55 protein-coding genes (1 of these 55 running past the window's edge) are annotated in these 57671 nt (G+C 31.9%); 30 read left to right on the top strand and 25 right to left on the bottom strand.

Features of this window, described 5'->3' with window-relative positions:
- From ACXAG4_RS10225 to ACXAG4_RS10185, 9 genes are all read right to left on the bottom strand, one after another.
- Positions 1-184, bottom strand: the 5' portion of a protein-coding gene (locus tag ACXAG4_RS10225) for a molybdopterin-dependent oxidoreductase (RefSeq protein ID WP_475295987.1). The gene continues 3338 nt to the left of window position 1, outside the view; 184 of the gene's 3522 nt are visible here — the first part of the coding sequence; it begins with the start codon at positions 182-184; the stop codon falls past the left edge of the window.
- Positions 185-413: 229 nt separating this feature from the next.
- Positions 414-755, bottom strand: coding sequence for a hypothetical protein (locus ACXAG4_RS10220; RefSeq protein WP_475295986.1), 342 nt, complete (start codon positions 753-755; stop codon positions 414-416).
- Positions 756-922: 167 nt separating this feature from the next.
- Positions 923-1588: a response regulator gene (locus tag ACXAG4_RS10215; protein WP_475295985.1), complete on the bottom strand. Its 666-nt coding sequence runs from the start codon at positions 1586-1588 to the stop codon at positions 923-925.
- A 108-nt stretch (positions 1589-1696) separates the two neighbouring features.
- Positions 1697-3511, bottom strand: coding sequence for a sensor histidine kinase (locus ACXAG4_RS10210; protein ID WP_475295984.1), 1815 nt, complete (start codon positions 3509-3511; stop codon positions 1697-1699).
- Between the two features lie 10 nt (positions 3512-3521).
- A complete protein-coding gene (locus tag ACXAG4_RS10205) occupies positions 3522-4109 on the bottom strand; it encodes a DUF4202 domain-containing protein (RefSeq protein WP_475295983.1) in 588 nt (195 codons plus the stop codon).
- Between the two features lie 141 nt (positions 4110-4250).
- Positions 4251-4628, bottom strand: coding sequence for a nitrite reductase small subunit NirD (gene nirD, locus ACXAG4_RS10200; protein WP_475295982.1), 378 nt, complete (start codon positions 4626-4628; stop codon positions 4251-4253).
- A 23-nt stretch (positions 4629-4651) separates the two neighbouring features.
- Positions 4652-7168, bottom strand: coding sequence for a nitrite reductase large subunit NirB (gene nirB, locus ACXAG4_RS10195; RefSeq protein WP_475295981.1), 2517 nt, complete (start codon positions 7166-7168; stop codon positions 4652-4654).
- A gap of 165 nt (positions 7169-7333) precedes the next feature.
- Positions 7334-9628: an FdhF/YdeP family oxidoreductase gene (locus ACXAG4_RS10190; protein ID WP_475295980.1), complete on the bottom strand. Its 2295-nt coding sequence runs from the start codon at positions 9626-9628 to the stop codon at positions 7334-7336.
- A 121-nt stretch (positions 9629-9749) separates the two neighbouring features.
- Positions 9750-11300: a hypothetical protein gene (locus tag ACXAG4_RS10185; protein WP_475295979.1), complete on the bottom strand. Its 1551-nt coding sequence runs from the start codon at positions 11298-11300 to the stop codon at positions 9750-9752.
- A gap of 216 nt (positions 11301-11516) precedes the next feature.
- Between ACXAG4_RS10185 and ACXAG4_RS10180 the strand changes: the two genes are divergently transcribed.
- Both ACXAG4_RS10180 and ACXAG4_RS10175 read left to right on the top strand, forming a co-directional pair.
- Complete coding sequence (locus ACXAG4_RS10180; RefSeq protein WP_475295978.1) at positions 11517-12236, top strand: hypothetical protein; 720 nt, start codon at positions 11517-11519, stop codon at positions 12234-12236.
- Positions 12237-12263: 27 nt separating this feature from the next.
- Positions 12264-13130, top strand: a complete 867-nt coding sequence (locus ACXAG4_RS10175) for a hypothetical protein (RefSeq protein WP_475295977.1) — start codon at positions 12264-12266, stop codon at positions 13128-13130.
- A 56-nt stretch (positions 13131-13186) separates the two neighbouring features.
- Here ACXAG4_RS10175 and ACXAG4_RS10170 read toward each other — a convergent pair whose 3' ends face one another.
- The 4 genes from ACXAG4_RS10170 to ACXAG4_RS10155 form a co-directional block, all read right to left on the bottom strand.
- Positions 13187-15403, bottom strand: a complete 2217-nt coding sequence (locus ACXAG4_RS10170; RefSeq protein ID WP_475295976.1) for a xanthine dehydrogenase family protein molybdopterin-binding subunit — start codon at positions 15401-15403, stop codon at positions 13187-13189.
- Positions 15404-15425: 22 nt separating this feature from the next.
- The gene (locus ACXAG4_RS10165) at positions 15426-15887 is read right to left on the bottom strand and encodes a (2Fe-2S)-binding protein (RefSeq protein ID WP_475295975.1); all 462 of its coding nucleotides are present in this window, start codon (positions 15885-15887) and stop codon (positions 15426-15428) included.
- Positions 15888-16020: 133 nt separating this feature from the next.
- Positions 16021-17208 (bottom strand): glycine C-acetyltransferase, encoded by a 1188-nt coding sequence (gene kbl, locus ACXAG4_RS10160; protein WP_475295974.1) that lies wholly within the window; start codon positions 17206-17208, stop codon positions 16021-16023.
- A gap of 20 nt (positions 17209-17228) precedes the next feature.
- Positions 17229-18170, bottom strand: coding sequence for an NAD-dependent epimerase/dehydratase family protein (locus ACXAG4_RS10155; RefSeq protein WP_475295973.1), 942 nt, complete (start codon positions 18168-18170; stop codon positions 17229-17231).
- Between the two features lie 160 nt (positions 18171-18330).
- On the opposite strand from ACXAG4_RS10155, the gene ACXAG4_RS10150 reads away from it, so the two are divergent.
- Positions 18331-18795, top strand: a complete 465-nt coding sequence (locus ACXAG4_RS10150) for an Lrp/AsnC family transcriptional regulator (RefSeq protein WP_475295972.1) — start codon at positions 18331-18333, stop codon at positions 18793-18795.
- On the opposite strand, the gene ACXAG4_RS10145 is transcribed toward ACXAG4_RS10150, so the two are convergent.
- The 4 genes from ACXAG4_RS10145 to ACXAG4_RS10130 form a co-directional block, all read right to left on the bottom strand.
- On the bottom strand, positions 18792-19751 hold the full coding sequence (locus ACXAG4_RS10145; protein ID WP_475295971.1) for a YheT family hydrolase: 960 nt from the start codon (positions 19749-19751) through the stop codon (positions 18792-18794). The two genes, ACXAG4_RS10150 and ACXAG4_RS10145, sit on opposite strands and share 4 nt — an antisense overlap.
- Positions 19752-21374 (bottom strand): adenine deaminase, encoded by a 1623-nt coding sequence (gene ade, locus ACXAG4_RS10140; protein WP_475295970.1) that lies wholly within the window; start codon positions 21372-21374, stop codon positions 19752-19754.
- A gap of 44 nt (positions 21375-21418) precedes the next feature.
- Positions 21419-22729 carry a tRNA lysidine(34) synthetase TilS gene (gene tilS, locus ACXAG4_RS10135; RefSeq protein WP_475295969.1) on the bottom strand — a complete coding sequence of 437 codons (1311 nt, stop codon included), beginning with the start codon at positions 22727-22729 and terminating at the stop codon, positions 21419-21421.
- A gap of 107 nt (positions 22730-22836) precedes the next feature.
- Positions 22837-24147: an anthranilate synthase component I family protein gene (locus tag ACXAG4_RS10130; RefSeq protein WP_475295968.1), complete on the bottom strand. Its 1311-nt coding sequence runs from the start codon at positions 24145-24147 to the stop codon at positions 22837-22839.
- A gap of 79 nt (positions 24148-24226) precedes the next feature.
- On the opposite strand from ACXAG4_RS10130, the gene ACXAG4_RS10125 reads away from it, so the two are divergent.
- The 4 genes from ACXAG4_RS10125 to ACXAG4_RS10110 all read left to right on the top strand — a co-directional run bounded on the left by ACXAG4_RS10125 (position 24227) and on the right by ACXAG4_RS10110 (position 28328).
- Positions 24227-25114: an aldose 1-epimerase family protein gene (locus tag ACXAG4_RS10125; protein WP_475295967.1), complete on the top strand. Its 888-nt coding sequence runs from the start codon at positions 24227-24229 to the stop codon at positions 25112-25114.
- A gap of 31 nt (positions 25115-25145) precedes the next feature.
- On the top strand, positions 25146-26495 hold the full coding sequence (locus ACXAG4_RS10120) for a DEAD/DEAH box helicase (protein ID WP_475295966.1): 1350 nt from the start codon (positions 25146-25148) through the stop codon (positions 26493-26495).
- Between the two features lie 22 nt (positions 26496-26517).
- Positions 26518-27303, top strand: a complete 786-nt coding sequence (locus ACXAG4_RS10115) for a S1/P1 nuclease (RefSeq protein ID WP_475295965.1) — start codon at positions 26518-26520, stop codon at positions 27301-27303.
- Positions 27304-27389: 86 nt separating this feature from the next.
- Entirely contained in the window at positions 27390-28328 is a 939-nt protein-coding gene (locus tag ACXAG4_RS10110) for a DUF5694 domain-containing protein (protein ID WP_475295964.1), read from the top strand.
- Positions 28329-28352: 24 nt separating this feature from the next.
- On the opposite strand, the gene ACXAG4_RS10105 is transcribed toward ACXAG4_RS10110, so the two are convergent.
- The 7 genes from ACXAG4_RS10105 to ACXAG4_RS10075 all read right to left on the bottom strand — a co-directional run bounded on the left by ACXAG4_RS10105 (position 28353) and on the right by ACXAG4_RS10075 (position 35645).
- A complete protein-coding gene (locus tag ACXAG4_RS10105) occupies positions 28353-29054 on the bottom strand; it encodes a hypothetical protein (protein ID WP_475295963.1) in 702 nt (233 codons plus the stop codon).
- A gap of 141 nt (positions 29055-29195) precedes the next feature.
- Entirely contained in the window at positions 29196-30023 is an 828-nt protein-coding gene (locus tag ACXAG4_RS10100) for a mechanosensitive ion channel family protein (protein WP_475295962.1), read from the bottom strand.
- A gap of 20 nt (positions 30024-30043) precedes the next feature.
- Positions 30044-30229 carry a hypothetical protein gene (locus ACXAG4_RS10095; protein WP_475295961.1) on the bottom strand — a complete coding sequence of 62 codons (186 nt, stop codon included), beginning with the start codon at positions 30227-30229 and terminating at the stop codon, positions 30044-30046.
- Positions 30222-30800 carry an RNA polymerase sigma factor gene (locus ACXAG4_RS10090; RefSeq protein WP_475295960.1) on the bottom strand — a complete coding sequence of 193 codons (579 nt, stop codon included), beginning with the start codon at positions 30798-30800 and terminating at the stop codon, positions 30222-30224. The genes ACXAG4_RS10095 and ACXAG4_RS10090 overlap by 8 nt, the downstream gene beginning before the upstream one ends.
- Before the next feature lie 115 nt (positions 30801-30915).
- Positions 30916-31806, bottom strand: coding sequence for a DUF2167 domain-containing protein (locus ACXAG4_RS10085; RefSeq protein ID WP_475295959.1), 891 nt, complete (start codon positions 31804-31806; stop codon positions 30916-30918).
- A gap of 111 nt (positions 31807-31917) precedes the next feature.
- A complete protein-coding gene (ccsA, locus tag ACXAG4_RS10080; protein ID WP_475295958.1) occupies positions 31918-35169 on the bottom strand; it encodes a cytochrome c biogenesis protein CcsA in 3252 nt (1083 codons plus the stop codon).
- An 83-nt stretch (positions 35170-35252) separates the two neighbouring features.
- Positions 35253-35645 carry a group III truncated hemoglobin gene (locus ACXAG4_RS10075; protein ID WP_475295957.1) on the bottom strand — a complete coding sequence of 131 codons (393 nt, stop codon included), beginning with the start codon at positions 35643-35645 and terminating at the stop codon, positions 35253-35255.
- A 59-nt stretch (positions 35646-35704) separates the two neighbouring features.
- Between ACXAG4_RS10075 and ACXAG4_RS10070 the strand changes: the two genes are divergently transcribed.
- The 12 genes from ACXAG4_RS10070 to ACXAG4_RS10015 all read left to right on the top strand — a co-directional run bounded on the left by ACXAG4_RS10070 (position 35705) and on the right by ACXAG4_RS10015 (position 47446).
- The gene (locus tag ACXAG4_RS10070) at positions 35705-36466 is read left to right on the top strand and encodes a Rossmann-like and DUF2520 domain-containing protein (RefSeq protein ID WP_475295956.1); all 762 of its coding nucleotides are present in this window, start codon (positions 35705-35707) and stop codon (positions 36464-36466) included.
- Entirely contained in the window at positions 36456-36986 is a 531-nt protein-coding gene (locus tag ACXAG4_RS10065) for a KdsC family phosphatase (RefSeq protein WP_475295955.1), read from the top strand. Before ACXAG4_RS10070 ends, ACXAG4_RS10065 begins: the two co-directional genes overlap by 11 nt.
- Positions 36987-36998: 12 nt before the next feature.
- Positions 36999-37316, top strand: coding sequence for a hypothetical protein (locus ACXAG4_RS10060; protein WP_475295954.1), 318 nt, complete (start codon positions 36999-37001; stop codon positions 37314-37316).
- A gap of 9 nt (positions 37317-37325) precedes the next feature.
- Positions 37326-38231, top strand: a complete 906-nt coding sequence (locus ACXAG4_RS10055; RefSeq protein ID WP_475295953.1) for a geranylgeranylglycerol-phosphate geranylgeranyltransferase — start codon at positions 37326-37328, stop codon at positions 38229-38231.
- Positions 38224-38817 carry a Maf-like protein gene (locus ACXAG4_RS10050; protein WP_475295952.1) on the top strand — a complete coding sequence of 198 codons (594 nt, stop codon included), beginning with the start codon at positions 38224-38226 and terminating at the stop codon, positions 38815-38817. Before ACXAG4_RS10055 ends, ACXAG4_RS10050 begins: the two co-directional genes overlap by 8 nt.
- A 30-nt stretch (positions 38818-38847) precedes the next feature.
- Positions 38848-39759 (top strand): septum formation inhibitor Maf, encoded by a 912-nt coding sequence (locus ACXAG4_RS10045; protein ID WP_475295951.1) that lies wholly within the window; start codon positions 38848-38850, stop codon positions 39757-39759.
- 43 nt (positions 39760-39802) lie between these two features.
- Positions 39803-40348 (top strand): mechanosensitive ion channel domain-containing protein, encoded by a 546-nt coding sequence (locus tag ACXAG4_RS10040; RefSeq protein ID WP_475295950.1) that lies wholly within the window; start codon positions 39803-39805, stop codon positions 40346-40348.
- A gap of 18 nt (positions 40349-40366) precedes the next feature.
- Positions 40367-41434 (top strand): magnesium/cobalt transporter CorA, encoded by a 1068-nt coding sequence (gene corA / locus ACXAG4_RS10035; RefSeq protein ID WP_475295949.1) that lies wholly within the window; start codon positions 40367-40369, stop codon positions 41432-41434.
- Positions 41435-41565: 131 nt separating this feature from the next.
- On the top strand, positions 41566-42030 hold the full coding sequence (locus ACXAG4_RS10030) for a hypothetical protein (protein ID WP_475295948.1): 465 nt from the start codon (positions 41566-41568) through the stop codon (positions 42028-42030).
- A 99-nt stretch (positions 42031-42129) separates the two neighbouring features.
- A complete protein-coding gene (locus ACXAG4_RS10025; protein ID WP_475295947.1) occupies positions 42130-44661 on the top strand; it encodes a PIG-L family deacetylase in 2532 nt (843 codons plus the stop codon).
- Positions 44662-44775: 114 nt separating this feature from the next.
- Positions 44776-46491, top strand: coding sequence for a sodium:solute symporter family protein (locus tag ACXAG4_RS10020; RefSeq protein WP_475295946.1), 1716 nt, complete (start codon positions 44776-44778; stop codon positions 46489-46491).
- Positions 46463-47446: a Gfo/Idh/MocA family protein gene (locus ACXAG4_RS10015; protein WP_475295945.1), complete on the top strand. Its 984-nt coding sequence runs from the start codon at positions 46463-46465 to the stop codon at positions 47444-47446. The genes ACXAG4_RS10020 and ACXAG4_RS10015 overlap by 29 nt, the downstream gene beginning before the upstream one ends.
- A 241-nt stretch (positions 47447-47687) precedes the next feature.
- On the opposite strand, the gene ACXAG4_RS10010 is transcribed toward ACXAG4_RS10015, so the two are convergent.
- On the bottom strand, positions 47688-48539 hold the full coding sequence (locus ACXAG4_RS10010; protein WP_475295944.1) for a DUF2911 domain-containing protein: 852 nt from the start codon (positions 48537-48539) through the stop codon (positions 47688-47690).
- 264 nt (positions 48540-48803) lie between these two features.
- Here ACXAG4_RS10010 and folE point away from each other — a divergent pair, with 264 nt between their 5' ends.
- The 11 genes from folE (at position 48804) to ACXAG4_RS09955 (ending at position 57357) form a co-directional block, all read left to right on the top strand.
- Positions 48804-49493, top strand: a complete 690-nt coding sequence (folE, locus tag ACXAG4_RS10005) for a GTP cyclohydrolase I FolE (protein WP_475295943.1) — start codon at positions 48804-48806, stop codon at positions 49491-49493.
- Between the two features lie 4 nt (positions 49494-49497).
- Positions 49498-49725, top strand: coding sequence for a hypothetical protein (locus ACXAG4_RS10000; RefSeq protein WP_475295942.1), 228 nt, complete (start codon positions 49498-49500; stop codon positions 49723-49725).
- A gap of 13 nt (positions 49726-49738) precedes the next feature.
- Positions 49739-50200 (top strand): SRPBCC family protein, encoded by a 462-nt coding sequence (locus ACXAG4_RS09995; RefSeq protein ID WP_475295941.1) that lies wholly within the window; start codon positions 49739-49741, stop codon positions 50198-50200.
- A gap of 144 nt (positions 50201-50344) precedes the next feature.
- Positions 50345-50560, top strand: coding sequence for a hypothetical protein (locus ACXAG4_RS09990; protein WP_147130240.1), 216 nt, complete (start codon positions 50345-50347; stop codon positions 50558-50560).
- A gap of 39 nt (positions 50561-50599) precedes the next feature.
- Positions 50600-50962, top strand: a complete 363-nt coding sequence (locus ACXAG4_RS09985; RefSeq protein ID WP_475295940.1) for a SnoaL-like domain-containing protein — start codon at positions 50600-50602, stop codon at positions 50960-50962.
- A gap of 156 nt (positions 50963-51118) precedes the next feature.
- Positions 51119-52234, top strand: coding sequence for a tyrosine-type recombinase/integrase (locus ACXAG4_RS09980; RefSeq protein WP_475295939.1), 1116 nt, complete (start codon positions 51119-51121; stop codon positions 52232-52234).
- A 157-nt stretch (positions 52235-52391) separates the two neighbouring features.
- Positions 52392-52910, top strand: a complete 519-nt coding sequence (locus tag ACXAG4_RS09975; protein WP_475295938.1) for a hypothetical protein — start codon at positions 52392-52394, stop codon at positions 52908-52910.
- Positions 52911-53757: 847 nt separating this feature from the next.
- Entirely contained in the window at positions 53758-54090 is a 333-nt protein-coding gene (locus ACXAG4_RS09970; protein WP_406746053.1) for a helix-turn-helix domain-containing protein, read from the top strand.
- Complete coding sequence (locus tag ACXAG4_RS09965; RefSeq protein WP_475295937.1) at positions 54083-55153, top strand: DNA cytosine methyltransferase; 1071 nt, start codon at positions 54083-54085, stop codon at positions 55151-55153. Before ACXAG4_RS09970 ends, ACXAG4_RS09965 begins: the two co-directional genes overlap by 8 nt.
- Positions 55143-56393 carry a DNA cytosine methyltransferase gene (locus ACXAG4_RS09960; RefSeq protein ID WP_475295936.1) on the top strand — a complete coding sequence of 417 codons (1251 nt, stop codon included), beginning with the start codon at positions 55143-55145 and terminating at the stop codon, positions 56391-56393. Before ACXAG4_RS09965 ends, ACXAG4_RS09960 begins: the two co-directional genes overlap by 11 nt.
- Positions 56386-57357 carry an HNH endonuclease gene (locus tag ACXAG4_RS09955; protein ID WP_475295935.1) on the top strand — a complete coding sequence of 324 codons (972 nt, stop codon included), beginning with the start codon at positions 56386-56388 and terminating at the stop codon, positions 57355-57357. The genes ACXAG4_RS09960 and ACXAG4_RS09955 overlap by 8 nt, the downstream gene beginning before the upstream one ends.
- The last annotated feature ends 314 nt before the right edge of the window (positions 57358-57671 follow it).

The raw sequence follows: 57671 nt of genomic DNA, 5'->3' as shown, positions 1-57671 counted from the left end.
TTCTATCAGAAGTATCATTAACTACATAATGTAAATTTCTGCCTTTAGAGCATAACATGCCTTTATTTACAGGATGGTTTTTATCGCCTTCAACAACTACTTTACTATTGTTGTCTTTTTTAACAATAATACCACAGCCTACACCACAGTAAGAGCACGTTGTTTTTACCTCATTTTTAACCATAAACAGCAGTGATTTTATTTAAATTTAAACTAATATTTTTAACTTATAAAAGGCATTTTTAATAATTACGAATAGTTTTAAAAACATCCCTTAAACTTATATTTTGACTAAAAAAGTTGCTTCAGAAATACGTATTTAATACTTACGTATTTTCTTTTTGTTATTCCCGCTTTACAGGCTATAATTGTATTTTGCGGGAATAACACTCTCAAAGAAACCTGAACTAATACTAAAAACTCAGGATATTTTTTATTTTTATTGGTTGTAAACCTTCAGCTAAATTTTTGTTTTTATTTTGCGAAGCGTTATTAATAGTATCTTCTACTTTTGAAAATTTAATTTTTAAATCCAAAACACTAGTAATCAAAACCATAAAACCAATTAAAAAACAACTTTTAGAAACTAAATTAACTAATGATAATGACACATTTGACATTAATACCATTAAAACAAACCATGAGAAAAAACACATGAAGAATGATATTGCGGTAATACAGAATGTACGTATTGAAACGTTTTTAAGGTTGAAAAGCGACAGTTTTGTTGCTTTTTGAGCTTGAATATTTATCATAACTACGTAATTTTTCAACACAAAACTAAGTATTTTTACTTAATTTTAGTATTCAAAACATACGTAATTAATAATATTTATGAGATTAATAATTTACAAAAGCAAAATTTACAAATTCATTAAAATGGTTGTAACGAAAACCATATAATTTTACTAATAAAGCAATTTTATACCAACTGATATTCCTTAGCTTTTTCTGTAAGTTCTTTCAAATTAGAAACTTCTAATTTTTTCATTAGGTTAAACCTGTGCACTTCGGCTGTTCTTTTACTTATTTGAAGTTCTTCAGCAATATCTTTATTGTTTTTTAGTTCTAAAACCAAACCAAGTATCTGCTTTTCGCGTTTTGTTAATTTAAAAGGTAGTTGTTTAACCTCTGTATTTTGTTTTAGTGAAGCTGCCGATGTGCCGTTAACAAAATTATTCATTATAATTGCTGAAACATCGCCAGTAAAATATTTTCCACCAGAAGCTATTTTATTTAATGCTTTTAAAAACTCCTCTTTACTAGCGCCTTTAAGTAAATAACCATAGGCTCCAGATTGAATAGATTGTACTACGTACTCTTCAGAATCGTGCATAGAAAGCACCAATGTTTTTATATTTTTATAATTAGCTGATATGTTTTTCACAACTTCAATCCCATTCATTTCGGGCATTCTAATATCTACAATAAGTACATTGGGTTTATTGGTTTTAATAACTTGCAAAGCTTCTATACCGTTTGATGCTTCAGCAATTACCTCAATACCTTTTTGATCTTCTAAAAGCGCTTTTATACCATCTCTTACCAACGCATGATCATCTGCTAATACAACCTTTATTACATCCATAATTTATTACTCTGTGTGGCAAAAATACAAATTTTAAGTAGTTATACGTATCTACTTAATTTTATATTTTACACCATTGTTTTAACTTTTTATTACTGTATGGCTAGTTTAATTCAAAGGAATATTTAATGTTATACGTGTGCCACTTCCTGGTTCTGAATTTATAAATAAGCGTCCGTTTATATATTTTATGCGCTCTTTCATAAAGGTTAACCCCATACCACCATCACCATTTTTTATGTTTTTAATTTTTGAAGGTTCAAAGCCTTTACCATTATCATCAACAACAATGCTTAACATGTTTTTACTACCAGACAAGGATACTATAATGTGCGAAGAATTGGCATATTTTATAGCATTATTAATAGCTTCCTGGGTTATACGATAAATATTTATTTCGGTTAAAGAATCTAATCTTTCATTAAAATCGGTTTTATTAAAAAGTAAAATTTCTTTACCTGTTAATCTGGCCAATTCTTGCGTTAACTTTGTTAATGCGGGCACAATGCCATGATCTGCCAACTCTGGTGGTGTTAAATTAAACGTAGCGGTACGCACACCTTTAATTATGTTGGTTGTAAGCGCTTTTAAATGTTCTACTTTAACCGCTGTTTTTTCAACATCTTTACTATCAATACTTTCTAAATTATATTTTAAACCTGTAAGCATTTGCCCAATGCCATCGTGTACATCTTTAGCTATTCTGTTTTGTTCTTTTTCTTGATTTTCAATAATTTTACTTGATACAATTTTTTGCTGGTTCATTTTCTCCTCAAAACTAGCCTTTGTAAGGCGTTCTATTTCAAGTTGACCTTCTTTTCGTTTTGTGATATCTGAAGCTATAATGAGTAATTCTGAACGCTCATTGGTTGGGCTAAACGGTATCATAGAAAGCTCTAACCAAGTATCTGTGTTATCTTTAGTGGTAGCTTTTACTTCTCCTTGCCAACCAATTTTTTTATACTTGTTTATTAAATTTTCTATGGTTTCCTGTTCGGTTTCAATGTTAGAAATCACTTTAGCAAAACTATCGGCTGAGTTAAATTTATTCAATTTAAAAAGCTTTGAAAACTTTTTACCCATGTGAAGAACGCGCCCGTTTGGAGAAATTCTTGCAAACAGCAAAGTTTCATCCATGGCATGACTTAAAGCTCGTAATTCTTTTATAGATTTTTCTTTGGCTTCACTTAAAACATCGGCATTAAAGGCCATTTCTTTGGCTTTTTCTTCTGCTAAAATAAGCTCTGAAATACTCTTTTTTACTGTTTTTGCTGTGGGCCAAAAAATAAATAAAAATTCAGCTAACAAAAGTACTAGCGTAAACCCCATTAAAAAGGTTTCTAATTTCCGTAACCATGCAACTTTGGCTTTGGCTTCTTTATCATATTGGTTTACAATACCATCCATTTGCACCAAAAAAACGCCTTCACTTTGTGTAACCTTTTGTATTTGTTTTGTGAAAAATGCCGTGTTTGTTAATGCTGAAGATTCTATTTGATGAATTATGTTTTCTGAAGCGTTTTTTATTGTTTTAAACGTTGGGCTTAATTTATTAAACATGCCCATAATAACTTTGCTATTGTTACCTGGTAAACCTAAACTATCACTACCATTTTGTAGCGCGTTGTGTGAGTTTACCCAAAGTTGTAGTGTTTGTTTTAAACCATCTTTAATTGCCTGTTGTTTAAGGCTATTTTTTTCGGCGGAAAGCGCTAAAATTTCTTTAGTAAGTTTTTGACTAAGCATACGCTGCCTACCCGCCACATTTATTATTCTAGAGTCGCTTTCTTGATCTTTTAAATGCTTTTTTATTAAAATTTGACTAACAATAACAGACAGCGCAATGGTACTAAGCGCTATAATATATAAACGCCTTAAGCGCTCAAAAGTTCTTTGATCTAAAGCATTTTGGTTGTTAGCCATACATTAAATATTAACCTTGAATTGCTTTTTTTACAAGCTCTAAATTTTTTTCAGAAAAATTTAGATTTAAAGCTGCTTCATGTCCTTTTTTTGACATTTTTTTCCATGTTTTTTGAAGAATATCAATAACCTTGTCATCTTCATGTTTTGCAGCAAATTCTTCAAAATAATAATCTAAAAACACCAAACATACAGTGTCTTCTAGTGTTTGAGACTCTTCGTTTTTCTTAATTAATTTCTTTGTTATTAATTGCGAAACTCTTTCTATATACTGTGCATCATACCCAACATTGCTAAGTATTTCTGATGTAATTTCAGCATGCATTTTCTTTAAAGTTTCACGCCATTTTAAATAGCCAACTCTATCCATTGGATATTCATCACGGGCAATTTGCCATCTGCAAATATGTTGTGCACGTGCTGCAATTTGTAGTGCTTTTGATGCATTGGGCTCAAATTGTAGCAATTTACGCGTCATGCGTTGTGAATACAGTAATTCTTTTGGGTAATTCATACCGCTTACTTGGTAGGTATTTACATCTTCAGAATTTTTTTTATCAATTAATGCTATGGCAGTTTCAAATCTGGTTGGCTTCATATTTTCAAGGAGTATTTAATATTAGTAGCCAAGATACGTATTTAACATTTTAATATTAAACACAAGTATGTAATTTTAAATTCTTTTAAAAATTTATGTTTTTTACAACTAGGTTTCCTAAATTTTATTTAGAAATTTTACCTACTCTGTAAAACCAATATACACATTATTACCTTCAATTTTTACAGGGTATGTGGCTATAGCCTCTAAATTACCATTTAAGTTTTCACCATTTTCTAATGAAAATGTTTTTTTGTGTAATGGGCAAGCTACTTTTGGTATGCCTTTATCATCACCAATCATACCGCGTGATAATACCATTTCCATTTTATGCGGACAAACATTTTGACAAGCGTACCATTTGCCCAATCTTGCAAAATTAAATACGGCTATTTGTTTGTTTTTATACTTAACACAAGCGCCACCATCAACAGGAAAATCATTAACCGATGCTGCTTTAAACCAAACGTTTACCGCTTCTATTTTTGTTGTTTTATATGTATCTAGAATTGTTTCCATGTTTTCATTTTTTTGAAGGTTAATTATTTCCAAGGTTCTGGCATTTTTTGCTCACGCATTGGCACAAACACCAAATTATCATCGTCTTCTTTACTATTAACAAAATGGTTAAAACGTTTCATCATTTCAGGATTGTTAACAGCTTGTGTCCATTCACATTCAAATTTATTAACCAAGGTTTGCATTTCGTTTTCTAAATCTTCGGCAATATCAAGTTTATCATCAATTACAACTTCTTTTACATACTCTAAACCACCTTCTAATCGTTCTTGCCATGCAGCTGTACGCTGTAATGGTTTGGCAGTACGCATGTAAAACATCAAGTATCTATCTAAGTATTTAATAACCGTTTCATTGTCAATTTGTTCTGCTAATAATTCGGCATGTCGTGGTGTTGCGCCACCGTTTCCTCCTACGTACAAATTCCAGCCACCTTCAACAGCAATTAAACCAAAATCTTTTCCGCGAGCTTCGGCACATTCTCTTATACATCCAGATACGCCGCCTTTAATTTTGTGAGGTGCTCTAATTCCGCGATAGCGATTTTCTAGTTCAATACCAAAGCTTACACTTTCATCCATACCGTAACGACACCATGTAGAACCTACACAGGTTTTAACCGTTCTGAGTGATTTACCATAGGCATGACCACTTTCAAAACCATGTGAAATTAATTCTTTCCAGATTGAAGGTAATTGGTTTAAAGTAGCTCCGAATAAATCTATACGAACACCTCCGGTTATTTTGGTATATAAATCGTATTTTTTTGCAATTTCACCAAGTGCAATAAGTTTATCTGGTGTAATTTCGCCACCCGGAACACGCGGTACAACAGAGTATGTTCCGTTACGTTGAATGTTAGCTAAAAATCTATCATTTGAATCTTGAATGGCATATTCTTTATTAGCAGTATCTGCATTTATTGTTGCCATTAATGAGGCTACCAATGGTTTACATAGTTCACAACCATGACCACCATTTCCGTGATTATCTAAAACTTCATTAAACGTTGTGTAACCTTTAATTTTAATAATTTGATATAAGTCTTGCCTGCTTAAATCAAAATGTTCACAAACACCCTCCTTAACCCTAATACCTAAAGATTTTAGGGTAGCATTGGTTAAATCGGTCACCATGGGCTTACAACCTCCACAACCTGTGCCGGCTTTTGTGCAACTTACAACTCCTGCAACATCGGTAGCTTCGCCGTTTTCAATAGCAGCACATATTTGTCCTTTTGTTACGCTTTCACATGAACATACTTGGGCCTCGTCTGGTAAATCTGTTACATCGCCAAAAGCTGATGCACCATCGCTTGCTGGTAAAATAAGTTGGGCAGCATTCTCAGGAATAGCCATTCTATTCAAGTACATTTGATGCAACATATTATAATCTGAAGCATCACCAACTAAAATCCCTCCTAATAACGATTTTCCATCTAAGCTAACATTGATTCTTTTGTATAAATACTCTGTTTTATTTTCAAAAATTATAGAATGCCCTTTTGAAGCAGGCATAAATGGTTCACCAAAACTAGCCACATCTACACCAATTAATTTTAGTTTGGTAGACATGTCTATTTCTTCAGGCATTTTTACTTCAGAATTTCCAATAATTTGTTGTACAGCAACCTCTGCCATGTCATAACCTGGAGCCACTAAACCGTAAATCATTTGGTTGTAAAGTGCTATTTCGCCTATGGCATAAATACTATCATCTGAAGTTTTCATAGTGTTATCAACTACAATACCTCCACGAACACCAACTTCTAATCCGCAAGCTTTAGCCAATTCATCTCTTGGACGAATACCGGCTGAAACAATGAGCATATCAACATTTAAAACATCATCTTCACCAAACTCCATACCTGTAATAAACTTATCACCTAAAATTTGATTGGTAGCTTTACTTAAATGAATATTTAAACCTATAGATTCTAACTTCAATTTTAAAACTTGTGAGCTTCGGGTGTCTAACTGTCTAGGCATTAGTTTAGGAGCAAACTCAACAATATGAGGCTCTAAGCCCATATCTAACACTGCTTTACCAGCCTCTAAACCAAGTAAACCACCTCCTAAAACAGCGGCTTTAGCATTTGGTTTTTCTACTTTTAACTTAGCTGCGTATGCTAACATGCCCTCTAAGTCTTCAATGGTTCGGTACACAAAAACACCTTCTTTTTCAACACCTTTAATGGGCGGTACAAAAGGCGAAGAGCCCGTTGCCATTACAAGATAATCATAAGTAAACTCGCGATCTTTAGCTGTGGTAATTGTTTTTTCGGTTCTATTAATATCGGCAACACGTTCACCTGTTATTAATTCAATACCATTATCTGCATACCATGTTGCTGGTGCCATTTCAAGGGCTTTAGCGTTTTGATTTTCAAAAAATTCACTTAAGTGAACTCTATCATAAGCAGGTCTTGGTTCTTCACCAAAAATGATTATTTTAAAATTCTTTGCATTTTCTTGTGCTACAAACTTTTCACAAAATTTATAACCAACCATACCGTTACCAACAACAATGATGTTTTTCATATCTAAGTATTTTAAAACAAAACTAAGTAATTATACTTAATTTTGATTCAAAATGGGATATGAAAATTGCGAAAGCCTTCAATTATTACCAATTTGATAAATTGAAGGCTTTTAAATTATTTATAAAGCAAAATTGCTATTATATTTTTTACTGAAATTACATTTTTAGTTGGCATGTACTGTAATTACAATACTTTTTGAAGCTGGTGTTTTAGCTGTATGAGCAAAATTATCTAAAGGCACAAGCACATTGGCCTCAGGAAAATAGGTAGCACAACAATGCTTAGGAATATCATAGCCCACAACTTTAAAATTATTTGCAGTACGTACAACACCTTTAAATGTTGATTGTAATTGTACAACTTGCTGTTCTTCAAGTCCGCGTGCTTTCATGTCATCTTTGTTCATAAAAATAACACGGCGCTCATTGAAAATACCACGATACCTATCATCTAAACCATAAATGGTGGTGTTAAATTGATCGTGACTACGGATTGTCATCATTACTAATTCATCTGCTTCTAATTGCCATTGAGGTAATTTGTTTACACTAAAATTAGCTTTACCTGTTTTAGTTTTAAACTGCCTTACACGAGCACCATTAGGTAAATAAAACCCTGAAGGTTGTTTTAATTTAGTATTATAATCTTTAAAACCATCAACAACCTCTTCAATATCATTTCTAACCAAAGCATAATCATCTTTATAGGCCAACCAGTTTATTTTTGAACGGTTTTTTAAGGTAGCGTTGGCAATACCACAAACAACAGCCACTTCACTAATAATGCTATCTGAACAAGGTTCTAAAATACCTTTAGTTGAAGATACAACACCCATAGAATTCTCTACACTTTGGGTTTGCACGCCCGTTTTTTGACAGTCTTTTTCTGCTCTTCCTAAACATGGTAAAATTAACGCCTCTTTGCCGGTAACCAAATGAGAACGATTCAACTTTGTGCTTACATGCACCGTTAAATTACAATTTGCCAATGCTTTTGCTGAATAATTAGTGTCTGGCACTGCCGAAATAAAATTACCTCCCAATCCAAAAAATACTTTAGCCTCTTTTTTATACATGCCTTCAATAGCATCAATAACAGAATAACCGTGTTTTGTTGTTGGCTTAAAGCCGTATTTGACTTCAATTTTATCTAAAAAAGCTTGTGGTGCAGCTTCCCAAATACCAACAGTTCTATCGCCCTGAACGTTTGAATGCCCTCGCACCGGACATGTTCCTGCGCCTTCTTTACCTATGCTTCCTTTTAATAATAATAAATTAACCAATTCACGAATATTATCAACAGCATTTTCGTGCTGTGTTAAGCCCATTGCCCAACAAATAATAATTTTGTTGTTGTTTAAAATTATATCAAAAACGGCATTAAATGTTTCTTTTGAAACACCCGAAGCTTTTAAACAATCGTTAAAATTATATTGTCTTAAATCTTTAATAAAAACATCATAACCACTGGTGTACTCTTCAATAAAAGATTTATCAAATACATTGCCTGTAGTTTCTTCTTTATCTAGTAGTTTTAAAAGAATAGCTTTAAAAAAAGCAACATCACCATTAATAGTAACTGGCACAAAAACATCGGTTAACTCGGTACCTCCAGATAACATTTTTAACGGACTTTGCGGGTTGGTAAACTTCATTAAACCAACCTCTTTTAATGGATTAATAGTTATTATTTTACCGCCATTATTTTTACATTTTTCAAGCGCTGTAAGCATTCTTGGGTGGTTGGTTCCTGGATTTTGACCAACAACCATAACTACTTCAGCTTTATACAAATCGTTTAAAGTAACTGACCCTTTACCTATGCCAAGTGTTTCTGAAAGTGCTTTACCACTAGCCTCATGGCACATATTTGAACAATCTGGCAAATTAGCGGTACCATATTCTCTAACAAATAGCTGATACAAAAAAGCGGCTTCATTTGTAGTTCTTCCTGAAGTGTAAAATACGGCTTCATCGGGCGAATTTAAAGCGTTTAAATGGTCTCCAACTTTATTAAAAGCATCTTCCCAAGAAATTGGTTGATAGTGTGTAGCGCCTTCAGCTAAATACATAGGTTCTGCCAACCTTCCTGATTTACCAATTTCAAAATCTGACCATTCAGATAGTTCATCAACTGCATGTTTTGCAAAAAAATTGGCTCCAATAGTGTTTTTCTGAGCTTCTTCTGCCATGGCTTTCATACCGTTTTCACAATATTCGCCTAAAGCTGAACGCTCATCGTCTGGATCTGGCCATGCACAACCAGGGCAATCAAATCCGCCTTTTTGATTTATTTTTGATGAAATTTTAAGAGCATCAGATAGTTTCATATATTTTGAAACCTGAGTTACTGCAGATATTAAAGCGCCAAAACCCACACTGTTTTTTGGTGGATTAGTTACTTTTAACTTTGTAAACTTTTCTGAAGTAGCTGCTCTATCTTTTGGTGTTTTGCTCATACCTTTTTTGATAGATGAATATTAAGTTGGCTAAATTACTGGTAGTTAAAATTGAAAAACTAAACTATTATAACTAATATATAAACTAAATTGTACAAAAGGTTGGTAAAAACAGTATTTTTTAAATATCGGCAATACAATCTGTTAAATTATCTTCTCTTTTTAAGCCAATTTTTTTTCTAATTCTATGCCTAGATATATGTACACTATTTATAGATATGTTTAACAGCGAAGCCATTTCTTTGCTATCAAATTTCAGCCGTATTAAAGCGCAATGTTTTTGTTCTGTTGGTGTTAAGTTAGGATATTTTTTTCTTAAAGCCTTATAAAAATTAGAATTCACTTCAGTAAACCTTACATTAAAACGTTCCCACATGTTTGTGTTTTCTTTAATAACATCATCTTTAGTTTTTTTATAAATTTCTGGAGCCTTCTCCTTTATAATTTTTAGTAAGTGATTTACTTTTTTGTCCTTTTCTATAAGCTGAAGTGCAGATACGGTAAGTTCTTTACGTTTATACTCTAAATTTATATTTAACTTTTCTTTTTCGTGTTGGGTTTTAATGGCTTCATTTTGTTTGGCGTATTGTAATTTTTTAACTTTGGCATTGTGGTAAAAACCAATTACTACCAATACTGCACAAAGTAAAACAAGCGCTATTACAACTAATAAACGCGATTGTATTAAGCTTTTTTTCTCAATTATATTTTGTTGTTTGGTTATAAAAGCTTCCTTGCTATCTATAGTTTCTTGATACTTGTTTCTTACCTCAAATAACTGGTTGTTACTTTTATTTCTAACACTAAAGAGACTGTCTGATATTTTAGTTGAGGCATTTAAATAATTAAACGCCTCATTTAAATATCCTTGTTTTTGTAATACTTCAGATGTTTTTTTTAATATGTCTGGTTTTAAATCTGTGTGCGCTTTTAAACTATCAATTTTTTGCAAGCTTAGTTTATAAAACTTTAAAGCTTCATTATTATTTTTCTTTTCAAAATATAAATCTCCCAAAAACGAATAAATAATTATAGTATAATTTTTCTCTTCTTTATAATTTTCAAAAATATGTTTTGATTGTAATAAGTAATCTTCAGCCTCGTTAACTTTATTTTGTTGTAATAACACATAACCTTTTTCGGCTAAAAAATAAGGGTTGCTTTTTTTAATTTGTAAAGTTGTTTTATGTATGTACAAACAAGAATCTAAATACACCAAACTGCTATCATATTGTTTTGCCTTTCTATATTGCACCGCCAAATTATAGTAAGCTTTTGTTAATTTCTTTGATTTTTCCCCACCTAAAACACTATCTTTTTTTGTATAGAATAACGCTAATTTTTTATAATGAATTGCCATTTTATCTCGCCCATAAATACCATACAGCACACCCAATTCATCATGAATATTAGCCAACTCTTTAAAATTTGCCGTTTGTTCAACTAACAACAAAGCATCCCATAAATGGCCATATGCAAAGGCATATAAACCTTTGTTTTTGTTTTCATCAGCTAATTTCAAATGATTTTTAATTTGAAATATAGTATCATTGTTTACAGCAATATTATTAATTTCAATGTTTTGGTATTCTTTATAAGAATTAACATTACTGCTAAATAACAACTTACTAACACAAACAAAAATTAAACAGGTTATTAAAAAATTCTTCATACTTAAAAATAACGTTTTTCACTAAACAATTAAATGTATAAAAAAAACATGATTGTATAGTTCATTTTAACACAACAAACAACACAGTAAAGTTATTGCTAAGTTGTTTTTTATCATGATTTAAAAACTTAAAACCTATTTTTACTTGCAATGAACCAACAGTGTAGTATTTAAATTTTAACTACAACATACAATTATCAACAACTAAACTATTTTATGATGAAAAAAACCTTATTAACATTACTATCTGTGTTCTTTTTAATGTTTTCTTGTGGAGACAGTAACGATGAATCTTCAAAAGAAGAAGTAACACAAATTACAGATGAAACAAAAGAAGAAGAAGAAGAAAGCAACACCAAAAATGAAACTTGCAAAATCACAAACAAAGAGGGCTTATTAATAATTGAAGCCGAAAGTTTTGATTTAAAAGGAAAATGGCGCATCGTTGAAGATGAAAAAGCCTCTGCAGGTAAGTACATTGAATATTATGGCGCTAATAGCTACCAAACTCAAAACTTAGATCATGAAATTACGGTAAAATTTACGGTAGATGCCCCAGCAACATACTTAGTTAGGTGGTACATGAGACAACCTGATGAAGCCGAAGGTGATAAATCTAACGACGTTTGGATTTATTTTCCAGGAAATATTGGGCTAGCTAGAATTAATGATGCCGATTATACTTTAGAACATTATGAAAAATTTGTAAGCCGTGGTAAAGGTGAATTCACCTATGGCGGTGCTTTAGATTTGCATAACCCTAAATCTAGCTCATGGATGCGTGCAAGATTTCCTGAAGCAGGTGAATACACTTTAAAAATTTGTGCCAGATCTGAGTTTTTTCAATTAGATAAACTAGTGCTTTCTTCAGGTATGCCAGATGACGATGCTAAAAATAAAAGCAAAAACATTACCGAAAATATAGTTTGTGAATAACAAATAATAACCATACTTAATAAACACATGACACACCAAGTTTTAAAAGTTGTACTTATTTTTATAATTACACCATATTTAGCATTTGCTCAAATACCCACATACAAAAACAATAGAATTGCTTGTAGTGCAGATGGTAACGCACAACCTGATTTAGAGTATACAGGACGTTATAATTACGCAGACCCCGATGATTGGGGTGCAACACCTGCCACTTTAGCTATACTTGCTAAAAAAAAATTACAAAACAAACTTGTGCATTACTCTTACAATAATTTTATGCCTTCACCACCTCATACAACAGTACGTAATTATATGAAAGAAGGGGTTGATGGTTCTGTAGAACGATGGCATTTTAATAAATCTGTATTTTTTGATGTTGGCACGCATAAAAAACAAGCTATAAATCATTTAAAAGATGAAATATTAAAATCTACTGAAAATGACCCATTGTTTTTTGTTAACATGGGACCTTCAGAATTTTTATATCAAACTGTAAAACAAGTTATTGATGAAGGTAAAGCAGATGTTCTTTCGTACGTTTACATTATTTCTCACAGTAATTATAACGATAATCATTTAAGAAGACCAGACCATCACACTATTGATGATGTTTTAAAGTTAAGTGAAAACCGTTTAAAATTTAAAAGAATTAAAGACCAAAACAATAAAAACAACCCCAACGAAGGATGGAGTTCACTGCATGATTGGAGTGTTTGGCATTGGTTAAGAGATAGCAAAAACCCCGATTTTGTATGGCTTTGGGAAAGTATGAAAAAGCATAAAGAATTTAGAGCAGATATTTCAGATGCAGGAATGGTTTACTATTTACTTACTGGAGATGCTGATGGTAACCCAAAAAAGTTCCAAGCATTTCTTGGTAAAGAAATTTAACAAATAAAAAAGCGAGTTAAATAATACTCGCTTTTTTTTATCTTTTTTATTATTGTTTAGCCTACAACCTTTTTAGCCTGTAAATTATTCATGTAAGGTTGCTTAGTTAAGCGTTGGCCCGTAGCTTTGTAAATAGCATTAGCAACAGCGCCGCCTACGGGTGGTAAAGTTGGTTCACCTAAACCAGTTGGAGCTATATTATTTTCAACAAAATGCACATCTACTTTAGGGGTTTGCCCCATTCTAATTAATTGATAACTATTAAAGTTATTAGATTGTGGAACACCGTTATCAAACACAAAATCTGAATACATAGCATGACCAATACCATCTAAAACACCACCTTTTATTTGATTTAAGGCACCTAACGGATTAACAACAATACCACAATCTACTGCGCAGGTTACTTTTTTTACATTAGGCACTCCGTTTTCCATTGTTATGTCGGCTACCTCAGCTACATGCGTATTGTGGCAATAATATACTGCCAAACCTTGGTAAACACCTTCAGCTGTGTTTCCCCAATTAGATTTTTCAACAGCTAACTTTAAAACACCTTGTAACCTGTCTGGATTATATTCTATTTTTGGGTCTGGATTGTTTTTTACATTATCTAGTAAATCCATATGTAATTGTACCCTATCTATGCCTATTTCTTCAGCTAATTCATCAAAAAAACTCTGTTCTGCACTCGCCAAAAAATTAGTATATGGCGCTCTCCAAGCACCGGTTGTTATATTACTTTTATAGTTTGCCGTATCAACTTGATAATTTTCTATGGCTGCTGCTGGAAAAAAGTTTGGTATTAACCCGTACATATTACCGTTAATACACGCCTCTTTTAAATGATAACCTGTTACTTTGCCGTTTTTTATAGAAGCTGCAATTTTATATTTAGTTGAAGGACGATACACACCCGTTGTCATATCATCTTCTCTAGAAGATACCATTTTAATTGGTTTCTTAATTTTATCTGAAATTTCGGCTGCTTCATACACAAAATCGCCATATAGCCTTCTTCCAAAACCACCACCCATTCTAGTCATTTCAACAGTAATATCTTCTATATTTCTGCCTAATAAAGCCGCTACTGTTTTGGCAGCATCTTCTGGTGTTTGTACTGGGCCAACTAAACGTACTTTTTCATCATTAACATCGGCAAAAAAGTTCATAGGCTCTAATGTGTTGTGTGGTAAAAAGGGCGCTTCATAAGTACGCTCTAAAACCTTATCTGCTTGTGCAAATGCTTTTTTAACATCGCCATCTTTTCTGCGTGTATTAAATTTAGAACCTTCTAAAATTTCATTTAATTTTTTATTGTGAAACTCAGAACTTTCTAAGGCAGAATCTTCTTTCCAAGTTGCTTTTATGGCCTTTTTACCTTTAAAAGCATCCCAGGTTGTTTTGGCAAGTACAACCACTTTTTTACTTTTACTAAGTTGGGCAGTCCAGTTTGGTTTATCTCCTTCTAAATATGCTTTTGCTTTATCACCAATAGTAATTACATCAACAACACCGGGTATTTTTTTAGCTTCGGAAGCATCAAAAGTATCTAAAATTTGACCAAAAGCAGGCGGACGTAATACAGATGCATACAACATGCCTTCTTCTTTATAATCTAAACCAAAAAGTGGTTTACCTGTTATAATTTCATCTATATCAACATTTGCAATACCTTGGCCAATAATGGTAAAATCTTTAGGCTCTTTTAGGGTTACATTTTCAGGAACTTCAAGTTTTGCTGCTTCTAAAACCACATCGCCATAACCTAAAGTTTCGCCTTTTGCATTTGTAATAACACCTTGTTTTGCTTTGCATTCTGAAGCATTTACGCCCCACTTTGCTGCTGCAGCATTTACCAACATTTGTTTTGCTGTAGCACCAGTTTGCCTTAACGGTTCCCAAGCCAAACGTAATGATTGGCTACCACCTGCCAATTGGCGTGTGTAATTTTCGGTATCTAAAGGTGCTTGTACCACATATACATCATCCCAAAGCACGTCTAATTCTTCTGCAATAAGCATTGGCATTGAGGTTTTTACACCTTGGCCAATTTCGGGGTTGGGTGCAAAAATAGTTACTTTGCCTTCGGGTGAAATTTTTATAAAAGCATTAAAATCGTTGTAATTTAGCGTACTTAAATCTACTGGCATTTTAACGTCTTGCTTACATGCATTAAACAAGTTAAAACCAATTAACATACCGCCACTGGCTAAAGCAGAGGTTTTTAAGAATGATCTTCTGCTGAAATTTATTTTATTTGAAGGTTCCATGTTTTCTTTTTTTTGGTTGAAATTAACTCATTTTTTCGGCAGCCACTTTTACTGCTTCTTCAATGCTATTGTATGATGCACAACGGCAAATATTACCATGCATAGCGTTTCTAATTTCAGTTTCTGAAGGATTGGGGTTTTGTTGTAAAAAAGCAGAAGCCGTCATTATTTGTCCTGCTTGACAATAGCCACATTGGGGTACATCAATAGCTTTCCAAGCTTCTTGCACCGGATGAGTGCCATTTTCTGAAAGGCCTTCAATAGTTGTAATATTCATTTCTTCGGCTTGAGATACTTGTATTAAGCAACTTCTCATTACATTACCATCTACATGCACACTACAAGCACCACACTGCCCTATTCCGCAGCCAAATTTAGTACCTACAAGGTTTAAATGATCTCTTAACACCCAAAGTAAAGGTGTGTCCATATCTGCATTTACAGTATGGTTTTTGTTGTTAATTTTTAAGTTAAATGTTGGCATAGTTAATATTTTGGTATTAAATTACTAAAAATGTAATTACAAAAACACCAAACCTATAATTTTAACAAGCACTTAACGTAGCCAAAATTACCTGTAGCAACCACTATTTTAGCTTTAACTAATTTTTATTTACTTATATAACGTTTAATATTTTACCTACTTTTGAAAAAGCTGCAATGGCCTTATCTAATTGTGTCTTATTATGTGCAGCAGATAATTGCACTCTAATTCTAGCTTTGCCTTTTGGTACAACAGGATAGAAGAAACCTATAACATAAATACCTTCTTCTAATAATTTTGAAGCAAATTCTTGAGCCAAAGTTGCTTCATATAACATAACGGGTACTATTGGATGATCACCAGGAACAATATCAAAACCAGCATTGGTCATTTCTGTTCTAAAATACTTTGTATTTTCCTCTAATGTATCTCTTAAATGCGTTGATGCGCTTAAAATATCTAACACTTTAATAGAAGCACCAACAATGGACGGCGCTACAGTATTTGAAAATAAATAAGGCCTAGAGCGTTGCCTTAATAAATCAACAATTTCTTTTCTTGCTGCCGTAAATCCGCCCGAAGCACCACCCAGCGCTTTACCGTAGGTACCCGTAATAATATCAACCCTACCCATTACGTTTCTGTACTCATGTGTACCACGGCCTGTTTTTCCTAAAAAACCAGTAGAATGACACTCGTCAACCATAACCATAGCACCGTATTTATCGGCTAAATCACAAATTTTATCTAATTGAGCTATGGTACCGTCCATTGAGAAAGAACCATCTGTTACAATCAATTTTCTTCTGGCATCTTTAGCTTCAATTAACTTAGCCTCTAAAGCGTTCATATCATTATGACTGTATCTAAATCTTTGCGCTTTACACAAACGAATACCATCAATAATAGATGCGTGGTTTAAAGCATCAGAAATGATAGCATCTTCCGCAGTTAAAATAGGCTCAAAAACACCTCCGTTAGCATCAAAAGCAGCAGCATATAAAATACAATCTTCCATACCTAAGAAGGCAGCAGTTTTACGCTCTAATTCTTTGTGAATATCTTGAGTCCCACAAATAAAACGCACTGAAGATAAACCGTACCCATGACTATCAATAGCTTCTTTTCCTGCTGCAATTACTTCTGGGTGTGATGATAACCCTAAATAATTATTAGCACAAAAATTTAAAACTTCAGAAGATTTAGTTGTTGAAATTTGTGAACCTTGAGGTGTTGTAATTACACGCTCATTTTTATACAAACCTGCTGTTTTTATAGCATTTATTTCTTCTTGTAATTGTGCTTTAATATTTGTGTACATAATGTGTGTTTTTATGGTGTTTAAACGGCTTGTTTATAGTGTTCTTTAAGTTTTTCTAACATAATATCTGTTAAAGCTTTTAGGTTAAATTGTGGTTGCCAACCCCAATCTTTTTTAGCTTCAGAGTCATCAATACTTTCTGGCCAACTATTAGCAATATTTTGTCTGAAATCTGGGTTATAATTAATACTAAAATTAGTTATTCTTTCTTTAATAACCGTAGCGATTTGCTTGGGCGTAAAACTTACACCTGCAATGTTATATGATGTACGTGTTTTTATTTTATGTGAAGGAGCTTCCATCAATTCAATAGTAGCTCTAATGGCATCATCAATGAACATCATTGGCAACGCCGTATCTGCTTCTAAAAAACATGAAAACGGTTGCCCAATAACGGCTTTATGAAAAATATCAACCGCATAATCTGTTGTGCCGCCACCGGGTAAAGATTGGTAACCAATAATACCCGGATAACGCAATGAGCGTACATCTAAATTATATTTATTATAATAATACTGTGCCCAATTTTCGCCAGCAACTTTACTAATGCCGTAAACCGTTTCTGGGTATAAAACGGCATTATTTGGTGTGAGCCTTTTGGATGCATTACTACCAAAAACAGCTATTGAACTTGGGTAAAAAACTTTTTTAACGTTATTTAATCTTGAAACCTCTAAAACGTTTAATAACGTTTTAGTGTTAATATCCCAGCTTAAAAGTGGGTTTTGCTCACCTTTTGCAGATAAAATAGCTGCTAAGTGATAAATTTGAGATACTTTATATTTTTTTACAATAGCCTGCAAAACATCTATGTTTGTAGCATCAACCACTTCAAACAAACCTGTATTGATTTCTTTTTTAGAAACATCGGTAGCTAACACATTATCATTGCCATACTTTTCTATTAAGGCTTCTGTAAGTACAGTTCCTAATTGTCCGTTTGCACCAATAATCAAAATCATTTCATTCAGCTTTTATTATCAACAAAATTAATATATGCAATTTATAAAACCGAATATCAACTATAATTAAGTAATTTTTACTTCATATTAATTATTTTAAAATTATTATTACTTTTGAAATACTATTTTTTATTTAGTAAAACACAAATTTTATTGTCAAATGATGGAACATTTAGATGAAACCGACTTAACCATTTTAAGAATTTTACAACAAGATTCTAAAAAAACAGCTAAAGAAATAGCTAAAAAACTAAACTTAACAACCTCGCCAGTTTATGAACGCATTAGACGCTTAGAAAACCAAGGTTTTATAAAAAAGTATGTAGCCATTTTAGATAAAAAACTTATTAAACGTCCTGTAACAACCATTTGCCAAGTTTCAATGCGCTATCATAGCAAAGAGTTTATTGAACATTTTGAGGCTCAAGTTCAAAATTTAGAAGAAGTACAAGAATGCTACCACATGGCAGGACAGGTAGATTTTATTTTAAAAATTAATACCCGTGATTTAGAAGATTACCACAACTTTGTAAAATATAAACTATCTAAAATTGATAATATTGGCGTGCTAAACAGCACCTTTGTTCTAAAAGATATTAAGCACTCTTCGGCATTTTATATTTAAGTGTACTGTTTTAAAAACTCTAAAGCTCTGCGCTCATTATAATACACATTATTTTTATCAATAAATGCAACATGACCACCATGGTTAGGCATTTCTAAAAAAATAAATTCTGAAGATTTGGCTTCTTTAACGGGGTAACATTCAGCTGATAAAAACGAATCGTTTAAAGCGTTTATGATTAGTGTAGGAACTTTAATATTAGGTATAAATTGCAAACTGCTGCATTTTGCGTAGTAATCTTCGGCATTAATAAAACCATGAGCTTTGGCAGTGTAAACATTATCAAAATCTTTTAAGGTTTTAATGTTGTTAAAATCTTGAATAGACAACTCTTCTGGAAATGTTTGTAGTTTTAATTTTAAACGTTCTTTTAAATGTTTTAAAAACCTAATAGCGTAGGCTTTATTTTTTAGTTTGTGAAGTTCTGCACTAGAGCCACTTAAAAAACATGGCACCGAAGCTGTAACTGCGCCTTTTATTTCTGGCACTGTCAATTGTTCTCCTAAATATTTTAATATAATATTAGCGCCCAAACTTATTCCTTTTAAATAAATATGGCTGTAATTATATTTTGAAATTACATGTTTAACAACAGCATGTAAATCTTCGGTTGCGCCCGAATGATAACTTCTGTAAAGTTTATTATCCTCGCCACTACACCCTCTAAAATTAACACAAACGGCATCAAAATTATTAGAGTTAAAAAGTTTAGCTGTACCAAGCATATAAGGCCTTTGGGCATCGCCCTCTAAACCGTGTAAAATAATAATGAGTTTATTAGTTTTTTCTTCGGAAAAGCTCCAATCTAAATCTAAAAAATCACCATCTGATAAATTAATACGTTCGCGTTTTTGTATAACACCATTTACACGCCTTACCAAACCAGAATACACTGTTGAAATAAACCCATTTTTAAACAAAAATGGCGCTTTGTAAGTAGAATTAATTACTGGCATTTATTCAGAAAATAATGAAGTAAACTTAAACATATTGCCATTAAAAAGGCCTTTATCACTTAATTTTAACGATGGAATTACCAACAAGGCCATAAACGACAAGGTCATGTAAGGTGCATGCAGTTTACTACCCATTTTTTTTGCCATAGCGTCAATATTTTGATAGGATTTGGCTACATTTTCAACTGGTTTATTACTAATTATGCCGGCAATTGGTAGTGGTAAAATATTTTCTTGTGAAGATGATACAGCACAAATGCCGCCTTTATTTTCAATAATTAAGTTTACTGCTTTACAAATAGCCTCATCTGTTGTGCCAACAGCAATAATGTTATGCGAATCATGCCCCACCGATGATGCTATTGCGCCAGTTTTTAAACCAAAGTTTTTAATAAAGGCAATGGCTGGTGCTTGGTTTTGATATCGGTTTACTACCGTCATTTTTAAAATATCTTTATCGGTATTCGATTCTAAAAACCCGTTTTTTATGGTAGCTTCTTCAATAAGCTCGTTTGTTACTAATTGCCCTTCTAAAGCTTCAATAACTCTAATGTTTTTTGATGATGCTTCAACTTTAAAATCGGTTGTATTTTTAGGTTTACAATTAAAATTATTAATGGTATTAAACGCTACCGAAGCTATTTTAGACACACCATTATCAAACACCAATTCTCCGTTTATATAGGTTTGTAATGTTTTAAAATGCACTAAATCTTCAACCACAATAAAATCTGCTAAATCACCCTCTTGTAATAAACCAACCTCTAAACCGTAATGTTTTACAGGATTAACACAAGCGGCTTGTAACACCTTAAAAACATCTATACTTTTAGCAACGGCTCTAGCACATAACTGGTTAATGTGGCCTAACATTAAATCGTCTGGATGTTTATCATCACTACAAAACATAATATTTTCAAAATGTTCTGGTAATAAATCTATTAAGGCTTCAAAATTTTTTGCTGCACTACCCTCACGAATTAGTAATTTCATGCCTTTTTGAAGTTTCTCTAAGCCTTCTTCAAACGTAAAACATTCATGATCTGTTGTTATACCCGCTGCTATGTATGCGTTTAAATCTGTACCTGTAACACCAGGTGCATGCCCATCAATAGGTTTGTTGTATTGTTTTGCTAAGCGTAGTTTTTCATGTACTTCATTGTCATTATAAATTACGCCTGGGTAATTCATCATTTCTGTGAGATATTTTATATCAGGATTTTGAAGCAATTGTTCAATATCATCAGAATTTATAATAGCTCCGGCAGTTTCAAAAGCAGTAGCAGGCACGCAAGATGGGGCACCAAAATTAAATTTAAGCGGTACCTTTTTACCGTTTTCAATCATAAAATTAACACCTTCTAATCCGCACACATTTGCAATTTCATGCGGATCTGAAACGGTGGCAACTGTACCATGTTTTACTGCTATTTTAGCAAATTCACTTGGCACAAGCATTGAACTTTCAATATGAATATGTGCATCTATAAACCCAGGTATAATGTAGTTTTCTACATGATGTTCTATTGGTGTTATTGCTATAATTTTATTTTTTTCAACCGTAATTTCACCTTTAAAAATACGTTTGTTTTTAACATCTACTATGTTGCCTTGTAATTTCAAATTTTATCTGTTTTTTGTAAAATCAACACCTGAAATAATATAAGCTACTTTAATTCTATTTTTAGAATTTCATTAGTTTCATTTGTAACTCTAAAACGGTTATCTGCTCTTCGATTTATAATCCAAACAATGTCTTCGCCTGAGCACAGTAGCAGTGAGCTTTCTTTATCTAAAAGTGATAATTTTTCGTCTTTAAAGTATTTGCTAACACGTTTTTTACCTACCATTCCGAAAGGAAAAAACACATCGCCAACTTCCCATTTTCTAATAGTTAAAGGTAGTTTTAAAAGTGCTTTATCTACAAAAATTGTATTGGCTTCGTTGTGTGCTATGGCATCAACTTGCGTAAATGTTATATTACCAAAAGGGGTTTCAATTACTTCAGAAAATGAATTTATGGTAATGTTTTTTATGGCGTTGGTTTCTATGTGACTTAATAATAAAGTTTCGCCATGTTTTATAAGCCTATGCGTGTTACTTAAAACGTATTTGCCTGATTGAGCGTCTAGTAAATTAACCACATCATTCCACTCTGTAAATCCGTATTCTTTTAACGTTTCAAACAAATAAGCTTTGGGGTTGTTATGCTTTTTAAATGCCGAAATATTAAATACTATTTTGTTATCTTCAATGGTATTTATGGCTTCAGCAAAAAAGAGTTCCATATAATCTTCAACAATATCGGCTGTATCGCTTAAATTACTAATGGTGCCTTGGTAGCTTTGTAATAAGCTTGGGTTTATTTCTTTTAAAATAGGAATAATTTCGTGGCGTAACTTGTTTCTTAAATATTTTGTTGAAGCATTACTGCTATCAACCCGCCATTCTAAACTATTACTTTTAGCATAATCTATTACGTTTTCTCGAGAAAAAGGCAGTAGCGGACGCACAAATTTGTTGTTCACTTCGGGTATGCCCGTTAAACCATCTAAACCTGTGCCTCTTGAAAAATTTATAAGAAATGTTTCTAAATTATCATCGGCATGGTGTGCTGTTAAAATATAATCGAACTCTAATTGTTGGGCTAATTCATCAAACCAGAAATAGCGCAGTTCGCGCGCAGCCATTTGAATGGATACTTTATTTAAAACTGAATAGCCTTCGGTATCAAAACTTTCAGTAAAAGCTTCAATATCTAGTTTATTAGCCAGTTCAATTACAAATTGTTCATCGGCATCACTTTCATTTCCTCGTAAATTAAAATTGCAATGTGCTAATGAAACATCTAAGCCCAAATTATAACATAAGTGTACCAAAACAACACTGTCTACACCACCAGAAATGGCTATTAACAGTCTACTTTCTTTTAAAAATGGCAGGTTTTGAGTTATATGTTGTTGTAGTTTTTCTAACATACTCAAATTTAGTTTTTATTTTAACGTTGGCAAGTGGTAGTGTTTAAAATTAATTTTTAAATACAATTACTTTTATAACTATAACCGCTTGAAAGAACTGTTAAATTCTATCCCTCAAGCACTTCGCGCATGGCTTTGGCTTTTACCAAACATTCTTCGTATTCTTTAAACGGATCGCTTTTTGCTGTAATGGCGCCACCAACAGAATAAGATACGTATTTTTTTGTGGCGTTGTATAAAATACTTCTAATAACTACGTTAAAATCGAAATCATTATTGGGTGTAAAATAACCAATGGCGCCAGAATATAAACCGCGTTTGGTTTCTTCAAGAGTTTCAATAATTTTCATGGCCGAAATTTTTGGTGCGCCCGTCATGCTTCCCATTGGGAATGTTGTTTGTATAATATCAACAGGATGTGTGGTAGTTTCTACCTGCGATGTTACGGTAGAAATCATTTGATGCACCTGTTCAAAAGTATATATTTTACATAATTCTTTTACTTTAACACTACCCTTTTTTGCGGTTTTTGAAAGATCATTTCGTACCAAATCTACAATCATAATATTTTCACTACGCTCTTTTTCATCATTACTCAAATTGGTTTTTAGCGTATTATCTTCTCGCTTGTTTTTTGAGCGTTTTGCGGTACCTTTTATAGGTTGCGAAATAACAGTAGTTCCTTCTTTTTTTATATAACGCTCGGGTGATGCACTCAATACATATTTATTGTGAAATTTAACAAACGTAGCAAATGGCGGACTACTAATTGCATTGAGCTTGCAGTATGTTTCTAAAGGATTAATTGTTGTGTTTTCAGCATAAAATTCTTGACAAAAATTAGCCTCATAAATACTGCCATGTTTTATATGTTTTAGCATTTTTGAAACCTTCTTAAAATAAGCATCTTTATGAATACGCAGTTTAATTTTTACTTGATTATCCTTTTTTTCATGCTTTTCAACTTGTTTAAATTCGTCATTTTCAAAACTACCAATAGCTTTTAAATCTTGTTTAATATCATGTTTTAGGTAATTTAAGTATTTAATTTCAACGGTTTCACCTTTAAATAAAAAAAGTTTTTTAGGTTGAAAAAAATACAAATCTGGAAACTGTAAGCCATCAAAATTATTTGATGTTAGCGCTTCAATACCGTTTTTTAAATCGTATGTTAAATAGCCAAAAACCCAGTCGTTTACTTCAGTCTGGTAAGCTTTAAGCTTACTAAAAGCATTTTTGTAATTAGTTTGAATACTTGACGAAGCATTAACCGCCAAAACCGCATCAAAACTGCTATGAGTTTGTTTGTAATTGTTTGAATCTAACCAAATAACTTCATTAAATTGTTGTGCCCAAAGCAATACTTGCTTTTTAAAAGCCAAAACATTTTGCGGTTTGTAAATTTGTGTAGTTCTCAACAAAAAAATTTATGTGCAAATTTAGTGAGTTTACTTAAAAAATTAAGAGTTTTGTGTAATACTTTAAAAACGTTTTATTATGTATCATTTAAAGAACAATTGTCTTGAAATTTCAGTAAAACAAAAGGGCGCCGAGTTATGCAGTATTAAATCTACCAAAAACAACACCCAATTTATGTGGCAAGCCAACCCAAATATTTGGGGAAGCCACGCACCAAACCTATTCCCTATTATTGGTGTTTTAAAAGATGGTGCTTTTATTTTTGAAGACGAAAAATATAACTTAACAAAGCACGGATTTATTAGAAACAATAGTGATATTACATGTATTAAAAGCAGTAAAAAAAGTTTAACTTTTGGTTTTTTGTATAACAATGCGTTGCTTAAAACATACCCATTTAAATTTAATTTCAATATATCTTTTATTTTAAATGATAATATTATTGAAGTAGAACATACGGTAAAAAATATTGATGATAAAACACTTTATTTTTCACTTGGTGGGCACCCTGCATTTAATTGTCCGGTTTTTGAAAACGAAACTTATAACGATTACAGCTTAGAGTTTGAGCATACCGAAAACTCAAAATCTTACCTTTTAAATACTGAAAACAGTTTAATGACTAATAATACCAAAATGGTATTAAACAATTCAAAAACGCTGCCGCTAACTCACAATTTATTTGCTGAAGATGCGCTAGTTTTTAAAGATTTAAAATCTAAAAAAGTAACACTAAAAAGTTCTAAAAATGGGGATGTTTTAACTGTAAACTATAACAATTTTGATTATTTAGGCATTTGGGCAAAAACCAATGGTAATTTTATATGCATTGAGCCTTGGCTTGGTGTTGGTGATAATGAAACCACCAACCAACAATTAACTGAAAAGGAAGGCATCATTCCTTTAGAAGTCAACAAAACCTTTACAGCATCATATTTCATTGAAATAAACAAAAAGCATTTATAATACCTATCTTTGTTGCCTAAAACAACAAACCGTGACGTTTCAAGATTTAAATTTAAACACACCTTTATTTAATGCCTTAAATGATTTAGGCTTTACAACACCAACGCCCATTCAAGCCAAAGCTTTTAACGTAGTAAGCTCAGGTAGAGATGTGGTTGGTATTGCGCAAACGGGTACCGGTAAAACGTTTGCTTATATGTTACCTATTTTGAAAAATTTAAAGTTTTCAAAACAAGAAAATCCTAGAGTTTTAATTTTAGTACCAACAAGAGAATTAGTGGTACAGGTTGTTGAAGAAATTGAAAAGCTTTCAAAATACATTAACAATAGGGTTTTAGGTGTATATGGCGGCACAAATATTAACACACAAAAACAAGCTATTGCACAAGGTTTAGATATTTTAGTAGCCACTCCCGGTAGGTTGTATGATTTAGCTTTAAGCCGTGTATTACAACTAAAGTCTATTCAAAAATTAGTTATTGACGAGGTTGATGTTATGCTAGATTTAGGGTTTAGGCATCAACTCATAAATATTTTTGATTTACTGCCTGAACGCCGACAAAACATCATGTTTTCTGCAACCATGACACAAGATGTTGATGAACTTATAACTGATTTTTTTAGAAACCCAGAACGTATTTCTATAGCCGTTTCTGGTACACCTTTAGAAAATATTTCACAAAATAAATACAAGGTACCAAACTTTTACACCAAAGTGAATTTATTAATTCACCTTTTAAATGATACTGAAACATTTAATAAAGTTTTAATTTTTGTGGCTTATAAACGAATGGCAGATCGTTTATTTGAAAAATTAGATGAACATTTTAAAGAAGAATTATGTGTAATTCATTCTAATAAAACCCAAAACTACAGATTACGAAGTATAGAACAGTTTAAAGAAGGACACAATAGAATTTTAATAGCTACCGATGTTATGGCGCGCGGGTTAGATATTGATAACGTATCACATGTAATAAATTTTGATACTCCAGACTATCCTGAAAATTACATGCACCGCATTGGAAGAACTGGTAGAGCCGAACGCAAAGGAACAGCATTAGTGTTTTCTACGGAAAAAGAACAAGATGCTATTGAAAACATTGAGGCTTTAATGAACATGAAAATTCCTCTGGTTGAAATTCCTGAAATGGTTGAAATTTCTACAGAATTAATTGAAGAAGAACGCCCACAAATACGAGAACGCAATAACCCAACTAAAAAAACCGATGAAGATGCTCCTGGACCTGCGTTTCATGAAAAAAAAGACAAAAACAGAAAAGAAAACTTAGGCGGCAAATACCGACGAGAAATTGCTAAAAAATATAAAAAACCTAAAACACGCGGCGATAAAAATGCTAATCGAAGAAAAAAGCGTTAAAAAACCCATTTAATATTTCATTATGACATTAAAACTATTTACATCCTTTGCTTTATTAGTTTGCTTAAACACTAACATATACGCTACACATGAACCAAAATGGGGTGCTAAAGGCCACAGGGTTGTTGGTGAAATTGCAAGTAAATATTTAAAGCATAAAACTAAAAAAGCCATAAAGAAATTATTAAATAGAGAATCTTTAGCCTTCACATCAACATTTGCCGATGAAATTAAATCTGACCGCAGATATGATGCATTTTACACCTGGCATTACATTAACATGCCAATGGATGCCGATTATGATGCTACTAAACGTAACCCTAAAGGCGATTTAGTTAGCGGTATTGAGCAATGCATTTCTGTTATTAAAAATAAAACTTCAAGTAATGAAGACAAGGCATTTTATTTAAAATTACTCATACATTTAGTAGGAGATTTACACCAACCAATGCACGTTGGTTTAGCCGAAGATAAAGGTGGAAACGATTTTAAAGTGCAATGGTTTTATGAAGACTCTAATCTACATAAAGTTTGGGACACCGAAATGATTGAACATTATGGCATGAGTTATTCTGAACTGGCTGACAATGCTAGTTACCTACCAAAAGAAACCATTAAAAACATACAAAAAGGCACAATTATAGATTGGGTTAACCAAACACATAAACTCACAAGAGAGATTTACGATAACGTATCGCCAAATGCCAATTTAAAATATAGTTATTCGTATAAAAACTTTAGCACCGTAAGATCACAATTACAAATTGCAGGTATAAGGTTAGCTAAAATTTTAAATGATTTGTTTTAAACAACATACAATATTAAATTTCATATAAGGTATACTTATTTTTAAGCATATTTTTTAAGCCATCAACACCATTTAATTATTTTGTAATGAGAAAGCTTTTATTGTTATTTTTTATTTTAATTATCACAAACCTAAACGCTCAAAAAAAAGAAATTCTTCTTGTTGCAACAATGCATGAAGTTCCAAAATTGTTAAAAAACAGTTACAAACCTCTTTTTAAAAAAACATTAGAATATAAGCCCGATGCAATTTTTGTTGAAAATGCAATGCCTGATGATTCCTTAAGTTGGGCATATTTAAAAAATGGTTACAGTAAAAGTTTAAAAGATTTTTACAAGTATTCGCAAAAAGTAAAACAAACATTTAATTTTAACAAAGACTCTTTGCATTATTGGCTTACAATAGATTTTGACAAATTAACCACTGAAAATTATAAAAACATATTACTATCATTTGCTCACCAATGCGACTATGCTAACTATTTTTATTATCAGTATCTTCAAAAATATTATCCTGAGGGACACAAAAAATCTAAAAGAAATGAAGATTACGAACTATCTAGGAAATTAGCCTTAAAATTACATCATAAAAAAATATACAGCGCCGATGACCAACAAACCAACGGTGAATTCCATAAACATTGGTATGCCTGTGATAAAGAAATGGCTAATTCTAAATTTGAAAAACGAGAAAAAAAACTAAGCAAAAAAATATTTTTCAGAGAAATATTTCCTTCTATAGTTGGTAGATATGGAATTATAAACAATAAAATGAAACACTTAAAATTACTTGATAGTTTAAGTGGACTAAAGTTTTCAAATCAAAAAAACACAAACTGTGTAAAAGCTGTAGACTATTTCAACCAAAGAAACAGTCGTTTTGCTATGAATCTGGGTAATCAAATAAAAAATAATGGTTTTGAAAAAAATGTTTTATTTGTTGGAGCTTCTCATATTGTTGGTTTAAAAGAAGTATTAAACCTTCAATTTCCAGATATTAAAGTCGTTCTCTTTGATGAATTGTAACTGTAGTTTTTTGTTGTTATCATTTTATTTAAAAACACCATGCTTTTCTTTTGCAAGTTTTGGCGCCCAAATTTTAACATCGTCAAATTTGCCAACATCATCAAAAGAACCTAAACCAATATAACCCTTTTTAAAATGAGTGTCTGTGGCACGCATTATGGGCGTTTCAATATTATCAAAATAAATTTCAATTAACCCTTCTTTTACTTTTCTAACTACTCTAACAGTGTGCCATGAATTTTCTTTTCCCCAATTTGTTCCATTGGTTCTTTGTTTAGCAATACTTATGCGTGGGGCATCATTCACAATAAAAATACTATTTGCATGTTTATCTGCTTTTGATGCTATATGTGTGTAATAAAAATTTGATGCATCATTAAAGCCAAAAATTAAACATAAATCTCTGTGCGGATATTCACGTCCATTTTGATTCATTTTCACTTCTAAAATAAAATCTTCAAAATGAATTGTTTTAAGCAAAGCTATGTTAAATGGTGAACGAACTGTTGGCTGATAATTACTTTGATTAAAAAGTTCTAAAACACTATTATTATTTTCTTTTGAAACACGCCAAACCTCAGCATCAGTCATTTCAAAATCATGTATTGCCTGGGGTTGTTCAAAATCTTGAACATATACTAGTTTGTAATTTGAAGGTATTGTAGCTTGGGTATTTGCTGTAAAACAAACTAATAAAACTAAAATTATGGATGTTATAAACTTCATTTAAACAATTTTATAGTTTATGAAATTACTGTTTTATATGAAGAAATAAAAAAATCCCCTTCTAAATTAATAGAAAGGGAATTATAGAGAGTCTTTCAAATTACAAAAAGTAACCAACCAAATTTTAACCCTAACTTAAAGCTATTTTTGCACTTTTACTTGACTCTCTGTAATATCTTTTATTGGTATAATTAATTTACCTTCGGGTGTTTTTAAGGTAATACACATATTGTCTATAGCTTCAACTTCACCTTTAATGTCTTTAAATTCAATTATTTGACCAACTTCGTATGTTTTACGGGCGTAGAATGTTTTTAATAAATCGCCAACTACTTTTTGTGCACCTAAACCAAACGCTAAAGCAAAAGCAAATAATAATGCGCCTAGTATTAATGTTAAGTTACTTGTTATAATTTCAGTATCTACACCTGCTTGGTTTAAGGCTGTTATTGATGTAAAAATTAAAATGATAAAAAATACTATTTGACTTAGCATTTTACCACCAGACAAATCCATAGATTCAAAAAATGATTTTAATGCTTTTTTTATGGTATTTGCTAAAATTAAACCTATGGTAAAAATTACAACAGCAGCAAATAATTGAGGTAAATAGGCTAATAAATCACTTATTTGTTGTGATATCATGGTAAGGTTTAAAATATCAGACACCATGATTATGAGCATGATATACATTACCCATTTTACAAAATTTGATACTATTTTTACAGTGTTGAAGTTCAATTTCTTGCCTTCAACTATTTCAATTTCATTTAATTTATCATCAAGCTTATCTGCTTTGGCTAATTTTAATGCTTTTTTAATGAGTTTAACTACAAATTTTGTGACAATTAAACCTACTATTAATATTATTAATGCTCCAATAATACTTGGAAACATTTTAGTTATTTCTAACCACATAGCTCTTAAAGATTCCATGGCTATGTTTTTGTATTCTGTTACTTTGTTCATGCTATTAAATTAAGTTAAGGTTATTTTTTGGTGTTTTTATCTCTTTGATTAATAACAGACTCTATAATATCGCCAATATTATATGAGAATAGAGCAGCTAATTCCATTAACAATTTTGCCATGGCAATATCATTCATAACCTTCCCTTTAAGTTCCGTTGGAACTTCTTTTAGGGGTGTATTTACGTATTTAAATGGATTATCCATTGTACAATTCGTTATAAACGGTTATTAACTTATCTTTTGCTCGTTTAATTCTCATTTTAACGGCACTCTCACCAATACCTAAGGCACTTACTAAATCTTTTATAGAAAGGCCATCTTGGTATTTAAGTAGCAATATCATTTTTTCATCGGGTGAAATTTCTTCTAAAGCTACTTTTAATTGCTCAACTTTCATATTTACAAAACTGTTATCATCTTCTTCATCTTCTGATACATTTTCAATATCAGCGTAATCAACAGCTTGTTTTTCAAACTTTTTAGCTGTATTTCTGGTTACAAAATTAACACAATGATTATATGTGAAGGCATACAACCATGTTGAAAATTTTGAGGTTCCTTTAAAGCTAGCTAATTTAACAAAGAGTTTTAAAAACACATCTTGCGTTAAATCTTTAGCTTCATCTGCATCTTTTGCAAACCCAAAACATTTATTGTACACCAGGTGTGAATACCTGTCGTACAGTATTTCAAAAAGCAACGTGTCATTGTTTTTCACAATTGCTTTTACCAAATCCTCATCGGATAGCTTATTAATGTTTTTTAGGGTTTTCAAAATTTAGCCTACAGCTATTTGGTTTGTTATGAGTTAAGACACTTGTTTTTATTATAGGTCACTTATTATTAATAATATTTCTGTTATTTTTTATTTTCATGTGATTTACAGGCAATTAAACTTCTTTTTTTTCTCCAAATATTTTTTTTCTGAAACCACTAAAAAGCGCTACTGCCCCAATGGCTATAAATTTCCAAAATTTTAAAATAATGGCAAAAAAGCCTGCTTTTGCTAATATTTTACCGGCAATTAAACCGCCAATACCGTATGCTGCAACTTGGTCTATATCTGGATTAAAATCTGAATAACGATTTCCTGGAGTAAACTCAACACTTTTAATAATTTTATCTCTATCTGAATTAAAATTGTTAAGCATTGAAATATCGCCAATGGCATTTAAATTAAGGTATCCTTTACGGCCTAAAACACGAATATTGTAATTTAATGTGTTTACATCGGCATCATCAAACTTAAGTTCTTTAGCCCAGTGTAATTTTTTGTTTTCTTGATCATAATACGGTGCTGATGCCCAACCAACAAGCTGTACAGTTGGGTAACCAAGTTCTTTGCGCTCGTTGTTAGTGGCATTTGTATCTTCCTGCATTTCTTCAAGTAAATCATCATAGTCTAAATCTTCAGCATCTTCATCATCAATGTAACCTTCTTCGGCATAATCAATTTCAACACAAAATGTAAAATGATCGTGCATAGGTGTCATATCTTCAGGGAATAATAACCCCATAGATTTGCTTGGTGGGTTTCCCCATAAATCGGTTAAAACGCGCTGACTTTGTTGGCTATCTAAAAATTTAAAGCCTTGTGGCACATGTAAGGTAGCTAAACCTTCGCCTAATTCAATAGTACCTGTTTGATAAGTAAATGATTTGTTTATACTATCTAAAACAAAGGCGTAACGAGCTTCTTGCAATGCTAAAGAATCTACTGCTTCTTGTGAAAAAGCGCATAAACTTGTAATAAATAATACTGAAAATAACAGTTTTTTCATGTTGTTGAGTTGAAAATGGTTAGTATTAAAGTTTTATAAAAAACCTCTTATTCAAACCTACGAATTTTCTTCACAAAAAAGAACTGTTGCCATATTTACTTAATAAAAAATTTACTTTTTATAATGCTTATTATACCCTCTGTACCCAAAATAACCTAGTAGTGCTACAAACCCTAATGCTATTGCTATAGTTTGAAAACTTGCTATTTGTTGGCCAGATTGGTATGAGTGCAAGCCAGATAGGTAGAAATTAACGCCAAAATATGTAAATATTATAAATGAAATTGCTATTACCGATGAGAAATTGAACATCCAACGGCCACGTAAACCGGGTATTAAACGCATATGAATAACAAAGGCATACATCATGATACTTATAAGTGCCCAAGTTTCTTTGGGGTCCCATCCCCAATAACGCCCCCAACTTTCATTGGCCCACATACCGCCCAAAAAGTTACCAATGGTTAGCATTACTAAACCAACTGTTAAGGCCATTTCATTAATAATGGTAAGCTCTTTTATGTTTAAATCCATTTTAGCTTTGTTTTTGGTATTAGTTACCGCCATTAAAAATAGAGATACTACACCTAAAACCATACCTAATGTAAAAGGCCCGTAACTTGCTACAATAACTGCTACGTGAATCATTAACCAATAACTATTTAATACGGGTTGTAAGTTAGCTATTGAAGGATCCATCCATTGCCAATGCGCTATCATTAATAACATAGCTGTTACAAACGCTGCTGCTGCAACGGTTAAATCTGATCCTGATTTGTTTAAACTTAAAACTGAAGTACCTTTTTTTCTGCTTATACCGGTAATTAAACCAAACAACATGGTAGACCACGCTACATAAATCATAGATTCATAAGCATCACTCCAAGGAGCGTGACCAGAAACATACCAACGCATAATTAAACCACCCAAATGCACAAAAAACAAAGCCACTATTACCCATTTAAAAAAGGCTATTAAACGGTTTATAACCTTACTTTTATCTTTAAATATTTGAACAATTAGTAAAATGAACATTAATGAACCTGCGTACATATACCAACTAAATAGTTTTTTGAAAATATCGTATTTGTTGTATAGTACTTCAGTGTGAATTTTATCATCACTTAACATCACTTCACTACCATATTTATGTTGGGTTTTTTTAAAGGCTTTAAGAAGTTTTTCAGCCTCTGAAAAATCACCCGATTGCTTAGCATTATTCAATGTGTATAAATAGGCTTGAAATCCGTTTTTTATAAAATTTCCGTATAAAGAATCTTGTATTTTATGCTGACCAAATTTATAATCGTATGATGAAATCCAAGTATTCTTTTCATCATTTGGTAACGGAAATAAACGTAACGATGCACCTTCAACCGTATTATATAAAAGATTAACACGCTTATGCGCCTCTTGCAATTCTTTTTGGTAACCATTTGGTTTGTTGGTACTAAAGGCATCTTCTAAAAAAGGTTCTAGTTTGTAAGCGCCTTTATCTGTAAAAAAATCGGCTAAGGCTACATATTTATCATCTACACTTGTACCAATTATATGCCTAATGGTATCGGCTTTCTTTTTAGCTAAATAAATAACAGGCACATTATACCAAAGCCTAGGGCTTTCTTGCATTGATAAGAAAATTTGGTGCGCATCAAAACCTTCATAAGTATCTAATTTACTTATTTTACGCAACATTTCTGAGGCGTAGGTGCTTACTGGTTTCATACGGCCATCTAAATCTTGAATTACCAAATGTGCAAAATCTTCGGCATGTGCTTTTGGTGTTATATTGGCTGTTAAAATAGAATCTATTTGTGCTTTTGTTGGCTTGGTTTGTGTAGCAGTATGCGCATTATGGTTATGTTCTTCATGCTCATTATGTTGTGTTGTTTGTGAGAAACCTGCCAGTGCTAAGCTTAAAAATAAAACTGTTAAAAGCTTAGTTTTCTTTTCTTTAACTTTATTTAATTGCTTTCTTAAATCTGAAAAACGTGTACCTTTTACAAATAGAATTGCAAGCATGCCAAGATAAAGCATAAAATAACCTATGTAAGTGAATAAAGTACCCCAATAATCATGATTTACAGATAGTATTGTGCCGCTTTCATCAGGAAAAAAGCTAGATTGAAAGAACCTGTAACCTTTATGGTTTAAAATATTGTTCATGTATATTTTATAATCGAAACTACCGCTTTCATCATCAATAACGGTTACTTGACTTGAGTATGCCGAATTAATATCTGAACCAGGAAATTTATCGGCTTTAAAATCGTTTAATTTTATGCTAAAAGGCAACTCTAAAACTTTTGCGCCGTATTGAAATGCAAAGTCTAAACCACCTACTTGTATTTGTTTGAATGGACGCGACATACCTTGGCCTCCTAAAACGCCAATGCGCTTAGTTTCGCCGTTAGTTGTCACTTTCAACACAATACCATCTTCATCATTTTTAAGCACTTGTGGTTTTTTAACCACATCAAAAACACCTTTTACAACAGGTTTTGGAAACACCATTTGCATGTTACCAATACGGTATAATGAGCGTAATTTTAAGGGCTGAATACTGTCTTTTATTAAAGCACCTTGCTCTTGGGTGGCCATAGTCATGTATGTGCCTTCAAAAGGCGACTCTATAGACAACATATCATTTTCAAAATACAAATTAACTGCACCTTTAGCGGGGTTATTTAAAGTAAAAATAACATTATGAATACTGGCCTGCTCGCCTACTTTTAAAAAATGGTTATGGGCACCGCCACCGCCAGATTCTACTATTTTTAAATATGATTCGCCATTTTCGTTGGGTATAACATCTTCTTCTGCACCTGCAATAAACTTTTCTAATGCAATGGTAACCGGTTGTTTGTTGTACTGCGTTTCAATTTTAAAATTATTTTGCAATCGTTTAGAAAAATCTACTTCATATTGCAATGGTAACCGCTGTTGAACACCGTTAATTTCATAATCGCCATCAATGTAAGCTGTAACGTATGTTTTTTGTGAAAGAAAAGTGTTTTCTGTACCGCCTTCGGGTATAGACATCATACCTTCAAAACTTATATATCTTGTTATAAAAGCGCCTAAAAAAATGAATATAAAAGCTAAATGTAGTAGTAAAACTGACCATTTTTCTTTTTTGTATAATCTGTATCTAAAAATATTTCCAACAAAATTTATAACAAAAAGCCCCATGATAGCCTCAAACCACCAAGCGTTATAAATTAAATTTCTTGTGTAGGGTGTTGGTGAAGTTTCTTGGCCAGCATCTAAAAAAGTGCCTGTAATCATAGCGGCGGCAAAAACAATAAATAATACACCAGTAAGACGTGTTGAAAATAGAATATTAGCGAGTTTTTTTTGCATAATTGTACCCTTTTTTAAGGTGCTGCAAATTTACGTATTTATGTTTACTTTATAGTGTTAAAGTTTGCTTAAAGAAACGCTGTTTATTTAAGTGTTCGTGCTTGAAAAATATGCATGTATAGAAATGTGCTCATTTTTCTGGCACGCCTTTTTGCGTTTTCAGCATAATCACCTTCAAAAAGTTCATCTACCGTTTGCAACCATAGGTTTAGCCAAATACCAAAATGTAATTCTGTTATGCTACTATTATTGTTTTTATCAACCGTAATATGCGCTTTTAATGGATTGCCGTAATATTTGGTTTTTAAAAACAAGCTAGATTCCCAAAAGCTGGTTAAGTTTTGTAAATGGGCATCCCAATCTTTAATAGCTTCGTTAAAAAAAGGAGCTAATGTTTCATTATTTCTTACTTTTTTATAAAATGAAACTACTAATAAGAATACATCGCTTCTGTTTTTAATATCTGTTTTTTTCATGATTAACAAAGATACGGGAATACGGTTTTATTTTAGCTATTATTAGTTATTTTTGCGTCATGATTTCAGTAACTATTTTAGGTGCAGGCAATGTTGCCACACATTTATACAACGCTTTTACAAAAGCTAATGATGTAACCGTTAAGCAATGGTATAATCGTAATTTAAATACTATAACACATTACAAAAATAACGTTAGTATTACCAATAATTTGAATGATTTAAAAGAAGCCGATGTGTATATTTTAGCGATTAGTGATGATGCTGTAGCCCAATTATCGGAACAATTACCTTTTGAAAATAAAATTGTTGTACACACATCGGGCAGCGTAAATGTGCATGATTTAGACAGAAAACACAAACGCGGTGTATTTTACCCTTTGCAAAGTTTTAGTAAAACGGCTCAATTAGATTTTGCCAACGTACCCATTTGTATTGAAACTGTTAACAAACCCGACTATCACATATTAAAAGCTTTGGCTTTGGCTATTGGCAGCCCCGTTAAAAAGGTTAATAGTGACCAAAGGCAAGTATTGCATTTAGCGGCTGTTTTTGTTAATAATTTTACTAACCAGTTATACCGTATTGGCCATGAAATTACAGAAAGTGAAGGTGCAGAATTTGATTTACTAAAACCATTAATTTTAGAAACAGCTAAAAAAGTTCAACATTTATCACCTTACAAAGCACAAACGGGTCCTGCTAAACGTAACGATAAAAAAACAATAAAAAAACATTTAAGTATATTGAATAACCCAGAGCACGAGGCTATTTATAATTTACTTACTAAATCTATTCAAAAAACACACAATGGAAGATAAAAGCTATAAAGAATACCTTGAAAACATAAATACCTTTATTTTTGATGTTGATGGCGTTTTAACCGATGGTAGCGTTACTGTTATGACTAACGGTGACATGCTTAGAACCATGAATATAAAAGATGGTTATGCTTTAAAAACTGCAGTTGATGCAGGTTTTAATGTGTGTATTATTTCTGGCGGATCAAATGAAGGCGTACGCAAACGTTTAGAAGGCTTAGGCATAAAAGATATTTTTTTAGGCGCTCACAATAAAATTGAACAACTTAACACCTACACCCAAAATAAAAATGTTAATTTAGAAAACGTGCTTTATATGGGTGATGATATTCCAGATTACCCTGTGATGAAACTAGTAGGTTTACCATGTTGCCCACAAGATGCTGTGCAAGAAATTAAAGGTATTTCAAAATACATTTCGCATAAAAGCGGTGGTAAAGGCGCTGTACGTGATGTTATTGAACAAGTATTAAAAATACACAACAAATGGTATGGTAATTTCCATGCTAAATACGACTAATAAATTAAAGCTTTGGCCAGAAACAAAAGAAGACATACCACCGGTTTTGGTTACATTGGTTTTGGTAATAACCAAAATGTATTTAACCAAAGTACAAACCGTGCATTTTCTTCTTTAAAAGAAAAATTAGATGATGAAACCCATTATCATTTCAAATTAAATTTTACACACCACACGTTAACAAAGGCCGAAAAACAACTTATTAAAAATAAAATACGAAATGATGAAAAAACAAGAACCCGCAAAACCATATTAGGTTTTTTAATTGTTTTTAGCCTCATTTTAGGGGTAATTATTTACTTAATAAACAGTGTAATGTCTTATTTATAATGCTTTAAAATGCCTTTATTAAAGCTTATCCGCTATAAAAACCTCATCATGATTGCCATTGTGCAATTACTTATTAAATATACTTTTTTACAACCTTTGGGCGCTGCTATAAGTTTAAATACCATTGGGTTTATATCCCTAACATTAGCTACCATTTTTATAGCAGCTGCTGGCAATATCATCAATGATATTTTTGATGTGGAAACCGATTTAATTAACAAACCTAAAAAGGTAATTGTTGGTAAATTAATTTCAGAAAAAACTGCTTTCACTCTATTTATTATTTTCAATTTCATTGGTGTTGGTTTAGGGTATTACACATCGTTTTTGGTTGGTAAACCAGCTTTCTTTTCCTTATTTGTAGTTATTTCAGTATTACTTTATATGTATGCTAGCTACCTAAAACAAACCATTTTAATTGGCAACATTGTTGTTTCGTTGTTAGTAGCACTAAGCCTTGTAATTGTTGGTGTTTTTGATTTGCTTCCGGCCATTAACGACTACAATATGTCTTTACAATTAATGTATTTTAAAACTATTTTAAACTATGCTTTTTTTGCCTTTTTAATAAACCTTTCACGCGAAATAGCTAAAGACATAGAAGATATTAACGGCGATTTTAAAGCAGGCATGAACACATTACCCATTGCTATTGGCAGAACACGAGCTAAAAATCTATTATTTGCCCTAATTATTATACCCATTCTTGCTGTAACTTATTACTTAGTCTACAAAATATACAAACATCAATATTTGGTAATTTACTTTTTACTAACCGTTTTAGGTCCATTAATTTACACAGCAATTAAAATATTTAATGCTAAAACAAAAACACACTACTCACATGTAAGTAATATGCTTAAAATAGTTATGTTTTTTGGTGTGCTTTCTTTACTTTTATACAACTATGCTTAACGAAAAACTAAAAAACCATCACATAATTTTAGCTTCAGGTTCACCAAGAAGACAAGCCTTTTTTAAAGGTTTAAATTTAGATTTTGAAATTCGCCTAAAACCCGTTAAAGAAGAATACCCTAACAGGCTAACACATTTTGAAATTAGTAACTATTTAGCCCAATTAAAAGCCTTACCATTTAAAAACGAATTAAAAGAAAACGATATTTTAATTACAAGTGATACCATTGTGTGGCACAAGAATAAAGCCTTAGGCAAACCTAAAGACGCACTAGATGCTTATGCTATTTTAAAATCTTTAAGCAACCAAACACATGAGGTTATAACATCGGTTTGTTTTACTTCAAAAAACTTTGAAAAAACACTTCATAACACAACTAAAGTAACCTTTAAAGCACTTACCGATGACGAAATTTGGTATTACATAAATACCTGTAAACCTTTTGATAAAGCAGGCGCTTACGGCATACAAGAATGGATTGGTAAAATTGCCGTTACTAAAATTGAAGGCTCATTTTTTAATGTTGTTGGTTTGCCGGTTCATCTTGTTTATAAAACGTTAAATGACATTGCCAACAGCCAATAACTTTGTATTTTTAAGTCTAAAACACTTAAAATGAAAGTCTTTTTACAATTTGTAATAATTTGTTTGTGCTTAAATGCATGCAACAAACAACCCAAAAATAAAATATTAGCCAATAATATAACTTCAGAAGTAAAAAAAGAACCACAAAAACTATCTGATAATTTTAAAAACTATTGGTATGCCGGTGAAGCTGAAATAACATCGTACACTTTAGAGCAAGCCCGCTACGGAGAAATTAGAAAAGGACATGCCGTTTTAATTTATGTTACTGAAGATTTTTTACCCAAAGCACAAGTAAAAGCCAATAACCAAAACCCATCAAACATTCCTATTTTAAAACTAAACGCTACTAAAACATTTAACACAGGTATTTACCCATATTCTGTAATGCAAAGTGTTTTTTACCCCGTTTCAAACAACCAACACGCTATAAAAGTTTCAAATTCTATGCAAGAATGGTGTGGCCACGTATATGCTCAATTAAACAATAAAAATGATTTTGAAATAACATCGCATTCATATTTTGAAGGTGAAGCCGATAAAAATTTCACACTTAAAAAAGCCATTCTAGAAAATGAATTATGGACACAGCTTCGTATAAACCCAAAAACATTACCAACCGGCAATTTAAATATTATTCCTGCTTTTGAATTTACCAGAATGCGCCACATTCCTATTAAAGCCTACAAAGCAACAGCCACCTTAAACCCTGATAATTTCACCATAAATTACCCAGAATTACAACGCCAATTAACCATTAATTTCAATAATAATTTTCCTTATGAAATTTTAAGTTGGACGGAAACATTTAAAAGTGGCTTTGGTACAAATGCACAAACACTTACAACCAAAGCCACAAAGCTAAAAACCTTAAAATCTGACTATTGGAATAAAAACCAAAATAAGCACGAAATTCTTAGAGATACACTGTTTTTAAATTAAAATTATTTAAGCTTCTGCTGTATCTTTGCATAAAATAATTTGTATGTTTTTTACTAATTACAAACATGAACTCATTGCGTCTGGCATACTTTTAGTATCGCTTTTAGTTGTTAGGTTTATTGCTAATTTCACAATAACAAAAGTTGCCGAAAAAAACAGTATTAATTTAGCCAGAATTAGGTTAATGCGCAGGTATGTTGCTGTTACTTTATTTTTAATTGCTTTACTTATTGAAGCGTTTATATTAGGTGCAGAGTTTAAAGATTTGGCGCTTGTTTTTACATCTGTTTTCACAATACTTGGCATTGCCCTTTTTGCCATTTGGTCTATTTTAAGCAATGTAACATCGGGCATTATAATGTTTTTTAATTTCCCTTATAAAGTAGGCGATAAAATTGAAATTCATGATAAAGATTTTCCTGTAACAGCCATTATTGAAGACATCCGTTCTTTTCAACTTCACCTACGTTTAGAGAATGGCGATTTGGTTACTTACCCCAACAACTTAATGCTTCAAAAAGCCGTAACACTTGTTCAAAAAGATGCTATTGAAGAGATTGCATATGATGATGGCTCAGATATAGTTTAAAATCTATACTTTTAATTTATGGCAAGAAAACGTTTATACCGTTCTAAAAAAAAGTTAGGACAAATACCTGGCACTGTTGTTTACACCGGTGAGCGCGCTAAAGAACAACTATCTTTAGAAGCTTTTGATTTTGATAAAGATGCCTACACAGAAAAACAACTTGCTACAATTGAAGATTGTTTCAATTACAAAAACACTAACACCGTTAGTTGGGTAAATTTAAATGGTCTTAACCATGTTGAAGCTATTGAAAACTTAGGTAAACACTATGAAATTCATCACTTAGTTTTAGAAGATATTGTAAACATTGCACAACGCCCCAAAGTAGATGACCATGAAAACTATTTGTTTTTTGTATTAAAAATGTTGTATTACAATAGTGAAAACCAACTAGTATCTGAACAAGTAAGTTTTATTCTTGGTAAAAACTATGTGTTTACATTTCAAGAAGCCGAAGGAGATGTTTTTGATCCCATAAGAGACCGTATTAGAAACGCCAAAGGCAGAATACGAAACATGCAGGCCGATTACCTTTTATACACACTCATTGATGCTATTGTTGATCATTATTTTAGCATTATTGAAATTTTGGGTGATAAAATTGAAGACTTAGAAACTGCTGTTTTTGCCAATAAAACCAGTGACGATTTAAGCATTGAAATACAAGATTTAAAGCGCGAAGTTTTACGTGTTAGGCGTGCTGTGTTTCCGCTACGCGATATCATTAATAAAATAGAAAAAAATGATACCGCTTTAATTAACAACAAAACCATACATTATTTTAAAGATGTGTATGACCATTTAACACAAGTATCTGAAAATATTGAGCTACACCGCGAAGTTATTGGCGGTTTAATGGGCATGTATTTAACCAGTATTAGTAATAAAATGAATGAAGTTATGAAGGTGCTAACCATTATGGCTTCTATTTTTATTCCTTTAACCTTTATAGCTGGTGTTTACGGTATGAACTTTGCCTACATACCAGAGCTGCAATACAAATATGCTTACTTTGTGTTTTGGGGTGTTATGGTGCTTCTATTTTTAATTTTACTTTACTATTTTAAAAGAAAAAAGTGGTTGTAATATTACTTTAAAATAACCAATTATGTCAAAATGACATAATGAAAACACCTCAAATTAACACCTTTGTTTTGGTATGTTTTTTGAAAATATATAAACGTACAACTTATGTATAATTCAAAAAATATATAAAGATGAAAACACTAAAAATTATACCCTTGTTTTGTCTGTTATTTTTTAATTGTTCAGCACAAACCAAGCAAAAAAACAAAACCGAAAACAAACCAAAAGAAAACATTACAGTAAATAAAGAGTTTGATGAATTTGGCAACCTAAAACGCTATGATTCTGTTTACAGTTACAGCTATTTATCACATGAAAAATTACACGATAGTTTACACCAAAAATTTGGAAAGCTCATATCTGAAAACTCAATTTTTAAAGATTCGTTTTTTGAAGATTTTTTCAAAGAAGATTCTACATTTAATAACTTCAAACATCCAAAGTTCTTTTTTAATCAGTTTGAAAATAACAACCATATAAACAACATGATGAAGTATATGGATTCAATACAACAACAATTTTTTAACTACGGTAATGCACCTTTAATTCCTGCAGAGCCAGAGAAAACCATTCATAAATACTCAAAAAAAATATAAATAGGGTATTTAAAAGTTTTACAAAACCGTTAAATAAAATTTAAAACCAGCCTTAGCGCTGGTTTGTTTTTTATATTTGGCTGAGCAAAAATTCACATCATGCCAAAACGCATATTCTTTTTTTTATACATTTCATTAAGTATTAGCGTGTTAAATATAAACGCGCAAAAACCACAAACACCAACATCTACACAAATTTATGAATCTATTCAAAAACTAAACTTTTTAGGTTCTGTATTGTATGTTGCAGCTCACCCCGATGATGAAAACACACGGTTAATTGCATACATGGCTAACCAAGTTAAAGCGCGTACTGCTTACCTTTCTTTAACACGTGGTGATGGCGGCCAAAACCTAATTGGACCAGAAATTAGAGAACTTTTAGGCGTTATAAGAACCCAAGAATTACTGGCAGCAAGACGTGTAGATGGTGGCGAGCAAATATTCTCTAGAGCTAATGATTTTGGTTACTCAAAACACCCAGAAGAAACTTTGTCTATTTGGGACGAAAAACAAGTTTTAAGCGATGTTGTTTTGGCTATTAGAAAATTTAAACCCGATGTAATTATAAACAGGTTTGACCACAGAACACCGGGCACAACACACGGACACCACACAACATCGGCTATGTTAAGTTTTGAAGCTTTTGATTTGGCTGCTAATAAAAATGCATTCCCAGAATTATTACAATATACAAGCACATGGCAACCTAAACGCTTGTTTTTTAACACCAATTGGTGGTTTTACGGTAGCCAAGAAAAATTTGACAAAGTAGACAAAAGCAACATGCTTCATTTTGATATTGGTGTATATTATCCATTAAAGGGCTTATCAAATAATGAGGTGGCTGCACTTGCTAGTAGCCAGCATTTATGTCAAGGATTTGGCAGATTATCACAACGCGGATCAAAAGAAGAGTATGTTGAATTAATTAAAGGTGAACCTGTTGAAAATAATGATATTTTTTCGGGTGTTGATACCTCTTGGAACCGTGTTAAAGGCGGCAAAGCTATTGGAGCTATCTTATACGAAATTGAAAATAACTTTAATTTCACTAATCCTTCAGCACATTTACCTGCGTTAATAAACGCTTTCAAACTGCTTCAAAATATAGAAAATCAACATTGGAAAACTATAAAAACCAAAGAACTTAAACGTATTATTGAAATGTGTGCTGGTTTATATTTAGAAGCATCGGCATCAACACCTGCTATTGCAGCCAATAACAATGTTAAAATAGACATTGAAGCCTTAAACCGAAGTACAGCAAATATTACACTTAAAAACATTAGTATTTCGCCATTAAACCAAGTAGAACACACCGATGTTCCACTTCAAAACAATAAAAAATTCACCTATACTTTTAACAGTATTATACCTAAAAACACAGCTACAACTAATGCGTATTGGTTAAATGAAAAAGGAAGTTTAGGCATGTACAAGGTTGATGATAAAACAATTATTGGAAACCCCGAAACCAAAAGAGCGCTTCAAGCCAATTTTGAAGTAGATTTTGATGGTTACACCATTAGTTTTGAAAAAGATGTTGTGCATCGATATTCAAAACCAGATAAAGGCGAACTGTATCGTCCGTTTGAAATTATTCCTGAAGCTTCAGCTAAAATATCAGAAAAAGTCATCATTTTCAACAATAACAAACAGCACGATGTATCTGTAATTGTAAAAGCCGGAAAAGATGATTTAGAAGGTCTTGTTGAAGTATGCCATCCAGATGGTTGGAGCGTATTTCCAAAAAATCAAAAAATTAATATAAAGCATAAAGGCGAAGCGCAAACCTTAGTATTTACTATTATTCCGCCAAAAAATGAAAGCGAAGGTTTTATAAGTCCTATTGTGCATGTTGGAGACAAAAGTTACACCAAAGAACTTATTGATATAAGTTATGAACACATACCACACCAAACCGTTCTATTACCAAGCGAAAGTAAAGTTGTTAGATTAAACATAAAAAAACGTGGTGAAAATATTGCGTACATTCAAGGTGCCGGCGATGTGGTTCCTGAAAGTTTAGAGCAAATTGGCTATAATGTTCGTATTATTAAAACCGAAGAAATCACCGCCGAATTATTAAGCAATTTTGATGCTGTTGTTGTTGGCATTAGAGCTTACAACACCTTAGATGAGTTAGATTTTAAACAGCAAACGCTTTTTGATTTTGTGGCCAAAGGCGGCAATATGATTGTGCAATACAACACATCACACAGATTAAAAACCAAACAGTTAGCGCCTTATGATTTAACATTATCACGCGATAGAGTAACCGATGAAAATGCTGAAGTTACGTTTTTAAATCCGCAACACGAAGTATTAAATTTCCCAAATAAAATAACCCAAAAAGATTTTGAAGGGTGGACACAAGAACGTGGCTTGTATTTTCCAAATTATTGGGCAAAGGAGTTTACCCCTATTCTATCAATGCACGATAAAAACGAAAGACCTAAAAACGGCAGTTTACTTGTTGCCAAACACGGTAAAGGCCATTATATTTATACAGGTTTAAGCTTTTTTAGAGAGTTTCCTGCGGGTATTTCGGGTGCTTACAGATTGTTTGCCAATATGCTATCATTAGGTAAAGAAGATTTAAAATTAGAAGCCAAAATAAAACACTAATAATGCAAGACAACAACCAACCCAAACAACCATGGCTAAAGTTATACTCTTTGGTTTTAATAGCTAATGCCGTATATTTTATATTGTTTTACTTAATAATGAAAGCCTTTTAATATGCAATTAAGTTGGATAGATTGGACGGTTTTAAGCATTACACTTTTTTTAATAGTTGCTTACGGCACTTGGCAAACAAGAGGAAGTAAAAACGTAAAAGACTATTTAAGAGGCGGTAACAAATCTAAATGGTGGACTATTGGCTTGTCTGTTATGGCTACACAGGCCAGTGCCATTACATTTCTATCTACACCAGGACAAGCTTTTAATGACGGTATGGGTTTTGTACAATTTTACTTTGGCTTACCCATAGCCATGGTAGTAATTTGTATGGTGTTTATTCCGTTGTACCATAAGCTAAAAGTTTATACCGCTTATGAATTTTTAGAAAGCAGATTCGACTTAAAAACCAGAACCCTAACTGCTATTCTATTTTTAATTCAACGTGGTTTAGCAGCTGGTATTACCATTTTTGCACCGGCCATAATACTATCGGTTGTATTAGGCTGGGACTTATTAACCCTAAATATTTCAATTGGGCTACTGGTTATAATTTACACAGTATCTGGCGGAACGCGTGCTGTTAACGTTACACAAAAACACCAAATGGTTGTTATTTTCTTTGGTATGTTAACGGCCTTTTTTATTATTTTTAGTAAGCTTCCAGAAGACATAACTTTTAGTAAAGCTTTAAGTATTGCTGGTGCTAGCGGAAAAATGAACATTTTAGATTTCTCTTTCAGTTTAAACAATAGGTATACATTTTGGAGCGGTATTATTGGTGGTACGTTTTTAATGCTATCGTATTTTGGCACAGACCAAAGTCAAGTGCAACGTTACCTATCGGGCAAATCTGTAAAGGAAATGCAATTAGGTCTTATTTTTAACGGATTATTAAAAGTACCCATGCAGTTTTTTATTCTTTTAGTGGGTGTTATGGTGTTTGTTTTTTATCAATTTAATAAAGCGCCCATTAATTTTAATCCTACCGCCACAGAAGTTGTTTTAAATTCTGAATATGCTGAAGAATACAAAGCCTTACAAACCGAACAAGCCAAAATTTTCAATGATAAACAAACGCTTATAAAAGCGTTTATTAACGGTGAAAACCCAAATGCTAAAGGTTATTTATCTATAGCTAACAATGCTCACAACGAATTACGCGAAGAAGCTAAAATTTTAATTGATAAAGCAGGTAAAACACAAGATATTAAAGTTGAAAGTAATGATAAAGATTATGTTTTTATTCATTTTATTTTGAATAACCTACCACGCGGACTCATAGGCTTGCTTTTAGCTGTTATTTTAAGCGCAGCCATGTCTAGTACTGCTAGTGAATTAAATGCTTTAGGCTCTACCACAACAATAGATTTATACATTAGAAATACCGGCAATAAAACCGAAGAGCAAAAAGTTAAAGCCTCACGTTGGTTTACTTTTACTTGGGGAATTTTAGCCATTGCTGTGGCGTGTGTTGCTAATCTTGCCGAAAATTTAATTCAGTTAGTAAATATTATTGGCTCTATATTTTATGGTAATGTTTTAGGGGTATTTTTGTTAGCTTTCTTTTTTAAGTTTGTTAAAAGTAATGCCGTATTTTTTGGCGCTATTGTTACCCAAATATTAGTAATTGCACTATACTTTTTAAATGAATACGACATTATTAACCTTCCATTTTTATGGCTAAATTTTGTAGGTTGCTTAATTGTAATAACCATAGCCATATTACTTCAAATGTTTAATATTAATGACAACAAAACAGCACAAAACCATTAATTGGGGCATTATTGGCCTAGGAAGTATTGCCAACAAATTTGCAACAGATTTACTAACCATTAAAGATGCAAGGTTATACGCTGTAGGCTCTAGAGACCAGGCCAAAGCCAATGAATTTGCCAAAAAATACAACGCTGCAAAAGCCTATAATAGTTATGAGGCTTTAGCAAAAGACCCTAATATAGATGCTGTTTACATTGCTACACCACATGCATTACACAAAGAAAACACGCTTCTTTGCTTAGAACATAGTATTGCTGTTTTATGCGAAAAACCTTTTGCTATGAACATTGGCGAAGTGCATGAAATGATTGCTAAAGCCAAAGAAAAAAATGTGCTCTTAATGGAAGCTTTGTGGACAGCCTTTTTACCACACTACCAATTCACTGCTAACCTCATTAAAACCGAAACCTACGGAAAGCTTTTAAAACTTGAAGCCGATTTTGGTTTTTACCGCGCTTTTAATAATAATTCTAGACTTTTTAATAAAGATTTAGGTGGTGGAAGCTTGTTAGATATTGGCATATACCCCATTTTTGCAGCACTGTCAACACTAGGTAATCCTAAAGATATTATTGCTAATGCGTCTTTTTTTAATAATGGCGCAGATGCTTCATGCCACATGACCTTTATTTACAATGAAGGTGTTACGGCCTCATTAAAAAGTACTTTAATTGAAGATACTAAAACCGAAGCTATTTTTTATTGTGAACAGGCTACCATTAAAATAAACACGCAATTTCATAAGCCAACAACGGTATCAATTATAAAAAATGGTAATGAAACCGTTAAAGATTTTAATTACAATACCATTGGCTATAATTTTGAAGCTATACATTTTAATAACCTAATTAGAGCTGGTAAAACGGAAAGTGATATTATGACTTTTGAATTTAGCCAACAAATTATATCGCTTCTTGATAAGGTTAGAAACATTATAAACTTAGCGTATTAATTTTTTTTCTTTTTTTTGAAGTGAAATAATTAGGAAAAGAATAACTAGAAAGCGCTTATTTCATCTTACAAAAAACAACACCACAAACATGTGCGTTAGCGATTGCAGCGATAGCTTTTAGTGAGGCACGAGCTAAAACTACAAGCGGAAAGCGCGACCCGTTAGGGTAACGCCCTAATTAAAAATAAAAAAGCGAAACTAAATTAGCTTCGCTTTTAAAATTTACTTTTATTTTTTGCTTTTACAATGCGCCCCATTGTTTTAAAACTTCTTCGTTTTTTCTAATATAGGCATCATATTTTGCGGCTTTTGCTAATGCTAATGATGATTTTGCAGCTGCAATAGCGCCTTTTTTATCGCCAGCTTTGGCTTTTATTAAGGCTTGTTGGTGAATTACCCAAAATTTAGGATTTGCTTTATTCATTTCAACAGCTTTGTCAATCCATTTTTCGGCAGTTTTTATGTCTTTTCCTGCTTCTAAATAGTATACGGCAGATGCAAAATAATCATCGGCAGTTGGCCCACTCATTACGCCATCAATATTTGCAGATACTTTGGCATCAGTTGGTACGGTGAATGGTACTGCTGCGTATGATTTTTCCCAAATAATTTCTAAAACAGCGCTATCGTTTTTAATGTTGTTTACATCTATTGCCATGGTTTCAACATTAAAAGGCACTTCGTGTACTTCGGTTTTTGCTGTGGCAACTACTTTGCTGTCATCCCAATTTTGTGGTGTTCCCCAGTTGTTTGTATCAGCATACAACATAATATCCCATTGTTTTGCAGAGTTAAGTTTTGTAAAAATAGCATATGTTCCGGCTTTAACGTCTTGTCCTGCAAAGGTTACATCATCACTAAAAGTAATTGTAGTGTTTTTGTTGGCGCCTGTTCTCCAAATAGTTCCCCATGGCTCTAAACCACCAAAAATGGTTCTTCCTTTTACGCCTGGTCTAGAATATTCTATAGTAACATCTGTTAAACCTACTTTTTGTTTTAAAGTGGCTGACGGACTTGGTTGAGGCGTTTCAACTTGTGCATTTACAACTGTTAACGTTGCAAAGGCCACAAATAATAATACTAACTTTTTCATTTGTTTTGATTGTTTATGTTCACAATTCAAAATTAACTATAAAAACGACTGTATTTGTTAATAAAACCTTAAAAAACTGTGCCTATTATAATTAGCAATAATGCTTTTTAAAATATACAGAAACTAATTATAAACTTTACTTATACAACTATATGATTTTTTGTTTATTCTTTTTTAAAAAACTTTAAACATTTTGTATATTTGAGGTATAAACGTGCTTTGGTTAATACAATTTTTATTAAAACAGCACATAAAAAAGAACACATGCAAAAAGAAAAACTTGAAATTGAAAACAATTATTTAAACGGTTTAACGGTTGAAGATATTGGTGATGAGCACCTATTTACAAGTATTGAAACACCGTTACGTGAAGATGCTTTTAAACTTAGTGACACCGAAAAAAAAGAGCGCATTGCGATACTTTTTGAAGAAATTATGCAAGTCATGGGCTTAGATTTAACTGATGATTCACTAAAAGGAACACCGCAACGTGTTGCGAAAATGTATATTGATGAAATTTTTTCTGGTTTAAATCCTGAAAATAAACCTAAAGTTGCATTGTTTGATAATAAATACCAGTACAACCAAATGTTGGTTGAAAAAAACATAACATTTTACTCAAACTGTGAGCATCATTTTGTGCCAATTATTGGTAAGGCTCATGTGGCTTATATATCATCTGGTAAAGTTATTGGCTTATCAAAACTAAACAGAATTGTACAATATTATGCCAAAAGGCCACAAGTGCAAGAGCGTTTAACAAACCAAATAGCCAATGAACTTAAAAGCATTTTAAACACTGAAGATGTAGCTGTAATAATTGATGCTAAACACTTATGTGTTTCTTCTAGAGGTATAAAAGATGATACATCAACTACGGTTACAGCCTATTATGGTGGCAAATTTAATACATCTGAAAAAATTGCAGAATTACAAAACTATCTTAAAAATTAACACTATGGAATTAGAATTAATCAACAAAGCATTAGAGTTTGAACAACGCAAAATGAGAGGTTTATCAAACAGTGATAGAATTGAAATTTCTAGAGAAGCCAAAGCCTTAATTTTAGATTTAAACAAAATTTATAAAGCAAAAAAAGACCAAAAAATAATGGATATCATGAAACGCTTAACAGCCATAAAACGTAAAGTTGAAAAGCGCTTAAAAGGAAAACCATTAGTTTAACATTATTAGTACTATGAAAATTTACACGCTCCATAAAAAACAAAACCTTAAAACCACTATAAACGAGGCTTGGGATTTTTTATCTTCACCACAAAATTTAAAAACCATAACGCCAGATTATATGGGGTTTAATATACTTTCTGGAGCAGATAGACCCATGTATGCAGGCCAAATTATAGAATATATTGTTACGCCAGTTTTAGGCATAAAAACCAAATGGGTTACAGAAATAACCCATGTTATTGATAAACATTATTTTGTTGATGAACAACGTTTTGGCCCTTATGCATTATGGCATCATAAGCATTTTATAAAAGAAATTGAAGGTGGCATTGAAATGGAAGACATTATTCATTATAAAGTACCATTTGGTTTACTTGGTCAATTAGTTCAACCTATTTTAGTAAAACCTAAGCTTGAAGAAATTTTTAATTACAGAACTAAAAAGTTAGATGATTTGTTTGGGTCATTTTAATTCAACTTTTAACAAAATTTAAGCAGTTTAGCTTTAAAATGTTAATATTTACCTAATTAAAAAGCTTTAAAATGTTAATTTGTTCAATTTTATTATATTGCGAAAATTGAAAAATTGTTAGTTGAACTAAAATGCATTTTGAATATGACACTGATAGATAAAGCTTTAGAATTTGAGCAACGTAAACACACCTTTAAAACCACTAGTGAACGCATAGAATCTTCGCGCGAGGTTAAAGCACTTATATTAGATATTAATGATGTTTACAAAGAAAACAAAGATCCTAAATTAATGGATATTATGAAACGCTTAACAGCTATTAAACAGAAAATTGAAAAACGTTTAAAAGGCCGTTCTTAACACAAATAAGTATTTGTTTTAGCACAAAACTTTAAAATTATGAATACTCAAGAAGTTGCTAATTTATGGGCTAAAATGTGTAATAACACAAAACTTATTGAATGTGCTGAAATGCTTTATGCAGACACTATTATATGTAAAGAAATGCCAGGTGGACCAGATACCGAAATTACTAAAGGCAAAAAAAATGTAATGCAAAAAAGTTATAATTGGTTAAACACTGTTGAAACCATTCACAACTGCTCTGTTACACAGCCTTTAGTTGCAGGCAATCATTTTAGTAGTAAAATGCTGTTAGATGTAACTTTTAAAAACAAACAACGCATTAAAATGGAAGAAATTTGTGTGTTTGAGGTTAAAAACTCACAAATTATTTCTGAACAGTTTTTTTATACTGTTTAAATAAAAAACTTCATAAAACAAACACATCAACTGTTTGAAAAAGATTTAAAATCTTAAAAATCTTTTTCAAACAGTTTTTTTATAATCAACTTCATTTTGAAATTTAAAATGTAAGAGTTATCTTTAAAGGTTATAATTTTTTTATGCCCTTAAAAGATGAACGAAGTTAAACTTACGCCCTTGCAACACAATAATACCCAACAAATAGCTGTAAGGTTTAAATACAATTACAAATTAAGAATTCACCTAAAAAAGTTAGATGAAGTAAAATGGAGTAACACCCACAAGGTATTTTATTTAGAATATTCTTCAGAAAACAAACGTCTAATTTATGATCATTTAAGAGCTATAAACTGTTATGTAGATTATTCTGCTTTAACGGTAAAAAAAACCATTGAAGCACCTATTTTTACTGAAATAAAACTTCCTGCGCTACGAGATAATCAGCAATCTGATTTATTAAAATTTGAAAAATGGATGCAAGAAAAAAGACTTAGCAAAAACACCATAAACACTTACATTGAAGTAACTACGTTTTTTTTAAGATACAGCAATTTAAAAGGTATAAACACCTACTCTGCCCGTTTAATTGAAGCATTTAATTATGATTTTATAGTGAAGCCTAACAAATCAATTTCATACCAAAACCAATGCATAAACGGTATAAAAAAGTTTTTAAATTATAAGAATTATGAATTAGAAGCTCTTGATATTAAACGACCAAGAAAAGAAAAAAAACTACCCACTGTTTTAAGTACAGATGAAGTTAAACTTATTTTCAATAATACCTTCAATTTAAAACACAAAACTTTACTAAGTTTAATATATTCTGCAGGCTTACGCATAGGTGAAGCCATCAACTTAAAAGTTAATGACATAGACAGTAAACGCATGTTAATACACATAAAAAGTGCCAAAGGAAAAAAAGACAGGTATACCCTATTATCAGCATCTTTTTTAGAATTATTAAGGCTTTATTACCAACAATACAAACCATCATATTATTTATTTGAAGGCAGTAGCGGACAGCAGTATACAAGTTCAAGTGCACAAAAAATATTAAAATCGGCCGCATATAAATCAGGAATTACAAAACCAATAACACTACACACGCTAAGGCATAGTTTTGCTACACATTTACTAGAGGAAGGCACAGATATTAGATACATACAAGAGCTTTTAGGCCATAGCAGTCCAAAAACAACCATGATTTACACTCATGTTTCTGAAACTAGTATTAGAAACATTAAAAATCCATTTGATAATTTATAAATGATTCTTACATTGCATTAATATAAGAATTTTCACCTTTAAAAATGAGGAAATATAAAAGTAACAAAAAGACCCAAAAATTCCGCATAGCACACCAAATGGTTATTGAAATAGGAAAAAAGTTCTTTATATAAATAAGTTGTGTGTAATGTGAAAAATGACTGCAAATTTTCAAAATACAATAAAGAACCAACTGATTTTACTGTTTACAATATTCGGTGGAGTAGCAACTTTGATTTGCATTTTTGGCGGATTTGTAGAAAACTGGACAAATCTGATTTACCCAAGTCTTTTTGCTATTGGAATGACAGCTTTCGGACTGTTGACATTAATCGGAATTGAATTACTAAAACAGTTCCGTGAAAAAAGATTTTTCCAAAAATCCCCATACAATCAAATTGAAAAACGGACTTCAAAAAAAATACAAGTAATACGCTCAAAATATGATTTCCCAAAAACTCAAAGAATAATGGAACTGGACGGAAATAAATATGCAGTAGAATATTACGATGATATTTTTAAAGTGCCAATTTCTAGCGTACTCCTAATTTTTAACCAATCAGAACCTGATTTAGAACCAATTTTAATCAATTATAAAGAGAGAAAATATAGCGAGACTGAATTGTTGAACGAAATAAGAAATGGACAAAAAAACACTACACACAACAATGTATAACCGCAATTACGGCGGATTCGACTACGTCCGAATCCACTCAGAATTGCTTAAGCTAGTGAATAACTAAAAACTTTTGGCTAAATTAGCCCGATAACTGACGGGTTATACGAAGCCGTTGGCAAAAACAAGAAGCAGTAGCTACGCATTTAAAATTTTGACAAAGAATATTTATTGATAAATTCTGGTTTCTGAAAATTTGACTTCTCGCCTATTTTGAAAAATTCAATAATATGAAAATGAAAAACAGTAACGCGTGATTTGAAACGTAGAAACGCTGAAGTGAACGTAACTATGTTGAGTTTTAATCAGCAACGCGAAAAACTAGAAATGTTGAAAAACCGCTAGAAACCTGATAAATTTAAATCTTGACAAAAAGTAACAAAGCTGAAAAGAAAAGTTGAGAAATTGGTAAAACCTGAAAATTTAGCAGAAAATAACACGTATTTGAATTTATCGTAACCACCTGAATGATTTAAAATTCTAGTAAACCGATAAATAACTATTTAGGATAATTTGAAAATTGCATTTGCCAACAACGCATAAAAGCAATTTGGGGTTGATTTTCTCACGAAAATCAAGTACTTTTAACCAAGGTCAGTACAAAGGTCGAAAAGGCGTTGCTCTTTTCTCCCAAACTGACTTCTATACAAACCCGTTGTACACAAGCTCTGAAAAGCCAACCGCACAGTCAAGCACATTTCATTTTGCTCGTGCCTCACAAAATAAAAAGAGCTTGCCTTTTACCATCACTCACAGAAATTCAACCAATAGACTTGATATAAAATTCGCAAATTAATATTATATTTGCTAAAAATAGGTCAAATCCTAAATGTATAAAATCATAAAAATGGCAAGTTTTGGACATTTCATAAAAACCGAAAGGGAAAAAAGAGAATGGACTCAAACTGAATTTGGAGCGAAAATTGGAATCAATTCAAGTGCAATAAGCAGAATTGAAAATGGAACTCAAAAATTTAGTAAGTCAAAACTCAAACCCTTATCAAAATTATTTAGTCTTGATTTACAAAATGTAACAGACTTATTTTTTGCTGATAAATTCGCTAGAGAAGCATTTAAATACAAATGCTCTGAATCAGTTTTTACAGTTGCTGAAGATACTGCAAACTATTTAAGAAATACTAATACCAAACAAGCAAAATTGAATTTTGAAAATGAATAGAAAATTAACCGCAATCGACTTATTCTCTGGATGCGGAGGATTCTCTTATGGGTTCCAACAAGCTGGATTCCACGTTATTTTAGGTGTAGATAATACAGAAATAGCTTTAAAAACATTTGAGAGAAATCATAATGATTCTAAAACACTTCTTCTAGACTTACACGAAGATGAATCAATAGATAAAATTGTAGAATCAAAAGGAGAGCATAAAGTAGATGTTATAATCGCTGGACCACCTTGTCAGGGTTTTTCATTAACTGGAGCAAGAAATGAGAATGACGAAAGAAACACGCTTTTCAATGCTGTATTCAAACTTGCAAAAAGAGTTAATCCAAAAGCAATAATTATAGAGAATGTTCCTGGTTTACTAAACCTTTATAAAGGAAAAGCAAAAAAGGAAATAATAGAATTGTGCGAAGAAATGGGATATAACTGCAATCCTAAATTATTATACGCACCAGATTATGGTGTGCCACAAATTAGAAAGCGTGTATTTTTTGTCGCAATCAAAAAAGAGTTAGGAATGTTTGAATTTCCAGAAGCTACTCACAAACCAGAAGAATATATTGGTTGCAAAGACGCAATTGGCGATTTACCAAATTTGGTAAGTGATTTGGGCAACGAAGAATTATTTTATGATAAAAAGCCTTTTAGCCAATATCAAAAAACAATGCGTAATGGAAACAAGGTTTTAAAAAATCATCTTGGAACAAAACATACTGAACACGTAATTAATGTTATTTCCCAAGTTCCAGAAGGCGGAAATCATAAAGATTTACCACCAGGAGTTGGAGATTCAAGAAAATTCAATGAAGCTTGGACTAGATATCACAGTAAAAAACCTTCTAAAACAATAGATACTGGACATAGAAATCACTTTCACTATAAATGGAATAGAGTTCCTAGCGTTAGAGAAAATGCCAGATTACAATCTTTTCCTGATGAGTTTGTTTTTTTAGGCAACAAAACTCAACAATACAGACAAGTTGGAAATGCTGTTCCACCATTGCTAGGAAAAGTTCTTGGCACTCACCTAATAAACTATTTGAAAGATGAAAATTAACGTAATTGACTTATTCGCAGGTTGCGGTGGATTAACAGATGGATTCCTTCAAACAGGAAAATACAATACTTTGGCAGCGGTAGACTGGGAATTTCCAACGGTTCAAACTCTTAAAAAGAGATTAAGCACAAAATGGAATTATGATTTAAACAGTAATAACATATTACATTTCGATATTCAAAGAACTGACGAATTGATTAATGGCTTTGACGATTCAAAATATGGAAAAAGCGAAGGAATTAATAAAATTGTTGGAGATAAAAATGTTGACCTGATTGTTGGTGGTCCACCTTGTCAAGCGTATTCAATGGCAGGAAGAGTTAGAGATGAAAATGGTATGCAAGACGATTATCGTAACTTCTTATTTGAGAGTTATGTAAAAATGGTTAACCATTTTCAGCCTAAAGCTTTTGTTTTTGAAAATGTAGAAGGAATTCTTTCTGCAAAACCAGGCGGAATATCTATTGTAAAAAGAGTTAGACAAGCTTTTGAAGAAATCGGTTATGAAATAACTGAAAATTTGAGAAGTAATGCCCTATTTGATACTTCATATTATAATGTTCCTCAAAAAAGAAAAAGAGTTATCATTTTTGGTGTGCAGAAAAATGAAAATAGCGCAAAACAAGTTCGCGAATTTTACTCACTTATGAAAGAAAAAGCAAGCTCTGAACCTTTAAATTCTAAAATTGCTTTTGAAAATTTGCCTAAAATTTATCCGTCCAAATTAAACTCAAAACATTCTCACACAGTTAAATTAAATGGTGTTCCTTTACCTAAAAATCACGAACCAAGAAAACATAGTGAAAGAGACATTGAAATATTTAAGTTACTGACAGAAGACATCTTAAGCGGTAGAGAAAATTACACATCAAGTAAAGCACTTATTCAGTTATACAAAGAAAAAACAGGTAAGGATTCAAAATTTCATAAATATCACGTAATACGTGAGGACAAACCAAGTAATACCATTCCTGCTCATTTATACAAAGATGGTTTAAGACACATTCATCCTGACCCAAATCAAGCACGTTCGATAACAGTTAGAGAAGCAGCTAGAATACAAACTTTTGATGATGATTTTGAATTTCTGGGTTCGAGAGGAGACCAATATAAAATGATAGGAAATGCAGTTCCACCAAAATTTTCTAAAGTAATTGCAGAAACAGTTTACCAAATTTTAAACACTAACGATAATAAAAATGTACTACATAAAGAAGTTGAAATTTCAGGAGTTGGGTAGCCCAAAACCAGATGGAACTGTATCCAGAGGAAGATATATGCTGATTTCTAAAAAGAATGAAGGTTTTTTCCCACCTCTATCAACTACTGAATTAAATGATGCAATTCTATTACCTATTGTTCCACCAGAATTGAATGAAAAAGTTTATTGCACTTTTGTTTATCACAATGATAAATATCACGGAAGTTTAGCAAAACAACCTAGGGACGAATTTAGGCTGTATATGAACAATCAAATAGACCCTAATCGCTCTTATTTTAAACCTGATGATATAATTGTTTTTCAAAAAATTCAAACTGAAGATTTGACAAATCTTTATAAGATGAATCTCTTTAATTCTGATAGTGAACATTATAATTTTTTGAATACAATTGTTGAAGAATCTGAATTACGAGGTGGTCACGCAGTTTATGATAATGAATTAGATTTTATAGACACTAATCAAATTGATATAAAAGATTTAGAAACAGTTATACCTGAAGAAGTAAAAAAGGAAGCTGATAAAAGGCAAAAACAAGTTAAAGAAGATGAGAAATCAGAAATTGAAGAGACTAAAGGAGCTAATCTATTTAACTCTGTAAGTTTTAGAGATTTTGTTTTACTTGGTTATCAGAATAAATGTGCTATAACTGGAGAATCTATATTTTACAAAAAGCTAATTAATTTAGAGGCTGCACACATAAAACCAAAGTCACATTCTGGTTCCTTCTTACCTTGCAATGGTATTGCAATGTCTAGAGATATACATTGGGCTTTTGACAGAGGAATGTTTACAATTGATGAAAATTATTGTGTAGTAGTACACGAAGATGTAAAAGATACTTTGTTAGCCAACTATGATAGTAAGAAAATTAATATTCCTATAGAGGATTTTTTCAAACCTGAAAAATCATTTCTAGAATATCATAAGAAAAATATATTTGGACTTTTTAAATATGCGGGCGTTATGAGAAGCCCCAACTAAAGCCATACACATTTGCAATGAGCTACAGCCGACACACAAGCCAAAAATTGCAAAAGAGTATGTCTTTGCCAACGCTAGCAAGTTTGCGGAAAGAAAAAGCCAGTGTACAACAATGTATAAAAATAATAGCGGTTTAATCGCTAAAACGAAATGAAATAAAAAAAAAAAGGTCTGTGTTTAACCGAAAAGTTAGTGCGTAAAAATCCGCTACTATTCTTATACTAGACCGTTGCTTTCAATAGCGGCCGACGCTCACTCGAACTCTTTAAAAAAATCCGATTCACAAAATGCCGGTTAAAACTTGATCACTCAAC

It is taken from the genome of Seonamhaeicola sp. ABD4_175 (genome assembly GCF_056160885.1).
Note: the sequence above shows the minus strand (reverse complement) of the source record. Positions and strands in the feature narration are given on the sequence as shown.

Excerpts from the sequence above, each read along its gene's own strand:
- ACXAG4_RS10220 (WP_475295986.1), bottom strand. The coding sequence starts at position 755 with ATGATAAATATTCAAGCTCAAAAAGCAACAAAACTGTCGCTTTTCAAC.
- ACXAG4_RS10215 (WP_475295985.1), bottom strand. The coding sequence starts at position 1,588 with ATGGATGTAATAAAGGTTGTATTAGCAGATGATCATGCGTTGGTAAGA.
- ACXAG4_RS10210 (WP_475295984.1), bottom strand. The coding sequence starts at position 3,511 with ATGGCTAACAACCAAAATGCTTTAGATCAAAGAACTTTTGAGCGCTTA.
- ACXAG4_RS10205 (WP_475295983.1), bottom strand. The coding sequence starts at position 4,109 with ATGAAGCCAACCAGATTTGAAACTGCCATAGCATTAATTGATAAAAAA.
- nirD (WP_475295982.1), bottom strand. The coding sequence starts at position 4,628 with ATGGAAACAATTCTAGATACATATAAAACAACAAAAATAGAAGCGGTA.
- nirB (WP_475295981.1), bottom strand. The coding sequence starts at position 7,168 with ATGAAAAACATCATTGTTGTTGGTAACGGTATGGTTGGTTATAAATTT.
- ACXAG4_RS10190 (WP_475295980.1), bottom strand. The coding sequence starts at position 9,628 with ATGAGCAAAACACCAAAAGATAGAGCAGCTACTTCAGAAAAGTTTACA.
- ACXAG4_RS10185 (WP_475295979.1), bottom strand. The coding sequence starts at position 11,300 with ATGAAGAATTTTTTAATAACCTGTTTAATTTTTGTTTGTGTTAGTAAG.
- ACXAG4_RS10180 (WP_475295978.1), top strand. The coding sequence starts at position 11,517 with ATGATGAAAAAAACCTTATTAACATTACTATCTGTGTTCTTTTTAATG.
- ACXAG4_RS10175 (WP_475295977.1), top strand. The coding sequence starts at position 12,264 with ATGACACACCAAGTTTTAAAAGTTGTACTTATTTTTATAATTACACCA.
- ACXAG4_RS10170 (WP_475295976.1), bottom strand. The coding sequence starts at position 15,403 with ATGGAACCTTCAAATAAAATAAATTTCAGCAGAAGATCATTCTTAAAA.
- ACXAG4_RS10165 (WP_475295975.1), bottom strand. The coding sequence starts at position 15,887 with ATGCCAACATTTAACTTAAAAATTAACAACAAAAACCATACTGTAAAT.
- kbl (WP_475295974.1), bottom strand. The coding sequence starts at position 17,208 with ATGTACACAAATATTAAAGCACAATTACAAGAAGAAATAAATGCTATA.
- ACXAG4_RS10155 (WP_475295973.1), bottom strand. The coding sequence starts at position 18,170 with ATGATTTTGATTATTGGTGCAAACGGACAATTAGGAACTGTACTTACA.
- ACXAG4_RS10150 (WP_475295972.1), top strand. The coding sequence starts at position 18,331 with ATGATGGAACATTTAGATGAAACCGACTTAACCATTTTAAGAATTTTA.
- ACXAG4_RS10145 (WP_475295971.1), bottom strand. The coding sequence starts at position 19,751 with ATGCCAGTAATTAATTCTACTTACAAAGCGCCATTTTTGTTTAAAAAT.
- tilS (WP_475295969.1), bottom strand. The coding sequence starts at position 22,729 with ATGTTAGAAAAACTACAACAACATATAACTCAAAACCTGCCATTTTTA.
- ACXAG4_RS10125 (WP_475295967.1), top strand. The coding sequence starts at position 24,227 with ATGTATCATTTAAAGAACAATTGTCTTGAAATTTCAGTAAAACAAAAG.
- ACXAG4_RS10115 (WP_475295965.1), top strand. The coding sequence starts at position 26,518 with ATGACATTAAAACTATTTACATCCTTTGCTTTATTAGTTTGCTTAAAC.
- ACXAG4_RS10110 (WP_475295964.1), top strand. The coding sequence starts at position 27,390 with ATGAGAAAGCTTTTATTGTTATTTTTTATTTTAATTATCACAAACCTA.
- ACXAG4_RS10105 (WP_475295963.1), bottom strand. The coding sequence starts at position 29,054 with ATGAAGTTTATAACATCCATAATTTTAGTTTTATTAGTTTGTTTTACA.
- ACXAG4_RS10100 (WP_475295962.1), bottom strand. The coding sequence starts at position 30,023 with ATGAACAAAGTAACAGAATACAAAAACATAGCCATGGAATCTTTAAGA.
- ACXAG4_RS10095 (WP_475295961.1), bottom strand. The coding sequence starts at position 30,229 with ATGGATAATCCATTTAAATACGTAAATACACCCCTAAAAGAAGTTCCA.
- ACXAG4_RS10085 (WP_475295959.1), bottom strand. The coding sequence starts at position 31,806 with ATGAAAAAACTGTTATTTTCAGTATTATTTATTACAAGTTTATGCGCT.
- ccsA (WP_475295958.1), bottom strand. The coding sequence starts at position 35,169 with ATGCAAAAAAAACTCGCTAATATTCTATTTTCAACACGTCTTACTGGT.
- ACXAG4_RS10075 (WP_475295957.1), bottom strand. The coding sequence starts at position 35,645 with ATGAAAAAAACAGATATTAAAAACAGAAGCGATGTATTCTTATTAGTA.
- ACXAG4_RS10070 (WP_475295956.1), top strand. The coding sequence starts at position 35,705 with ATGATTTCAGTAACTATTTTAGGTGCAGGCAATGTTGCCACACATTTA.
- ACXAG4_RS10065 (WP_475295955.1), top strand. The coding sequence starts at position 36,456 with ATGGAAGATAAAAGCTATAAAGAATACCTTGAAAACATAAATACCTTT.
- ACXAG4_RS10055 (WP_475295953.1), top strand. The coding sequence starts at position 37,326 with ATGCCTTTATTAAAGCTTATCCGCTATAAAAACCTCATCATGATTGCC.
- ACXAG4_RS10050 (WP_475295952.1), top strand. The coding sequence starts at position 38,224 with ATGCTTAACGAAAAACTAAAAAACCATCACATAATTTTAGCTTCAGGT.
- ACXAG4_RS10045 (WP_475295951.1), top strand. The coding sequence starts at position 38,848 with ATGAAAGTCTTTTTACAATTTGTAATAATTTGTTTGTGCTTAAATGCA.
- ACXAG4_RS10040 (WP_475295950.1), top strand. The coding sequence starts at position 39,803 with ATGTTTTTTACTAATTACAAACATGAACTCATTGCGTCTGGCATACTT.
- corA (WP_475295949.1), top strand. The coding sequence starts at position 40,367 with ATGGCAAGAAAACGTTTATACCGTTCTAAAAAAAAGTTAGGACAAATA.
- ACXAG4_RS10030 (WP_475295948.1), top strand. The coding sequence starts at position 41,566 with ATGAAAACACTAAAAATTATACCCTTGTTTTGTCTGTTATTTTTTAAT.
- ACXAG4_RS10025 (WP_475295947.1), top strand. The coding sequence starts at position 42,130 with ATGCCAAAACGCATATTCTTTTTTTTATACATTTCATTAAGTATTAGC.
- ACXAG4_RS10020 (WP_475295946.1), top strand. The coding sequence starts at position 44,776 with ATGCAATTAAGTTGGATAGATTGGACGGTTTTAAGCATTACACTTTTT.
- ACXAG4_RS10015 (WP_475295945.1), top strand. The coding sequence starts at position 46,463 with ATGACAACAAAACAGCACAAAACCATTAATTGGGGCATTATTGGCCTA.
- ACXAG4_RS10010 (WP_475295944.1), bottom strand. The coding sequence starts at position 48,539 with ATGAAAAAGTTAGTATTATTATTTGTGGCCTTTGCAACGTTAACAGTT.
- folE (WP_475295943.1), top strand. The coding sequence starts at position 48,804 with ATGCAAAAAGAAAAACTTGAAATTGAAAACAATTATTTAAACGGTTTA.
- ACXAG4_RS10000 (WP_475295942.1), top strand. The coding sequence starts at position 49,498 with ATGGAATTAGAATTAATCAACAAAGCATTAGAGTTTGAACAACGCAAA.
- ACXAG4_RS09995 (WP_475295941.1), top strand. The coding sequence starts at position 49,739 with ATGAAAATTTACACGCTCCATAAAAAACAAAACCTTAAAACCACTATA.
- ACXAG4_RS09990 (WP_147130240.1), top strand. The coding sequence starts at position 50,345 with ATGACACTGATAGATAAAGCTTTAGAATTTGAGCAACGTAAACACACC.
- ACXAG4_RS09985 (WP_475295940.1), top strand. The coding sequence starts at position 50,600 with ATGAATACTCAAGAAGTTGCTAATTTATGGGCTAAAATGTGTAATAAC.
- ACXAG4_RS09980 (WP_475295939.1), top strand. The coding sequence starts at position 51,119 with ATGAACGAAGTTAAACTTACGCCCTTGCAACACAATAATACCCAACAA.
- ACXAG4_RS09975 (WP_475295938.1), top strand. The coding sequence starts at position 52,392 with ATGACTGCAAATTTTCAAAATACAATAAAGAACCAACTGATTTTACTG.
- ACXAG4_RS09970 (WP_406746053.1), top strand. The coding sequence starts at position 53,758 with ATGGCAAGTTTTGGACATTTCATAAAAACCGAAAGGGAAAAAAGAGAA.
- ACXAG4_RS09965 (WP_475295937.1), top strand. The coding sequence starts at position 54,083 with ATGAATAGAAAATTAACCGCAATCGACTTATTCTCTGGATGCGGAGGA.
- ACXAG4_RS09960 (WP_475295936.1), top strand. The coding sequence starts at position 55,143 with ATGAAAATTAACGTAATTGACTTATTCGCAGGTTGCGGTGGATTAACA.